Source organism: Streptomyces sp. NRRL F-5755, from assembly GCF_001279365.1.
GTDB lineage: Bacteria > Actinomycetota > Actinomycetes > Streptomycetales > Streptomycetaceae > Streptomyces > Streptomyces rimosus.
The window spans coordinates 1-49,591 of record NZ_LGCW01000289.1 but is presented as its reverse complement, the minus strand read 5'-3'; the positions used below and the strand labels follow the sequence as shown (position 1 = coordinate 49,591).

Sequence of the window (49,591 nt, the reverse complement as noted above, 5' to 3'; positions counted from 1 at the left end):
CCCCCCGCTTCCCCACCCCCCGCACTTGCGCCGCCCCCACCCCCAGGCCCGGCCCCGCGCATCACCTCCGGTCGTGGATCGCACGCGAACACCGACCGGAGCGCCACCACCACCTGCTCAGCCGCCGCCAGCACCAGCTGCTGCCCCGCCGTCTTGCCCGCGACACGCAACGGCAGCAGTGCCGTACCGAGCCGGTCGTCGGGCAGCGGCGCGCGCGTCACCGGCGTCGACCCGGCCGTGTACCAGGCGGCCTGGACCGCGCGCCGGGCAGGGTCCGTCAATGCCGTGGACAGGAGGGTCTCGCCGCCGCCGGTCAGCCGCTCGCCGACGATGCGCAGCTCCGGCTCGGCCTGTACGGCGACATCGAGCCGGACGGGGCCGACCGGCCCGTCGACCGTGCAGCCGATACGGAACCCGCGTCTTCCCTGCTCGTCGGGGCGCGCCCACGCCGGTACGCAGCCGACCGCGCCGCCGGGGGCCACCCCCACGGCCCAGCCGAGCCGGGCGCCGCTGCCGAGCCGCGCGAGGATCTCGTACGCCTGGAGCACGCTGGACTTGCCGCTGCCGCTGGGGCCGGTCAGCAGCGTCAGCGGGCCCAGCGGGACGGTCGCACCGCGATGCGACTTGAAGGCGGACAGACGTAATTCGGTGACCGCCGGACGCACACTTTCCGTGTCCATAGGAGGACGCTAGGCAACCGGCGCACGCAAAACCGTTACGGCTGGGACGCCTTCCTACGATCGGGGTACGGCACCGGCCGGCGGCTCGGCAACCTCGGTACCGACGGGCGTCAGCAGGAAGACGTTGGTGTCGACCCGGTGCATGCCGCTGGCGAGCCCGAAGACGACTCCGCTGGAGAAGTCCAGGATGCGTTTGGCCACGTCGGCGTCGGCGCTGCTGAGGTCGAGCAGGACCGGGATCTGCGCCATCAGGTACTCGGCGACCTCGCGCGCGTCGGCGAAGGTCTGCACCCGGATGACGACGAACCGCCGCATCTCCTCGCCCGGTTCCTCCTCGGGCAGGGCACGGTGGTCGGGCCATGAAGGCCATTCACTGCCGCTGCGAAGGGGAACGACCTCGGCGAGCCCTTCCCACTGTTCGTCGGTGGCGTCGGGCCGGTTCACCGAATCACCTCTCCCGGAGGGGCACTGAACAACTTCGGTATCTGCATCGCGCAATTGTAGGGATACCCGCATATACGTCTTCGGGTGCGACACACGGATGGCGTCACTTGCTCCCTCCATCCTGCACCATGGCCACTGAGCAGTGCCGTCACCCTAGGCATATATCCTGCGTCGAGTTCTCGTGTTCCTGTTCACCCCATCTGTCACGGAGGTCGGTTCCGCCATGAGCACTGATCCTCCCGGCCGCGGGCTGCGCGCCCTGCGCGGTCTGCGCAAGCCCGCGAAGAAGCGGACCACGTCCGCCACCCCGCCGGCCGACGCCGCACCGGACGCTCCGGCTCCGGATACCGGTTCCGCATCCGCCGGCAGTGTCATCAACGCCACGCTTTACCGCGACGGCTATCGCCTCAGTACCCACGAAACTCTCGCCGACACCTTCCGTAACCTGCGCACCACTGCCGGTTCCATGGCCTGGATCGGTCTGCACCGGCCGTCGTCCTCCGAATTGGTCACCCTCGCCTCGGAATTCGACCTTCACCCGCTGGCGGTCGAAGACGCGCTGGAGGCCCATCAACGGCCGAAACTGGAGCGTTACGGCGAGACGCTCTTCGTCGTCCTGCGCGCCGCCCGTTACCTCGACGATCCCGAAGAGGTCGACTTCGGTGAGCTGCACGTCTTCGTGGGCTCCGATTTCGTCATCACCGTACGCCACGGCGGCGCCCCCGACCTGCCTTCCGTGCGCCGCCGCATGGAGGCCACCCCGGAACTGCTCAAGCGCGGCCCCGAGGCGGTCCTGTACGCGATCCTCGACGCGGTCGTGGACGATTTCGCGCCGGTGGTCGACGGTGTCCAGAACGACATCGACGAGATCGAGACGGAGGTCTTCGGCGGCGACCCGCGGGTCTCCCGCCGTATCTACGAGCTCTCCCGCGAGGTCGTGGAATTCCAGCGCGCCACCCGCCCGCTGAACGGCATGCTGGAAAGCCTCACCGCCGGCTTCGAGAAATACGGCATCGACGAAGAACTCCGCCGCTACCTCCGCGACGTCGCCGACCACGCCACCCACACCACCGAACGCGTCGACGGCTTCCGCCAGGCCCTCCAGGACATCCTCACCGTCAACGCCACCCTGGTGAACCAACAACAGAACGCCGAGATGCGGGCCCTCGCGGAAGCCGGCTTCGAACAGAACGAGGAGATCAAGAAGATCTCTTCGTGGGCGGCCATCCTCTTCGCCCCCACCCTGGTCGGCACCATCTACGGCATGAACTTCGATCACATGCCGGAGTTGCACTGGGTGCTCGGCTACCCCTTCGCTATCGTCCTGATGGCAGTCGTATGTACTGGTTTGTACGTCATCTTCAAGCGCCGGGATTGGCTCTGAGTAATCGGCGTCAGCACAAGCGCGCTGCGGGTCGAACGCCGCAGCAGGGTGCGCGCGGCGCGCCCCCTTCAGGCCGCTGGGGAGAATCCAGGGAGAATGAGCTCGGCCGGCCTCCGGCCGGGACAGCCGTGGATCGCCACTCACCAGATCACATCCAGCCCGGCGACGAGCGCCCTACGTCACCAAGAGTGATGACCGAACCGGAAGGACAGCATGAGGGAGCGGGTGCAGCGAAAGCTGCACCCGCTCTTGTCTTGATGGCCCCATTGAAGCGAAGCCGTCTGGTCGACTACGCAGCTACGGCCACTTGGTCGAGTAACACATCAACGGGCTTGCGCCCCTTGCCTCCGGCCTCGGGCATGAAGTGGGCGTAATGGCTCAGCGTGATGGTAGGGCTCGAATGACCGAGCCAACGTGCCAGCGTGACCACGGACTCGCCGGCTTCGAGAACAATCGAGGCATAGGTATGCCGAAGGACGTGGAAGCCGTCCTTCCGGGAAAACTGCCACCGTCCGCCCTTTCCCGCGTGGGGATGACACCGGCCGCAGCCAGAGTTGCTTCCAGACCTCGACGTTGAAGATGTTGGCGCGTACAGCGTTACCGTAAGTCGTGGTCAACATCAGGGGGAACGTCTTCGCCTCCCGCTCGGGCTGGGGGCCCTCCCCAGGGCAACTCGATTTCGAAGGGGCAGGATGCTCTGCGAAGTGCTCGGCCAGTTCGGAAGAAACCGACTGGGGCATATCCGCAATCCGGGTCTTGCCGCCCTTGGGTAAGATGAACTACAGGCGACCGTCGTACAACGCGGCAACACACGCACCCACCCGCGCCCCGCCGAACCCGCTCCGCCGACCGCACGGGATGTTACGTGTTTCTCTCGTCCGGGAACCTCATTGCCGAACTGGTCGCTGACGGTTGGCCCGAGGCCGGCGCAGAGGACCTCACCGAGGCGGTTGGGCCCAGCTGCCGCGGCATGAACAGCCACCTGCCCGACGGAGTACGGGCCGCGCTGGGCCGCCCGCCCCCGAGCCGGCCAGGCGTCGGCGGCCACAGGAGGCCGCCCCGTACGCGCGGGGACCGCGCCCCCGGCCATCGCCCCGCGACCGACCGCGGTTACTTCACCCCGAGCTGGGCGAAGAGTTCCGCCCGGGCACGCTCCGACTGGTCGAACACCCCACGGAAAATGGATGACGACATCGTCGAAGGCGTACGGATACCGCGCATGGTCATGCAGAGATGTTCACCCCGCCCCATCACGGCCAAGTCATTCGTCCCGGTGATGTCGGAGATCTCGTCTGCGATGTCGACCACGAGTCGTTCCTGTACCTGCAATTTGTGTGCGTGCTTGTGCGCGATACGGGCGAACTTCGAGAGTCCGAGCAGTACCCCGCCGGACTTGTAGGCCACAGTCAGGTCACAGCTGAACGGAAGCAAGTGGTGTTCGCACAACGACCAGACGGTCATGCCCGAGACCATGACCGTCTGGCCCAGGGTACTGCTCTCGAACAGGGTATCCACCTTTCCGGCGTCGTACTCCACGAACTCCTTCCACCATTTGGCATAACGTCGCGGAGTCTCGCGGAGTCCTTCGCGGGTGGGGTCCTCCCCGATTTCGATCAGAATCTGCCGGGCCAGCTCTTCGAGCCGGGCGGCGTCGACGGATACGTCGACCGCTTCCTGCCTTTCCCAGGCGGCTTTCACCATCACACACCCCTGCGGTTCCCCCACGCCTGCACATGGATACGGGTCGACATGTTCCACCGCCGGGCGACGACGGCGTCGGCGAGCGACGACATATGGCGGGTCAGCGTCTCCTGGTTCTGTCCCTCCGGCATGATCCAGACGGATTCCAGGCCGTGGCGCGCGACAATGGCGTCGACCTCTTCGAGATCAGCCGGGCCACGGCAGACGAACTTGAAAGCCGCGCCACCGGTGGCGTTCAGGGCCCGCAACGCGACCGGTACCACCGTCCGTTCCGGCCCCATGCCGCTGTGCCGCAATTTGGGCGAGACGTTGAAGCGGGCTTGCGTCGCCGTCAATGCGGGCGATGGCGCGATGGTCCCGTTGGTTTCGATCTCGACGGATACCCCACTCTCCTTCAGCATGTGGCACAGGAGCGTCACGGTCTGCTGCTGCTGGAGTGGTTCACCACCGGAGATGACGACCAGCCGGACATCCATGGCCCTGAGCCGGTCCGCCACATCGACGACGTGCATCGCGTGCAATTCGGCCTTCGGATCGTACGCCGTGCCCTCGTTGCTCTGCCCGGTCCAGTCCCAGGTGTACGGCGTATCGCACCAGGTACAGGTCAGATTGCAGCCGCCGAGCCGGACGAAGGAACAGATGCGCCCCATGGAGGGGCCCTCGCCCTGAATCGTCGGGCCGAAGATTTCATTGACGACGATCTTCCGGCCGCGTGTTGTCTCCTGCCGGCTCATCGCACCGTTCTTACTTCCCACGGTAGGTGGCCCAGGTCCGGGGCGTTTCCGATACCCGTACACAGCTCAGTTCCGGCAGCCGTTCGACCCACTGGTGATAGACCCACCAGGCCAGATTCTCTGCGGAGGGGTTCATTCCGGGGACGGCGTCGTTGAGGTGTCGATGGTCGAAGGTCGCGTCGAGCCAGTGCTTGAACTCGTCGAGTTCCCCGTAGTCGCGTACGAAACCGGGCTCGGTGAGTTCCGTGTCGTCGCAGCGGAGTTCGAGAACCACCAGGTAGTTGTGGCCGTGCGTTCTGGCGCACTGGTGTCCGGCCGGCAGGGCGCCGAGCTGGTGGCTTGCGGAGAAGTGAAATTCCTTGGTGATCGCATACATGGGTGCAGCTCCGTCCGTTCTGGTCTCTCGATATTCGTCAGGCCGTTTCGGCCGGCATGGGCTCGGCTTCTCCTGGTCTTCTCGGTTCGCCGGAAGCGGAGTTCACCTCTGATACCGGGTCGGGTCGGTGAGGTCCGCTTCGGCGAACGCGTTGCGGCGGTCGTGGCAGGACGCGCAGCTTCCGCAGTGGAACCGCTCGCCCTTGAAGCACGTCCAGGTCTCGCGCCAGTCGACGCCGAGCTCCGTGCCCAGGCGCAGAACATCGGCCTTGCGCAGGGTGAGCAGCGGGGCGGTCACACGGGGTGGTGGATCGGCGAGCCCTTCCAGGGCTCGGGCTTCCATCGCGTTGAACGCCGTCAGAAACGCGGGCGAGGTGTCCGGCGCGGTGGCCGCGTCCTCGGCGAGGAACCCGAGACACATTTCCTGCGCTCCGGCCAGTACGGCATGGGCGTAGGCGACCGTCATGAAGACCGGGTTGCGGTTCGGGACGACATTGACGCTTCCGGTACGGGTGTAATGCTCGTCGGGAACCGTGACGTCGGCGTCCGTCAGGGAGAAGCCACGCATCAGCCGGGAATAGCCGCCGAGATCGGCGACGGTCAGGTCGATGTTCAGCTTTCCGGCGGCCCGTCCCGCGTACTCCAGTTCCTTGCGGTGGCGCTGGCCGTAGTCGATCGCGATGGCGGATACTTCTCTTCCCTCGGCCTTGCAGGCGTGGGCGAGCACGACGGAGTCGATGCCGCCGGACAGGACGACCAGCGTCTTGGCCGACGTCATCGGCCTTTCCCTTTCCGTTCGTGTCCGTACGTCGCTCTTTCCCGCGGGGGTGTCTTCCGCAGGCCGAGCAGCGTGAGCAGGGCGCACCACCGCGGAGCAACCTGGTTGCTCGCGGTCACCCCGGGGCGGGGCCTGGTGAGGATGTCGCTGCGGAAGTCAAGCATCAGAAGGCCCGCCCGCTTCCCGGTCGATATCGAGTTGTACGAGATCGCGCAAGCGGTGCATTCGCTCACGGACTTGGGCCACGGTGTCACCGGACACCCACGCGCCCAGCGGGATATTGGTCGTACTGTCCGTGGTGGGGACCCAGTCACCGGGGGCATAGGCGACCAGTACCTTTTCGACACCCGGGCCCGCGGAGAACGCGTCCAGCCCTTTGATCTCCCGCAGGACTCCCGGGGCGCCCTCGTTGCGAACGGCGATCGCGCCGAAGGCCGCGTCGAACGCGATGTGCTGCCCCAGCGCTTCCGGGCGCCGGGCGGTACGGCAGTCGATATCGGCGTAGTAGGGGTTGAAGTCGCTGTGCGCCAGCCACATCTCCGTGACGGGACCGCCGGCCAGGCGTGCGGCGACCTCGATCAGGTATACGCCGTCCGCGTTGCACTTCACCTCGGTGTGCCCGGGGCCGATACGTACGCCGAAGACATCCAGAACCTCGTGCGTAAAGGCGGCCACCCGGTCCCAGTCCGGGTCCTCGCGGTTGATCTGGACGTTGTTCCAGTAGGGGAAGTCGTAGTCCGAGTCGTCGGGCTGGGAGTAGAACCACATGTCGATGATCTGGTGCTGCCCGTCGTAACTCATGGTGTTCACCGCGATCTCCCGGCCGCGGATGTACTGTTCCACCAGCCACTTGTGGACCGGCTCACGGAAGTGGTCGAACTTCACCAGGCGGTCCAGGCCGGCCAGCGCCGCGTCGTCGGCAAGCAGCACGGCGCCGTGGGACCCGCCCCCATAGGTGTGTTTCACGATGGCGGGGAAGCCGACCTCGTGCGCGGCTTCGGGGATGTCCGCGATCGATGTGACCAACCGGTACCGGGGGATGCGCAGCCCCGCCTGTCCGGCCACCCGGCGCATCGCGTCCTTGTGGTTCCTGGCATGGGCCAGTTCCACGCAGTTGCCGGGGAGGCGGAGCGTGTGGGCCAGACGGTCGGCGAGGTCGACGGACGCATCGCTGCCGGAGAGCACCGCGCGGATGTCGTCCCGGTACGGCTCCAGTTCATTCAGCATCCCATCGAGGTCCCGGCTGTAGAGGGAGACATCGTCACCATCGGCATGGCGGGGCCAGCGTTCTTCCAGCAACTCCTCGTTGAAGGAGTAGAGTGAAATGAGCCGGTGTCCTCTGGCCTTGACCGCCCGTTTGTAATGGAGGCCGAACTTCACCGGGTTGAGGACGACGATGCTGGACATGGGGAGTCAACCTCCGTCGTTTCGAACAGCGATGACAAGACACCGGAGCCCCGGGCGTGCAAGCTCCGCGGGGCAGTGGAACGCTCGTTAAATCATCCGGCGGTCGCCGCGCCCGGGCGGGCGTGCGCAGCGGGCTGTGAGGCAGCAGGTGGCGAGCCGCATCGGGCCGAGGCGCACCGCACGCGGTTTCTTCCGGGTGGCAGGTGTGGGAGGCGAGGACGGGATGCCGCTGATGCCGTCCGACGGTGCGAACGGGTCCGCGCTGTTACCGACGCACCTACCGCGCCCGCGCACAGGTTTCCTGGAGAGCGATAAAACAGAATCCTCTGTATTTATCATTCCCCGCCTTTCTCCACCTTATTAGTCCCATTTATCGGGTCAGTGGAGGACGGTTTTTCTGCAGCCGTTCATGAGGTCGGGGAGTTCGCGGCGCGCACGCACGAACACACCGCCGGCGCCCCGTGGCCCACCCCGCGGACACCGGAGCTGCGCCATCAGCCGCGCGTGGCACCGGAGCCGTTCGCGTCGGCCGTCAGCGGCTCCGCACGCGTCCGCGCGCCCCAGCCGAACACCGCGGCCAGCAGAGCCACCGCGGGCACCACGAGCAGTGCCGTCCCGCTTCCCCGGACGGCTGCGAAATGCGCGAAGACCGCGGCGCCGACCGCACCCCCGGCCAGATCGAGGCTGCTGAGCCAGGACATCGTCTCGGTCATCCGGCCGGGCGGCGCGAGATCGCCGCCGATCGTCCGCAGCGTCCCGAACGTGGAACCGATGGCCAGCCCGGCCACCGGGCAGAGCAGCAGCACCATCTCCGGGGACAGCCGCGTGCCCAGGCACAGCACTCCCGTACCGAGGACGAAGACGATCAGGAGGACGAATGCCTTCGGTCCACGGGCCAGCAGGTCGGGTACGGCCCCCAGACCGAAGCTCCCCACCACGCTGCCGACGGACAGTGCGCCGAGGTAGAGACCGGTGTACGCGCCGGCGTCGTGCTCCTTGGCATACAGCGGCAGGAGTACGTCGACGGCGGTCACGGCGGTCACGAACAGTCCGCTCGCGGCCAGCAGCCGCCGCAAAGGGGGTGAGGCCAGCGGCCCCAGCCAGTGCCTCCTGGCGTCGGCGGCGGAGCGCGGCGCGGCCGTGGCGTCCACCAGCAGGAGGAGGACCGAAAGCGCCGTCAGCGTCGCGGTGACGAAGAACGGGGCGAGGGGCGACACCGACAGGCTCAGCCAGCCGGCCAGCACCGGGCCGGTGATCAGCGCGGCACCCATCATGGACGAATCCAGGGCCATGGCCGTCGTCAGCGTCGCCCCCTCGCCCACCGAATACCACACCGAGCGCATCATGACCGCGACCGGCGGGGCAGTGGCCCCCAAAGCGACCGCTGTGATCAGGATCACCGGCACGGGCCCCCCGTTCCGCACCATGAACAGCAGCAGCGCGGTCACCGTCAGATAGGCGGTCAGGCAGCCCAGCAGGACCGGACGTGGCGCGTACCGGTCGATCAGCCGTCCGCGCAGCGGCGCCGTCACCCCCTGCCCGATCGCCGAACCGCTCACCATCAGGCCCGCGGTGCCGTACGAGTAGTCCCGGCCGACCAACAGCAGCAGGCTCAACGTGACCATGCTGGGCGGGAGTTTGGAGATCATTCCGACGAGCGCGTTCCTCCAGAAGCCCGGGACCGCCATCAGGTCCCGGTAACTGGAGAGCAGACGCCGTGGGGCACGGCCGTCCGGGGCGGCGGACACTTCCGGGGCAGCAGACATCGACTCGATCCCTGGTACGGAGGGGAGACGGACAGCCACCACGGGAGCGGTGGCCCGCAACGACGGTTCAGCGGTGGGCGGAGAGTATCGCGCGGAGATTCTCCGCGGCTCGGGCCGGCGCGTCACGCGGGGGCCGGCTGTCGCAACACGGCGGCCTGGCTATCCGTCCGGCCACCGACGTGGCCGAGTCGCAGACGCCACTCGCCGGACGGGCCGGACCTCCCGCGCAGGGTGTGAAGATCAGGATGATGAGGCGGGTGCCGGGTGAGGTGGTGGGCTGCGCCATGCACATCTTGACCCAGCCCGGACCGCTCCGCGCATGCTGCAGCGGACGCCTGTCCTCGTCCGGGTGGACGGCCACACCGGCGGTCTCGTAGAGCGGTGCCGCGCAGGGATCCGTCAGTACGGCCGCCTCGAACCGGCGCAGCGTGTTGTCGTCGGGGCGGGCGGCCAGATCGGCCCGCAGGAGGGGCAGGAGGTGCGGTGCCCAGGTGGTGGCCCAGTCGGTGAGCAGGGGCCGACCGTCGAAGAGCATCCACTGCATCGTATTGGTGGGGCGTTTCCCGTACGGAAAAATATCGGTGAAGGGCTGATTATGGGCAAGAATGTTCCATGACGCGTCAATGACACAGGCGGCGTGGGTCATTCCGGCGACAGCCTCCTGCCACACCTGGGGCACCTCCTGCCCGGACTGCGGCGTGAGGGGCCTGGGCGGGTCGCCGATGCCGGCGTAGCGGCACAGGGCCACCCATTCCACCTCGGAAAGCCGCAGCAGCAGGGCGAGGTCCCGCAGAAAGTCCACGGGCGGATTCCGGTACTTGCCGGACTCCAGACGCTGATAGGTCCCCCAGCCCCGGTTGAGCAGGAGATCGACCTGGTGCTGGGCGAGACCGGGGGCACGTCGGCCCTTTCCCCTGGGCCGCGTGAGGCCATGGGATTCCGGCGCTACTGAGGCTCGCCGCTCCGTGAGGAGCAACCGCAGTGCCTCCGCATTCATCTCCGTCCTCTCATGATGCCGCTCTCCGGAGACACGTGACGCGGAGCGGCCTCGAAGCGGCGTCAGTGGTTCCGGACAGCCCGATGAACTCACATCAATCAACTCCCCGACGGGGCGTGTCGTTCGAACCCCCCATGAGTCGCGCCGACGGAGAGACCACGGCGATACAGCCATGCACCAGCCTGTTGGGATCCTCGCTGTCATCATCTCCTCCGACGGCCGCTCAGCCCGGGTAGTGAGGGTGCCCTTTCGCCGGCCGAGTCACTGTGGTGAATGATCCGGGTGAGTGACTCGGGCAGCTGAATGGTCCGTATGAGTGACGCCTGCGCGAAAGGCGTCACACGCTGCCGGCAGGTGCCTTCCGTACGACGCCCGCGATCTCGTCGTACTCCTTCTGGAGGTGGCTCGGCCGCCCGGCCTGCACCGTCCAGAATCCGCCGATCCCGAGGAGCCCGTTCTTCTTGCGGGCAGCGAGTTTCTTCTCGAAAACCTCGCGCGGTACCCCTTGTGTGTAGCGGGCCTTGCCGAGGAGGGGCAGTTGAATGCTGACATTGGCCGCGGGGTCGCGCACCGTGCCCGGCGGGTCCTCCCCCTGCGCCACTTTCCGCATCGCTTCGAAGTACCTCCGCCGTAGCAGGGTGATGCCTTTGTCGCCGCGCCCCAGCTGCTCGACGGTCCGGTCCGCGAACGTTCCCTGTCCGATCCACGCGGCGAAATCCTGGTTCCCGGTGTGCGACGTGATGATGTCACCGGTCGCCGGGTCGGTGAGCGGGCCGTACCAGTACGGAATCGCGCCGGGATCCTGCCGGCCGGGCGGTACGTCGTCGGGGAGCACGGAGTACTGCCAGGTGAAATTGAGGGTGCGCCGTTCGTCCACCGGCACCCGGAACTCGATGGTGTTCCCGGAAGCGAGGGTGTAGGGCCACAGGCTGAGGATCCCGCCGTCGGTCACGTCGTTCGTGCTCGAGTAGGAACCTGTCGGGCGGACTTCGGGGACTTCCACCACCCGCCCGTTGACGAAACCGTGCTCGAATTCCAGGAAGTCGATCGACAGGTGCCGGGGTACATACGTGGGGGATTCCGGGTCGCTGCGTACGGCGTTCCCGTTCTGGTGCAGCCACTCGAAATGGACGGGGTCCATGCTGTTCTCGTGGCACTGGAACCAGTTGCACGGGAGTTCCGTCATGATGATCTCGACGAAGCCGTGCTCCCAGGTGAACGGCTCGAAGTCGGGCAGCAGCGGCGCGGGGGCGGGGCCGAGATAGGCCCAGATCAGCCCGCCGAGCGTGGTGGTGGGGTACGCGGTGACGCCGACTTTGCCGCGGAATCCGCCGGACGGGCCCGTCTCCTCGAACGGCTGGCTCGTGCAACGGCCTTCGGAGTCGAATCCCCACCCGTGGTATGCGCACCGCATCACGTCACCGTCCACCCAGCCGATACCGAGGTCGGTGCCCCGGTGCGGGCAGCGCCGGGAAATCAGGCCGTGGCTGCCGTCCGGCTTGCGGAACAGGACGAGGTCCTCGCCCAGCAGCCGTACGGGTTTGACGCGACGCTGGGTCAGCTCCAGGACCGGCGCCACCGGATGCCAATATCTGCGCAGCAGTTCACCCATTCGCGTACCGCGTTGAACCTGGGAAAGGATGCGGTTCTTGTCCGCTGAGAGCATGGGTACTCCTTCGCTCACGACGTGCACGGAGTGGGGGCACCAGCCGGGCATCCGCCCTGTCAAGGCGACACCGTCGGACCCCGGAAGAGAAGAAGAGCCGACGCGCAAGAGTGGGCACAGCCCCGAAGCGCTGCCGCTCGGCCTCGATATCGGAACACGCGGTACCTGGCTTGGTGGACTTGAGTGAGCACCTGTCGACCCGTACGGCGCGGCTTCGGTGGTGCGACGGCGGGAGGCACCGCGGCGTTGATGCGGCGGGTGTGGTGTGACGGTTGCCGGAGGAAGAACAGTTGTCGAAGCAGTGGAATGGTGCGCCTGGCGGGCATGGAAGTATCGGCCCCTGTCCGTTCGTCATCTTCACTCGGTCCGGGCAGCGTTGTCCACGTGCATCTTTTACACCGAAGAAGTGACGGTCGAATTCGCCTTGCGCGTTCCGTGCGGGGTGTGCTGCTGCCACCTGCCCCCAACGGTGGGCGCAGATGCGTTTCTCCGGCGAAGGGCGGCGCGCTTCCTCGGTTCACCCGTCAACTCTGCCGGGAAGAGAACCCGAACCAAATAGAGTGGGCGCCCATTCGGCGTAAAACGCAGGGGTGGATAACGGCCGCCGGTCACGTGATGATGTGAGTGCCCTGGGACAAGGGCCCACAGCACTCACGATGGGACCGGGGCCAAGGCGCCCACGACCGGCCCGTCACCGGCCGATGCGCCCACCACCGACGGGTGGACAGCGTCAGGAGCCCCCGTCCCTCACCACTCGCCCCGCCTGCCGCCCCTCGCATGACATGACGGAGGAACCGGCCCACATGCCGACAGCGAACACCGACACCACTGATGCGGCTTGCTCTTCGGCCGGTTCCTCGGGGCGGCCGCTCCTGCTGCTGGTAGGCAGTGGCAGCGAGCACTGGCGCGCTTACGTACTGCGGTCCATGGCGTCCGGATACCGGTTGCATTTGCTGTGCCCCGCGCCTCCCTCCTGGGAAAAGCCCTACATCGATTCGTTCGGTGTGGTGGACACCCTGGACGTCGCGGCGATGACCGCCGCCGTCCGGGCCCACCCCGAGCGATTCGCGGGTGTGCTCACCTACGAGGAGACGCGCGTGGAGGCCGTCGCCGAGCTGGCGACCGCGCTAGGGCTGCGTACCAGCCCGCGCGAGGCCGTGAGGGCATGCCGGGACAAGTACGCCGGCCGGAAGGCGCTCGACCGGGCCGGCGTCCCGCAGGCCCGGTCGGCAGCCGTCGCGAGTCTGGCCGAGGCGAGCGAGGCGGCAGCCCGGATCGGCTATCCGGTGGTGGTCAAGCCCCGGGCGCTTTCAGCGAGTTGCGGAGTGACCTATGTCGGCGGCGAGCGGCAGTTGGCACGGGCCTACCAGCAGGCGGGCAGGATCTGGTTCGACGAGGTGCCCCGGTACGAACAGCCCACCCTGGTGGAGGAGTTCCTCGACGGGCCCGAGATCAGTGTGGAGGCGGTCTGCCGCGACGGGCAGGTCACGGCGCTGTTCGTGGCGCACAAGCAGCTCGGCTACGCCCCCGGGTTCCAGGAGGTGGGCCACACGGTCCGGGCGGACGACCCGCTGCTGTCCGACGACGTTCTGCTCGAAGTGGTCCAGAAAGCCCACACCGCCGTCGGCCTGACCGACACGGTGACCCACACCGAGCTGCGCCTGACCTCCTCCGGCCCGAAGGTCGTGGAGATCAACGCACGGATCGGCGGCGGCCGTGTCCCGTACCTCGGCGGCCTGGTCACCGGATGGGAGATCGGCCTGATGGCGGCCGATCTGGCGGTCGGCGCCACGCCGGACTTCCGGACGTCCGGGGCCTCCGCAACGGCCGCGGTCCGCTTCCTGTATCCCGAAAGGGAGGTACGGGTCGAGTCCGTCGAGATCGCGGAGGACCGGCTGCCGCCCGAGATCCGGGAAGTACGGGTGCTGACGGTCCCGGGCCGGGAGCTGCGGCTGTCCCCGCCGGGCGACTCCCGCTCCCGGTATGCCCTCCTCGTCGCCGTCGCCGAGACGGAGCGGGACTGCGCGGCGGCACTGGAGCGGGCGGCCGACGCGGTGACCCTGCACGGCACTCCGCTGTCCTGACGGGGCATCGACAACGGCGTCGGCCGGACACCTGGTCGACGCGGGCTGTTCCCACGCCCCTGTAACTGCCCCGTCTTCTGTCTTCTCCCCGTCCCGGCGTGCCGCCTCCGTGCGGGCCGGTCCGGAACCGTAACGCAGTGGTGAGGTTCACAACCGTATCGAGAAACCAGGAGCACTCCATGCCAGAAGCGATTCCCGTGATCGATCTCCGGGACAGCGAACACGGTCCGAAAGCGCGCGCCGGGTTCCTGAACCGGCTGCGGGCCGCCGTCCACGACATCGGGTTCTTCCAGCTCACCGGCCACGGCGTCACCGGCGCCGCCGAGCTGCTCGACCTGACGCGTCGGCTGTTCTCCCTGCCGGAGTCGGAGCACGCGGCTCTCGACGTCCTCAACTCCCCTCACTTCCGCGGCTACTCCGCGATGGGGCGGGAGCGCACCCGGGGTGTCCCGGACCAGCGCCGGCAGCTGGACATCGGTCCCGAGCGCCCGGCGCGGAGCCCCGGCCCGGGAGAGCCCGCCTACCAGTGGCTGGTCGGCCCCAACCAGTGGCCGGCCGCCCTGCCGGAGCTGCGGCCGGCCGTACTGGCATGGATGGACCGGTTGACGAGCCTCTCGCACCGGATGCTCAGGCTCATCCTGGAGTCCCTGGAGACTCCCGAGGGCTTCCTGGACGATGTGGTCACCCCGGAGCCGCAGATCCATTTCAAGCTGCTGCACTACCCGGGGCCGGACGCCACGGCGGGCAGCGTCCCGAAGGGCGACGGCGCGGGCACCCACAAGGACTACGGACTGCTCACCCTGCTGGTGCAGGACGACAAAGGCGGGCTGCAGGTCGCCGTCGAGGACGGTCACTTCGTCGACGTCCCGGTCCTGCCGGACGCGTTCGTGGTCAACCTCGGTGAACTGCTGGAGGTCGCCACGCGCGGATACCTCAAAGCCACCGTTCACCGGGTCGTCCGCCCGGCCCCGGGGGTCGACCGGTACTCCATGCCGTTCTTCTACAGCCCTCGTTTGGAGGCGTCGGTCCGGCCCCTGCCGAGCCGGTACGTCAGCGCCGCGGGCGGCGTGACGGTGGACCCGGACAACCCCCTGTTCGCCTGCTACGGCGATAACGTCATGAAGGGCCTGACCAGAGGGTTCCCCGAACTGATCGCCCGCCACCACCCCACCTGGTGACCGCTGCCGGACGGGTCACAGTCAGTAGTCACTGCGTGCCTCGTCCAAGACGGGCACGACTCCACCCGAGGAGCTTCTCTGAGGAGAAACTGAGGAAAAGGGATCCCGGTGGGGAGCACCTGGGGAGAATCGGCTGCGTAAAGCTGAGCCACATGGAAAGACACTGAAAGATCCATTTGCCCTGGTCAGACTGCCACACCGCACCACAGAAGCCCAGGTGAGGGCCGCCCGGAAGAGGACTTTTCAGAAGTGCGGATCGGACGCCGCGGGAAGCGCGTGCGGCGCACCTTCTTCAGGTTGCTGGGGAGAATGCGGGGAGAACGAGCCCAGTCGGCCTCTGGCCGGGATAGTTACGGGCCGCCACCTGCCCGGCGTAGCCCGGCCTACGACGAGTGTTCCGCATCGCCAGGAGTAATGCCCGGACCGGAAAGACAGCCGGGAAAGGGCGGCTGCGGCACATGCTGCAGCCGCCCTTGTCAGCGCATGGTCGTCACCGAAGGCATTCGTAGGCTCATCACTCTCAGCGGGGAGCTGCCCCCGCAGAGTGGCGGATCAGTCGCGCCCGGCGTCCTCGACGGCCCGGCGGAGCTCGCCGGACGCGATGAGGCCGACCACCAGCTCGATGTCCTGGGCCAGCGGCCGGTCACCGTCCATCGTGGCGGAGACGGAGCGGACCAGCTCGTACGCGGCACGTGTCGGAGCGCTCAGGCACTCCCGGCCGCGCAGGTCCGCCGCCTGGCACAGGGCCAGGAGGTGGATGGCGGCGACCTGGCGGACCAGTTCCACGACCGTACGGGCGTCCCGTGCGGCGATGGTGGCCATGCTGACCTTGTCCTGGTTGTGGGCCTCGGTCGACCGGGAGAACGACGTCGCCGGCATGGTGTTCTTGAGCGCCTCGGCGGTGAGGCCGGAGGCGGCGATCTGCATGCCCTTGAAGCCGTGGTGCAGCCCGGCCTCCCGGCTGTCGGTGTCGAACCGCGGGATGAGGTTCGGGGTGAGCCCGTTGTTGAACTTCTCGTCGACGATCAGTTCGAGCTGACGGTCCAGCAGGTCGCCGACGCTGGCCACCGCGGTCTTGAGCGCGTCCATGGCCTGGCCGACGTGACCCCCGTAGAAGTTGCCGCCGTTGCGGACCATGCCCGCTTCCACATCGAACAGCGGGTTGTCGTTGGTGGAGTTGATCTCGACCTCGACCCAGTTCTTCGCCCAGTCAAGGGTGTCACGCAGCACACCGGTCACATGCGGCGCGCAGCGCACCGAGTACCGGTCCTGGATGGGCTCCTCCAACTCCCGGAAACCGGACTCCGTAAGGGCAGCGCCCTCGGGGTCCACGGAGGGGTCGCGGTCCTCGGGGTTGCCGAGCAGTTCACGGATGGTCCGGGCGCTGGTGCGGGTTCCGGTGTGCGGCTTCTGGTCGAAGATGAACGGGACGAAGTGGCCGGGGTTGCCCTGGAGCACCTGGGAGGCCAGCGCGGTGCTCAGGTCGGCGGCGAAGGCCAGTTCGGTGGCGTCGTGGACGGCGAGGGTGGCGAAGCCGGACATGAAGGAGGTGCCGTTGACCAGCGCGAGGCCCTCCTTGGCCCCGAGCACCACCGCACCGAGACCGGCGTCGGCCAGTGCCACGCCGGCATCCTTCTCCTCACCCTGGTGCAGCGCCTTGCCCTGTCCGGTCAGCAGCGCGGCCACGTAGCTCAGCGGGACCAGGTCGCCGCTCGCGCCGACCGAGCCGCGCTCGGGGATGGGCGGCAGCACATCGTTGTTGAGGCAGTCCAGAAGCAGTTCGAGGATTTCGGTACGGATTCCGGAGGCGCCCCTGGCCAGGCAGTTCGCCCGTACGATCATGGTGGCCCGGATGACGTCCGGGGTGGCGACGGGGCCGATGCCACAGGACAGGAACCGGATGAGGTTGGTCTGCAGGGCCTCGGACTTGAGGCCGGATATCTGCCGGGTGTTGCTGTCGCCGAAGCCCGAGGTGACGCCGTAGACGGGCAGACCGGCCTCGATGACCTTGTTCTTGAGCGCGAGGGACTGCTCGATGCGCTGGACCGCGCCTTCGGCGAGCCGGGCGCGGACGCGAGTGGTGTCGGCGGGGCGAGCGCCGCTGACGACATCGGCCACCGTCAAGGTGTGGCCGTCGATGAGAAGTTCGGCCTTGTCGTTGGCTGCCAGGGCAGTGTCCATGGTGTGCATTTCTCTTCCGTGATGCGGTGGTGACGCGGGTTCGGTAGGCGCGATGGGCCGTTTTACGTGGTCGAACCCGCGCTGTGTGATGCGTAGTTGACCCAGCGGTCTGCCGGGATGTCGGGGTATCGGGGTGGTGGATCAGTGGCTGAGTGGCCCGGCGGTCTCGTACTCACTCAGCGCCCAGGCCCGCAGGGCCACCTTGTCGAGCTTTCCGCTGGGGTTGCGGGGCAGGGCTTCCACATGGCTGACGGCGGTCGGCAGCTTGTAACGGGCCAGCCGCTGACCGGCGTACGCGCGGACTTCCTCGATGGTGAGCCGGGGCGCCGCGCCGTCCTGGCGCAGCACCGCGACCGGGGTCTCGCCCCACTTGGGGTGCGGCACGCCCACCACCGCCACGTCATGGACGTCGGGGTGCGCGGCGAGTACCCGCTCGATCTCGGCGGGGTAGACGTTCTCCCCGCCGCTGATGATCATGTCCTTGAGGCGGTCGACGATGTACAGCAGTCCCTCCTCGTCGAGGTAGCCGATGTCCCCGGAGTGGAACCAGCCGGAGCAGTCGAACGCCGCCGCGGTGGCTTCGGGGTTGTTCCAGTAGCCCGGGGTGACGTGCGGCCCCCGGACGCAGACCTCCCCCGGCATCCGCGCTTCGGTGACGGTGGCTCCCGTCTCGGGGTTCGTCAGCCGTATCTCGGTGTACGGCATGGGGAAGCCGGCCGAGTCGGGGTGATCGCCGACCAGGTGTCCGGGCAGGTACGTCGCGAACGGGGCGGTCTCGGTCAGCCCCCACGCCTGCTGCAATTGGACGCCGCGGGCCGCGTAGTCGCGCACCAGTTGTCCAGGTACCGGGGCCCCGGCCACGACCGCGGCCGTCAGCGCGGTCAGATCGGCTTCGGCGAATCCGGGGGTGCAGGCCAGCGCGGCGAACATGACCGGCACCGCGAACACGCTGTTCACCTGATGCTGCGTCAAGTCGGCAAGGCACTGGGCGGGTTCGAAAGCCCGCCTGACGACCACGGTGCCACCGCGGGCCAGGGCGCCCAAGGTGAAAGCGTTGAGGCCGCCGATGTGGAACATGGGCGCCACCGCGAGTGTGGTGTGGCGGGGGCGCACGTCGAGGGAGCCGGTCACGTTGAGGTGGTTCCACCACAGGTTGCCGTGGGTCAGCATCACGCCCTTCGGGCGGCCCGTCGTCCCCGAGGTGTACATCAGTACGGCGATGTCGTCCGGACCGGCCTTGACGGCTTCGCCGCGCGGAGCGCTCCCGCCCGCCTCGGACAGGCGCTCCCAGCGCGGATGGGCCGAGGTGGCGGCCGGGACGAGCGGGTCACGGTCGCCGAGCAGGAAGCGGCGGACCGGCGAGCCGTCGGCGATACGGTCGACGACCGGCCGGTGCCCGTCCTCGGCGACCACGGTGTGGGTGCCGGAGTCGTGGAGCAGGTAGGACACTTCCTCGGCGGCGAGCCGGAAGTTGGCCGGGAGGAAGATCGCCCCGAGGTGGGCGGCGGCGAGCGCCGTCTCCAGCAGCAGTGCGCTGTTGTGGCCGAGGTAGGCGACGCGGTCCCCGGCCCGCAGACCACCCTGGGACAGGGTGCCGGCCATTTCACGTACGAGGGCGCTCAGTTGGGCGTACGTGATTTCGGTGCCCTCGTAGATGACGGCCGGCGCGTCACCGGCGACCTGCGCCCAACGGTGCACGGCTACGGCCGTGCTGACGCTGACTTCTCTCATGATTCCCCCGTGCTGAGTGGATGCGAAGGTGGTGCGGATGCCGCTGTGGGCTGTCGTGACCGCCGGGACGTGGGTGCGGGCGTGCGGGCTTGCCCCCGTTACGGTTCGGCAGCCGGGTTGTTGACGGAGCGTCAGGTGTAGCCGTCGGATACGGCGACCGACCGGCCGGCGTCCCATCGAGGCGAAGTGGCCGAACTGCTCGCGCCACCGCTCGGTCCGCCCGGTGCCGATGGCGCCGGGAGGCTCGCCAACGGATGTGCGGCAGCATTCGCAGCCGACCGATTCATCTCATGGTGATACGGCCCCACGCAGGGCCGGGAATCGGCTGCGGGCGGTGCGCGGAAGCAGAAGTTCGGCTCTTGCCTGCGGTGGTACCGCGGCGTCAGGCGAGACAGCAGAAGTGAATGGCGAGACCAGTCGTGTGGTCAGCATGCCGAAGAATCATGTGGTTCATCCCCCGTTTGAACACTGTCGTTTCTCAACGACGGGAGGGAACCTAACAACAGTCCGTTGAAGACTCCAAGCCACCATGTCCGATGTCCGGGGCTTTTTGCGCCACATCGAAGCGTAAGACACGCTAGGTGCCTCTTAGTGAGCAGAAGTCAGAAATAACCGTTTTAGCCGCCTCGAATAGTGACTCTACGTACAACTTCCCTACGCAACGGCGAGATGTTGACCACTTTCCGCTACGAGCCGTCGCCCCCTGTGGCGCTGATCACGGCGTCATCGCGCCACACAGGAACCCTCACCCCGCTCAGGAAGCAGGCGCCGACCTGGGGCAACGACGCCCCACCGACCGCGCCGTAGCCCCCGAACCCGCCCTCGGTGCTGTGATCAGCATCTCACCGACCGCTGTCAACTCCGTTGACCAGCGGTCATACAGAAGGTGCATCACAGATGCAGGCGGCCGACTTGCGGGGGAGGTTCCCGCTGTATGTAATTCCGGCGTTTACATGACACGTGCGCTCAAGTGCGCATGTTAGTTGCAAGGCGGGGGAATGTACGAAAGCTATCTGGCGGAAAAGCTTGACAAGCTGAGACGAGATGGCCAGTACCGAACGTTCACAGAAATCAATCGTCACGCGAACGCGTACCCGAAGGCGACGCGTCGCGCGGCCGACGGGCGCAGTCAGCAGGTGACCGTATGGTGCAGCAACGACTATCTGGGGATGTCGCAGCACCCCAAGGTGGTCGGGGCCATGCACCGGGCGATCGATGAGTACGGAGCCGGTTCCGGGGGGTCGCGGAACATCGGCGGAACTCACGCCCACTATTCCGCGCTGGAGGCTTCGCTCGCCGAATGGCACCACAAAGAAGCCGCACTGGTCTTTCCCACGGGATACAGCTCCAACGATGCGACTCTGCGGTGCCTGCTACGCCTGCTGCCCGATCCCATCGTCCTGTCCGACGAGCTGAACCACGCTTCGATCATCAACGGGATATGCAGCACCAAAGCGGAGCGCAAGACGTTCCGCCACAACGATGTGGCCCACCTGGAAGAGCTGCTCGCCGGCCAGCCTCTGGACCGTCCGAAGATCGTCGTCTTCGAGTCCGTCTACTCGATGGACGGTGACGTCGCCCCCATCGAAGAGATCGTCAAGCTCGCGCACGAATTCAACGCGCTCACCTACCTCGACGAAGTGCACGCGATCGGCATGTACGGGCCCCGGGGTGCCGGGATCGCGGCACAGCTGAATGTCGATCACCTCGTCGACATCATCCAGGGCACGATGGCCAAGGCGATCGGCGTCATCGGTGGCTACATCACCGGCTCGACCACCCTGGTCGACGCGATCCGCAGCTTCGCCTCGGGCTTCATCTTCACCACCTCACTGCCACCGGCGGTCGTGGCGGCCTGCCACGCCAGCGTGGAACACCTGAAGACCTCTACTGCCGAACGGGACGCGCTGCAGAGCAAGACCGCCCACCTGCGTACGGCTCTGGAGGGCGCCGGGATCGAGGTGATGCCGTGCAGCACGACGCACGTTCTGCCGGTCCTGGTCGGGGACGCCGAGCTGTGCAAGCAGTCGGCCGCACGGCTGCTGGACCTGCACGGCATCTACCTGCAGCCCATCAACTCGCCCACCGTCCCGGCCGGCACCGAGCGATTCCGCGTCAACGTCACGCCGAACCACTCCGACGAGGACATCACCCACCTGGTCCGTGCCCTGGACGAGGTCTTCACCCACTTCGGACTGCACAGGAGGACAGCGTGACGACAGCGACCGACACCGTGGTGCGGCGTGCGGAGCCGGCGGACATCGACGAACTCATCCGTCTGCGCGCCTTCCTGCTCGACGGCGACGAGGAGCAGGCATCGCTCCCGTACATCGCGACGACCCCCGAGGCGCGCAGGGCGTGGCGGGCCGGCTACCGGGCCTGGCTGACGGAGAACGTGTCCCATGAGGACGTGTTCGTCTCGGTGGCCGCCGGCCCCGACCGGCTCCGGGCCTGCGCCCTTTCCGTCATCGACCGGCGTCCCCCTTCGCCTGCTCAGCCCAACGGCCGGGTGGCCTGGATGCAGACCCTCGTCACCGACCCGCGTGACCGGGGCCAGGGCCTGGCCACCGCGGTGATCGACCGTCTCTTCGCGTGGGCGGCTGCGCGCGGCGCCGACGTCGCCACGATGCAGAGCAGCAGCGGTGCCGTGGAATTCCATCGCCGGGCCGGCTGGCAGCTCTCCGAAGAGGGCCTCTATCACCGCCCCGTCACCGCGAGCCGGGAGGGATGACCCCATGGACACCGTGAAAGTACTGATCGCGGGCATGGGCTACGCCGGTACGCGCTTCCGCAGCGCACTGCGCAGCCTCTCCGGCCCGCGGGAACTCGGCCTCGACATCGAGATCGCGTACCACGCCCGGCACCGTACGGTCGAGGACATCCCCTACTTCCCCACGATCGAAGGCGCCCTCAAGGCATTCGAGCCCGATCTCGTCATCGTCGCGGTGACCGACTCCGCGCACGCCGAGATTCTGACGCGCCTCAAGGGCTACCAGGGCTTCGTCCTGGCGGAGAAGCCCCTCACCTCCGCCCATGACGACCTGGACGCCGTGACTTCGGCCCTGAGCGATGTCTCCGGCTTCGCCATGGACCTGGTCGGCCGGTACTCGGAGGCGAGCGTGGCCCTCCGGGACCACGTGCACCGTCACCGGCTGACCCTGGTGCGGGCCCACGCCACCTGGGGCAAGAACCGCATCAACGACCACCGGCCCACGGTCGGAGTCGCCAGCGAGGTCATCCATTCCCTGGATCTGGTCCAGGGGCTCGACCTCGACGGCCGGCAGCTGCGGCTGTGTGACGCCGTCGCCGTCTGCTCCGACTACTCCGTCTCCGGGCCCGCCGTCCTGGACAGCGTGGCCCTGACAGCTCGGCTGGGCGACGCCGTGGTGAGCGTCTACAGCAGCTTCGTCAACGTCACCCGGCAGCGCACGATCGACTGCGTCTTCCGGGACCGGGAAGGCGGCCTGGTATACGCCACCGTGGAGTACTCCAACCCCACATGGGACGCGGACCACCTGCGGATCTGGCGCGAGGCCGACGGCCGGGAAGAGCTGCTGTGCGAGGTGGACACCCGCCACGACCCGGTTCCCGATGGGCACAGCACCATCGTCTCGCTGCGCCGCGTCGTCACGGACGCCGTGCGGTTCGCGCACAACCGGCAGCAGCCTGCCGTACCGTTCGCCGGCCTCGAGGAGTCCGTACGGCTGCAGCGCCTGCTCAACGAGATCGAACAGAAGGCCGCGGTGACCGAACCGGCCAGCTACTTCCCCAACGGTCGCCGGATCATCGCCGAAACGGACTTGGAGCGCCTCGGATGAGCGCCACAGAGACAATATCCACCCCCAAGAAGGACGACACCCGCGGTAGGTTCATCCCGCTGCTGGCGCTGGGCACGTTCGCGCTGGGCGTGGACGCCTACGTGATGGCCGGACTGCTGCCCCTGGTGTCGGCGGATCTGCACATCTCGGCGTCGTCGGCCGGCCAGATGGTCACCGTCTTCACGCTCTGCTACGCGCTGGGCGGGCCGGTCTTCGCCACCCTGCTGGCCGCTCGGCCGGCGAAGGTGGTGCTCGGCGTGGCGCTGGTGGTCTTCACCATCGGCAACGCCTTGACCGCCGTCGCCCCCAGCCTGTGGGTCCTCCTGATCGCCCGCGCGGTCGCGGGCATCGGTGCGGGCGTGTACTCGCCCATCGCCGCCGCCACGGCAGCGGGTCTGACCGCTCCGGAACGGCGTGGCCGCGCGCTCGCCACCGTCATGGGCGGCCTGAGCATCGGCACCGTCATCGGTGTCCCGGTCGGCATGCTGCTCGCCTCGCACATGGGGTGGCGCGGCACGCTGTGGCTGATCACCGCGCTGGGCGTGGTCGCGCTGATCGGGATCATGCGGCTGCCGCAGGTCGCGGTGAGCCCGCCGCCGCCGCTGGGCCGGCGTGTGCGCGCCCTTGCCAGTGGCCGGGTCGCCGGCATCGTCTCCGTCTCGCTGCTCGGCGGTATCGCCAGCCTTGGTCTGTACACCTACCTCGCCGAGTTCGTCGTCGACGCCGCGCACACCGACCAGACGGTCTGGGCCATGTGGGCCTGGGGCGCGGGCGGCATCGTCGGCAGTCTGCTGATCGGCCGCATCGTGGACCGCACCGGCCGGCCCTTCGCCGCGGTCACCTGGATCCTGGTCCTCGTCGTGGTCAGCCAGCTCGTCCTGCCCGTCGCCGCGCACACCGCCGTGGCTCTGGCAGCCGTCCCGCTGGTGATCTGGGGCGCGGCCGGATGGGCCATCCAGGTGCCGCAGCAGCACCAGCTCATCGCGGCCCAGCCGGAACAGGCCACGGTCGCCGTCTCTCTCAACAGCTCCGCCGTCTACCTCGGCAGCGGCCTCGGGTCCGCGCTCGGCGGCGTGGTGCTGGGCCTCGGCGTGGCTCCGGGCTCCCTGCCGTACTACACGGCCGCACTCACCCTGGTCGCCCTGATGGTGCACCTGACCGTGGTACGTGGTGCCGTACGACGTGGGGGAGATGCCGTTACGGCCCCCTGAGCTGGGACGACAGCCACAACTGGCTAGTTTGTACCCCATGGAAATCGGTTTGCATCACTTGCGATGTTTCCTCGTCCTGGCCGAGGAGCAGCACTTCACCTGGGCCGCTGATCGTCTCGGTATCTCCCAGCCCACCCTCAGCCGGCACATCCAGCGTCTGGAGGGGGCCCTGGGCCGGACCCTGCTGGACCGCAGCACCCGCCACCCCCGCCTCACCGCGGACGGGAGCCGACTGCAAGCCGATCTCCAAGCCCTGCTGCCCCAGCTGGAAATGGCTCTCCAGCCCCCCGAGGCGCAGTCCTCACTGCGCCTCGGCTATGCCTGGGGCTTTCCCCTCCAGCGTGGCCGTCGAGCGACGGCCACGCTGGAGGAGCAGCACCGCGTCATCGTGCACACCGTGCGCCAGGACGACCGCACCGCCGGACTGCGCGACGGTGCGGTCGACGCGGCCCTGCTCTGGGGGAGCATCAGCGATCCGCGCCTGGTCACCACCGAGATCCTGCGGGAGCCGCACATCGCGGCGATCTCCCGCACCTCCACCCTGGCCGTACGTGACCGTGTCACCTGGCGCGACCTCGGGCGTCGCTGCCTCATCGTCAATACCGTGAGCGGCACGTTCACCCCGCAGGACTGGCCGGCCGATGCCACCCCCGAGGTCGGCGTGGAAACCTCCAACATCGAGGAATACCTCCACGCCGTCGCCGCCAGACGCGGAGTCGGGGTGCTCCCGGTATCGGTGGCCGCGCAGTACCCCGATCCGGACATCCTGTACCTGCCGCTCACCGGCGCCCCGCCCGCCGTCCTCACCTATGCCTACCCGCGCAACAATCCCCACCCCTACGCGGCGACCTTCGGGCGCATCCTGCGCCAGGACCAGGCCAGCGAGCGGGCGAGCCACTTAGACGTGGTCTCAGTTGGCCGGCCTGCGGTGGCCGATGAGGGTCGCGGCCATGGCGGTGACGGCAGGAAAGCGGTCCGCGTCGCGTTCGTAGCGGCGAAGCAAGCGGCGGCAACCGCCCGGCCACGGCACGGTTCGCCCGATCACTCGGCGGTGCCTACCGAGTCGGTGGGATGACGTGATGCCCTCGCGGGTAATGCGGTGGCGGGCGTCGCGTTCGTCGAGCACAACAGGGTGGAGCCGGGCTCAGACGCGGCCCCGGCTCCCCTGGGCAAACCCGCGGCAGACGGCGGGCCTGGTTGAGCTCGGCGCCGCTACGGCACTCCTCGCGGCACCGGTCGCCGGCGCCCCTGCCACGGCTTGGGCCGACGAAAGCAACACTTTCTACAAGAGTGAGCAGGAGGTCATGGACGTCCTCGGCAAGAGCGCGCTGCTCAAGGACCAGGCGTCCATCCAGAGCGATCTCGGGCCGGGTCCCGCCTGGCGCTGAACGAGTTCCGGGGTGTCGAGCCGCCCGGCTGGATGCGGGCGTCCTGACGCCGTGCCCGGGCCGGAGAGATGGCCCGTGTATGGGCCGCGCCCATGAGGAGCGGCCCATACGTCCAGTTCGGCCACGTGGATCAAACGGCAAGGCCGGGGCCGTAACCCGCGCCCAAGAGGCCGTGGGGTATAGGCCGCACGCGGGCAGGGCGGCAGAATCGCCGCATGGTGATCACCGCGCGTGCCCTCAACCGTTCCACGCTGGCCCGGCAGTTGCTGCTCGCCCGCGCGCCGCTCGATGTGGCCGACGGGCTGAAGCAGGTGGTCGCCCTACAGGCGCAGCAGCCCGCGTCGCCGTACGTCGCCCTGTGGAACCGGCTCAGCGGCTTCTCCCCCGCCGACCTCGACGCCGCCGTGTCCGGCTTCCGGGCGGTCAAGGCAACGCTGATGCGGGTGACGTTGCACATGGTCCACGCCACGGACTACCGCGCCTTTCGTGAGGCCGTGGAACCGACGCTCCGCGGCGCCAGGCTCGGCGACGCCCGTTTCACGGCGTCCGGGCTGACCGCCGCCGACGCCGGCACGCTCGTACCGGAGTTGCTGGAGTTCGCCGCGCGACCGCGCGCCACCAGCGACATGCAGGGGTGGCTCGAAGAGCGTCTGGGGGCGCCGCTGGAGCCGTCGGCCTGGCGCATGCTGCGGCAATACGTTCCGCTGTGGCACGCGCCCGTTGACGCGCCCTGGCTGTTCGACACCCGTCAGACGCACGTCGCGGCGAGCACGCGGCCGGTCCTGGCGGACCCCGATGCGGCCGCCGCGGGTTTGCAGGCTCTGGTCCGCCGCTATCTGGCGGGGTTCGGGCCGGCGTCGGTGGCGGACGTGGCGCAGTTCGCGCTGGTGCAGCAGTCGCGGGTCCGCGCCGCTGTACAGGCGCTCGCCGACGATCTCGTATCGCTGGAGGGCCCCGACGGGGTGGTGTTGTACGACATACCGGGCGCGCCCCGGCCGGACGAGGACACTTCGGCGCCGCCCCGTCTGATGGCGATGTGGGACAGCGTCCTGCTCTCCTACGCCGACCGCGGCCGCGTCATTCCGCCCGCGTACCGCAAGCATGTGATCCGCAGGAACGGCGACGTGCTGCCCACTCTGCTGGTCGACGGGTACGTCGCCGGTGTCTGGCGCCCGGTCGACGGACAGATCGAGGCCGGGGCCTTCCACCCGCTCCCCCGCCACGTCTGGGACGGGCTGGCCGCCGAGGCCAGTTCGCTCGCGCGGCTCCTCGCCGACCGCGATCCCGGGGCGTACCGCCGTTACGACCACTGGTGGGCCAAGGGGCTTCCGGCGGCCGAGACGCGGCTGCTGCCGCCGGGCCCCTGAGCCGGGCCCGAAACCGCCCCGTACTCAGACCGGCTGTGTCACCGCCCCGTACTCAGACCGGCCGTGTCACCGCCCCGTACTCAGGCCGGGCCGTGTCACCGGCCCGAATCGGTGGCCGAAGGGAACGTCGCGTCGATGGACTCGCGGATGACGCGGTAGCAGCTGCAGGCGTTCGCTTCGAGGCGCTCGCGGTCCAGGAGCGTGATGATGCCGCGGCTGTAGCTGATGCAGCCGTCCTCGGCCAGGGCGCCCGCGACCTCGCTGACCGACGATCTGCGCACCGCGAGCATCTGGGCGAGGAACCGCTGGGTGAGCGGGAACCGGTCGCTGTGCATCCGGTCGCCGGTCATCAGGAGCCAGCGGGCGCACCGCTGGCGGGTGCGGTGACTGCGGTTGCAGGCCGCGTTCCGCGCCAGCTGGGTGAACATCGCCTGGGTGAAACATTGCAGTATCTGCTGCAGCCGCCCGTCCAGGACGGCGATCTCGTGGCGGAACCGGTCGGCGTCCATCCGCAGCCCCCGGCCGGGGACCTGGCACACCGCCCGTTCGGTGGGGCTGCCGACGCCCAGGAAGACCGGGAGCCCGACCATGCCCTCGTCACCGACGGTGGCGACCTCGACGGCCGGTCCGTCCAGTTCGGCGACGATCGAGATCACTCCCAGTACGGGGAACCACACGGCGTCGATCGGTTCCCCGGGGCGGTACAGCACATCACCGGAGTTCAGCTCGGCCGACTTCAGGTGCGGCTCCAGCCGGCGGCGCTCGGCCTCCGGCAGGGCGGAGAGGAGGCGGTTGCCCCTGGGGTCGTACGGGCCGGTGGCGCCGTTCGTCATGCGTACCCGCCTTTCGTGCCGTGGTCAGGCGGTGGCCTCGGGTGGGATCACCGCGGCCCAGGACGGCAGCGACACCCGCATCAGCCCCGCGGCGCCCGGCACCATCACCAAGCTGACCAGCGCGTGAGCCAGCACCGGCAGGGGCAGCACGAAGTCTATGCAGCCGGTGGCCATCGCGGCGCTCGGCATGCCGAAGGCTTCCGAGGTGGTGATGTCCTGGGCGAGCACCCGTCCGCCCGCGCCCCTGATGTGCCGTACGCCCAGGGCGCCGTCCTCCAGGCGCCCGGTGAGCACCGCCGCCAGGGCCCGGGACCCGAAGGCGGCCGCGGCGGAGGCGAACATCGGGTCCGCCGAGCGGTGGCCGTTCGCGGCGTGCAGCGACACCTTGCCCTCGGGGGTGAAGGCCGCCCACTGGCCCGCCGGTACGACGTGCGCGACGCCGGGCGCCAGCTGATCGCCGTCCTCCAGCAGCCGTACGGGCAGCGCGGAGCGGTACCGCAACACCCCGACCAGCCCGTCCCGCTCCCGGACCGGCCGGTGCTGCACCAGCACCAGGGCAGCGGGGAACGTGTCGGGCAGCGCCGCCAGGATGTGGCGGTACGCGCTCACGCCGCCGAGCGACGCGGCCAAGCAGACCACGTCGAAGGCGGCGAAAGACTTCTGAACGGTACCGAACACAAGACCAGCCTAATGCCCGGAACCGTACACAGGAGTGCGGCGCGGGGTGCCGGGCCCCACATCGGGCGAGCCGGGGCCGGGGCCCCACACCGATCGGCCCGGGGCCGTGCGAGACGGGCAGCGGATCGGCCGACGAGGACGGTCCCGCCGACGCGCCCTACCTCTTCCCCGCGTCCCGTACGAGCAGCGCCATCTGCACCCGGTTCGACAGTCCCAGTTTGGCCAGGGCCCGGCTGACGTGGGCCTTGACCGTACCCTCACTCATCGCCAGCTCGCGCCCGATCTCCGCGTTGGCCAGTCCCCTGGCCACGGCCCGTACCACCTCGTCCAGCCGCATGGTGACCTTGGGCATGAGCATGGCGCTGCCTTCGGCGACGGTGCGGCCGGCGTGGGCGAGGTCCGCGGGGAGGTGTCCTTCAGAAGGAAGCCGCACGCTCCGTTGCGCAGGCCGACGAGTCCCATGCCGCTGCCGGGCAGGGCCTCGACGGGGCGGAGAAGGCGGCGGAGAGGGTGGGGCGGGGGAGGGCAAAAGCAGGGGGCAGGGGCGGGTCCCAGGGGGTGTACGGTACGCGAGTGCCCGATCTCGACTTCTACGCACACGTCGCCGCGCGAGGCGACGTCTTGGGAACCGGCATCGGGGCCGACCCTGACGCGTGGGAGGCCGCTTTGGGGGCGGGCTATCTGGACGATGCGGGCGAAGGCTTGCTGCGTCGGGATTACGGGCTGGTGGAGCTGTCTTTCTCGGATGCGGGAGAGCCTCTTTCCTGTTTCGGGATCAGTGTCCAGGTCCATCGGCTGCTCTACGACCTCTCCATACCGACCTCACTTACGGGTGCGTATGGGGAGTTCGCGCCCCGCGTCCGGGGTCCGGTGCTCGCGTCTTTGTCATCGACGACCCCGGCCCTTATGGGGACGGCGACCACGATGCCGGTGATCAGGAGGTTCACCAAGCGGGCGATGTGTGGGCATTGAGTGTGTCCCCGGCCTGGTGGGGGTCGCGTTAGGTGGCTCTTCCATCGCCCACCCGCCCCCAAAGTCGGATGCACCGCGATCTCCGATGCTGAAGAATTCCGGAGCATGGACGATGCGTTGCGTGCGTTGCGGGGTCGGTATTCCGGTTGTGAGTGGGCGGCTGTGGGTGATGGGGCCTCGGGGGCTGATGTTTATCGGCTTCGGGGTGGTGGGCGCGAGTTGTTTGTCAAGGTGGCGGCTGCGGGGCCCGGGGTGGGCTTGTTGGGTGAGGCTGAGCGCCTGGGGTGGTTGGCGGGGGAGGGGATCTCCGTACCTCGTGTTGTGGAGAGTGGTGGGGACGGAAGGGTCGCCTGGTTGGTCACCGAGGCGGTTCCTGGGCGTCCGGCCAGTGCGCGGTGGCCGCGGCGGCAGCGGCTGGACGTGGCGGTGGCGCTCGCGGGGCTCGCTCGTTCGCTGCACGCGCTGGACTGGGAGCGGTGTCCGTTCGATCGCAGTCTTGCGGTGACGGTGCCGCAGGCGGCCCGTGCTGTCGCTGAAGGGAGCGTCGATCTGGAGGATCTGGACGAGGAGCGGGAGGGGTGGTCGGGAGAGCGGCTTCTCGCCGAGCTGGAGCGGACTCGGCCGGCGGACGAGGATCTGGCGGTCTGCCACGGTGACCTGTGTCCGGACAACGTGCTGCTCGATCCGCGTACCTGCGAGGTGACCGGGCTGATCGACGTGGGCCGGGTCGGGCGTGCGGACCGGCATTCCGATCTCGCGCTGGTGTTGCGCGAGTTGGCTCACGAGGAGGACCCGTGGTTCGGGCCGGAGTGTGTCGCGGCGTTCCTGCGGGAGTACGGGCGCGGATGGGAGGGGGAGGTATCGGAGGAAAAGCTGGCGTTTTACCGGCTGTTGGATGAGTTCTTCTGAGGGCCCTGCCGGTGTTGGTGGCTGGGTAGGGTTGCGTCGCGTGGGTGACAGCACAGTGTGGACGTTGGCCATCGCGTCCGTGACGGGTGGTACGGCGGTTCTTGCGAGTTGGGTGGCCGGGCGGGGCAGTACCCGGGCGGCTCGGGTCCAGGCGGAGATCGCCGCGCGGGCGCAGCGGGCCGAGCGGTTGCGGGAGAGCCGCCGGGCCGCGTACCTGGACCTGATCGAGCAGACGCACCGTATGGGTGAGCTGTACTGGGAGATCTTGGCGGTGCTGCGCAATGGTGCCGGAAGCGCCGGTGGTGCCGGTGGTGCTGGTGGTGCCGGCGACCCCGACGGTGCGGGTGACATCGCGCAGGCTCTGAAGGAGCTGCACGATCGGGAGATCACGGAGTACGCGAAGATCCGTCGCTGTGCGCGGGTCGTCGAGCTGGAGGGGCCGCCCGAGGCCGCGGCCGCCGCGCTCGCCCTCCAGCGGACGACCGGTACGTTCTACCGGTGCGTCAAGGCCGCGATGGAGGGCGATGCCGACGCCCGGGAGGAGTTCCGTACCGCCTTCTCTCCTTTCTGGGCGGCGCTGGAGGACTTCGTCGAAGCGGCCCGCACCGCCCACCAGGCGGGGTGAAAGGGGACGGGGTCAGGGGAGTTTCTTCCCGCCCCTCCCCTACGCCCCAGGCACCCCCACCCGCGCCCCCGATGACGCCTCGACCAAGGCGGCCGTGAAGGGATGGCCGGGCGCCGCGAGGACTTGGCCGGTGGGGCCCTGTTCGACCGGGTTGCCCGCGTCCAGGACGAGGATCTGGTCGGCGGTGGTGACCGTGCCGAGGTCATGGGTGATCCATACCAGTGCCAGGTCCGGCTGTTCGCGGAGGTGGCGGTCGAGGACGGTGAGGATGCCGTGCCGGGTGACCGTGTCCAGGCCCGAGGTGATCTCGTCGCAGATCAGGACGCGGGGTCGGGCCAGGAGGGCGCGGGCGAGGGCCGCGCGCTGGAGTTCGCCGCCGGAGAGCCGGCCGGGGCGGCTGTGGATGTGCTGCTCGCCGAGCCCGACCTCGGCGAGGAGTTCCCCGGCCTCCCGTGTGGCGTCCGCGGGGGCGGCTCCGCGCAGGCGGATCGCTGTGCGGGCGACCTGCGCCAGGACCGTGCGGTGTTCGTCGAAGGACGCCTGTGCGTCCTGGAAGACGTACTGGACGGCCGCCAGGTGCGCGGGCGTACGGTCGCGGAGGCTGCGCGGCAGTGGCACGCCGTCGAGGAGGATGTCGCCTTCGTATCTACGGTGGAGGCCCGCCAGGCACCGGCCGAGCGTCGTCTTGCCGCTGCCGGAGCGGCCGACGACGGCCACTCGCGCGCCGGGCGGCATGCGGAGGGAGACGTTGCGCAGCACGTCGACGGTGCGGCGGGGCCTGTTGCCGCGGTGGTGTGCGGTCAGGTCGCGGACTTCCAGCACGGGGAGGGGGTCGAGCTCCGGTTCGGTGCGGGGCCCGGCGTCGGTCTGCTCCTCCGGGGACGGGAACAACTGGCGCGTCCAGGCGTCCCGGGGCGCGAACAGTTGGCGCGTCCAAGCGTCCTGGGGCGCCGACGCCACCTGCTCCGCGGGCCCCGCCTCGACCACCCGGCCGTCTCTGAGGACCACGATTTCGTCGGCGAGTTCCCGTACCACGTCCAGGTCGTGGCTCAGCAGCAGGACGCCGATGCCCTGCTGGACGACCGACATCAGCTCCGCCACGATGCGGCGCTTGGTGAGGGCGTCCTGGCCGGTTGTCGGTTCGTCGGCGACCACGACGCGGGCGCCGAGCAGAAGGGCCTGGGCGAGTACGACGCGCTGTTGCTGGCCGCCGGACAGCTGGTGGGGGTAGCGGCGCAAGAGATCGTCAGCGTCTGGGAGTTGGGCCCGGGTAAGGGCCTCGGTGACGCGGTGGTGGGCTTCCTTGGCGCGTTCGCGGCGCGGGAGGTGGCGTACCTGGGTACGGGCGATGTCGGCGAGGAGGGCGCCGGCCCGGCGGGCGGGGTTGAGGACGGCCGCCGGATGCTGCGGTACGTGGCCGACCAGGCCGCCGGCGACGGTCACCGTGCCCGTGACCAGGGCTTCCGGCGGATACGCGCCGAGCAGGGCCAGGCCCGTGGTGGTCTTGCCGCTGCCGGATGCGCCGACCAGCGCGGTGACCGCGCCCGCGCGGACCCGCAGGCTCACTCCGTCGACGACGGCCCGGCCGCCGACCTCGACCCGCAGGTCGTCGACCTCGGCGACGACGTTCGCTGCCGCGCTCACCGGCGGCCCTCCTTGGTGTGTCGTGGGAAGAATCGAAGGGACGGCCTGCGAAGGGAGGGCCCCGGGTGAGGCCGTGGGCGCTTCCGGCCCTCCCTGCTCTCCCCCTTGAGCGCGCGGTCGCGCCCCTCCCCCTCCAGCAGCCCGTCGAAGAGCAAATTGCCGCCCATCGACAGGGCCACGATCAGCAGCGCGGGCACGACCACGGCCCACGGCTGTACGAACAGCCCGGTGCGGTTGCGGTCGACCATGACCGCCCAGTCCGCCGCGTCCGGTTCCACGCCGACGCCCAGGAACGCGGCGGTGGCGACGAGGTAGAGCACGCCGGTCAGCCGTACGCCCGCGTCGGCGGCGAAGGTGCGCAGCGCGGACCGGCCGACGTAGCCGACCGCCGTACGCCACCAGGTCTCGCCCTGCATGCGCAGTGCCTCGACGGCGGGGCGGGCGGCCGCTTCTGCGGCGGCGGCGCGTACGATGCGGGCCGCGTCCGGGATGTTGACCAGGGCGACCAGCAGCGCGAGGCCCGCGGCGCCCGGTGAGAAGACGGCCGCGACCAGCAGGATCAGCAGCAGTGACGGCACGGCGAGCAGCACGTCCAGCGGGCGCATCAGCAGTTCTTCGAGCCAGGCGCGGTGGGTGAGGGCGGCGGCCAGGCCCAGCGGTACGGCGACCGCGTAGGCGAGGGCGGTCGCGGCCAGCGCGACGAGCACCACCGACTGCCCGCCGAGCAGGATCTGCCGCCACACGTCGCGCCCGACGAAGTCGGTGCCGAGCCAGTGGCCGCCGCCGAGGGTGAAGGACGCGGTGCGCGGCCCGGCGTCGCCCGCGAACAGCGGGCCCAGGAGGGCGAGCAGGAGGGGCACCGCGGTGATCAGCAGCCCGGCCCGGCCGGGCCACCGTGTCGCCCGCTTCGTCCGCGCCGTCACTTCGCCGCGCACCGTCCTCTTCAGCCGTTCCGTCATCACGCCGCCACCCCCGCCCGCGGCGCCAGCCGTCGGGCCACCAGGTCGGCGCCCAGGTTGAGGACGACCGCGATGACGCCGAAGACCACGGCCAGGCCCTGGACCACCGGCACGTCGCGTTCGGCGACCGCGTTCATCAGGACGGTGCCCAGGCCCGGGATCACGAACAGCGCCTCCACGACGATCACTCCGCACAGCAGCCAGTCGACGGTGCGGGCGAGCTGCTGGGCGGCGGGCGCGAGGGCGTTCGGGAGGGCGTGCAGATAGCGGACGCGCGCGGTGGACAGGCCGTACCGGGTCGCCTGGCGGACGTACGGGGACCGCAGCGCGTCGATCATTCCGGCCCGTACCAGGCGGCTGATCGAGCACACCGGCCGGGAGAGCAGCACGAGCACGGGCAGGACCAGGACGGCCGGGTGGGCGAGCAGGTCGCCGCCGAAGCCGACGGCGGTCGGCGGGAGCCAGCCCAGCCGTAGCGCGAAGAGGGTGACCAGGAGCACGCCGAGGGCGAACTCCGGTACGGCGTAGACGGCGAGGGTGGCGGAGCTGACCAGCCGGTCGGCGAGCGAGCCCGCGCGGCGCGCCGCCAGCACGCCGAGGCCGACGCCGGCCGGTACGAGCAGCACCACGGTGATCGCGGCGAGCAGCAGGGTGGGGCCGAAGCCGTCGGCGAGGTAGGTGGCGACGGGGCGGCCGGAGGCCAGCGAGGTGCCGAGGTCGCCGTGCAGCAGCCCGAGGAGCCAGTCGGCGAACCGTTCGGCGGCCGGGCGGTCCAGGCCCAGTTCCGTACGGATGGCCGCGATGCGGGCCGGGTCGGGCTGGTCCCCGGCCAGGGCTACGGCCGCGTCGCCGGGCAGCGCCTCGGTCAGCGCGAAGACCAGCAGCACGACGGCGGCGGTCTGCGCGACACCGAGCAGCAGCCGGCGCGCGAGCCAGGAGCGCAGTGCCGCCGCTGCGGCGCCCGCCCGCGCCCGTGGGGGCGCAGCCACCGCCGTCACGCCAGCCACACCTTGTCGAACCGCGCCCAGTCCAGCGTGTTGGCGGGCGCGTCGTGCGCCACGCCGTGCACCCGGCGGGACGTGCCGACGATCCAGTCCGCGAAGCCCCACACCAGGAAGCCGCCCTCGGCGTGCAGACGGCGCTGCATCCGCCCGTACACGGCCGCGCGTTCCTTCTTGTCCTTGGTGGACTGGGCCTGCTGGTACAGGGCGTCGAAGTCCTTGTGGTGCCACTTGGTGGCGTTGGTCGTCGAGTCGCTGAGCAGCCGCTGGGAGATGTGCGATTCGATGGGCATGGCGCCGGAGCGGTAGCAGCACAGGGTGCCGCGGTCGAGGATGTCGCTCCAGTAGCTGTCCTTGCTGCCGGACCGGACCTGAACGGTGACGCCCGCCTTGGCGGCCTGGTCGCGGAAGATGCCGGCGGCCTCGGTGAACCCGGCGGCGACGGGTGAGGTGTCGAGAGTGATCCGCAGGTCCTCGGCGCCCGCCTGCTTGAGGAGGTGGCGGGCGCGGTCGAGGTCCTGGTGGCGCTGCGGCAGGTCGCCCGCGTAGTACTCGTAGCCCTTGCCGAACAGGTCGTTGCCGATCTCGCCCGCTCCGGAGAGCGCGCCGTCGAGGAGTTCCTTGCGGTCGGCGATGAGGAAGAACGCCTCGCGGACCCGCTTGTCGTCGAACGGTGCGCGGTCGGTCTTCATGGCGAAGGACTGCATGGCGCTGTTGCGCAGCCGGACGATTTCGATCTGCCCCTTGCCTTCGTGGGCGCGCGCGGTGGTGGGGTTGAGTTCGTGTGCGTACTCGACCTGGCCGCCGAGCAGGGCGTTGACGCGTGCCGATTCCTCGTTGGCGACGACGAATTCGAGCTCGTCCAGGTGCGGGGCGCCGTCCCAGTAGGCGTCGTTGCGCTTGACGACGCAGGAGCGGCCGGGGGCGAAGGAGACGAAGCGGAAGGGGCCGGAGCCGACGGGCTCGGCGAAGTCGGCGGTGGTCGTGCCCTTGGGGATGATGTACGCGCCGAAGGCGGCGAGGACGTTGGGGAATTCGGCGGTGGGGCGCTTCAGCCGGAACTCGACGGTGTCCGGCGAGACCGCCCGGCTGGCGGCGAGGTCGATGGGCTCCAGGGACGCCTTGGCACGGTACGCCTTCTTGGGGTCGGCTATGCGGCGGAAGCTGTAGAGGACGTCCTCCGCGGTGACCGGCCTGCCGTCGTGGAAGGCCGCCTTGCGCAGGGTGATCCGCCAGCGGTCGAGGGTGTCGTTGGGTTCCCACTTGGCGGCCAGACGGGGGCGGGCTGCCATGTCGGTGCCGCAGTCGGCCAGCTTGTCGTAGAGGGCCTTGGCGCGGGCGGCGTCGGCGAAGAGGTTGCCCAGGTGCGGGTCGAGGGTTTCGGACGCGCCGCCCCCGGCGAAGGCGGCGCGCAGCCGGCCGCCGCGCCGGGGGCGGCCGCCGGTGTCCGACGGGCCGGGGGCGGTCCCGCAGCCGGCCAGGACGAGTCCGGCGGCGGCCGTGACACCCGCGGACGCGGCGAGGAAGCCGCGCCGTCGCAGGCCGGGGAGGTCGCCGGGTTCCCGGCCGGTCTGCCGGGAGGAGGGGAGTTCGGTCATGGTGGGTCACGCCTCACAGAGAGTGGGTGGTCAAGAGGAGTTCAGCCGTCGCCCAAGCGGGCCACGAGATGCAGCCGGTCACCATCGGCAGCACCCCCTGGGGCCACGGCCGAACCAGCCCGCCAAGGCGGCTCTGTACGCGGCCCCGGCCCGTCGTGCAGGTCCAGCACCGTGAAGCCGTGCGCGGCGAGTGCGTACCTCAGTTCTTGGGGGAACAGCAGCCGCCACGCGGAGTGCTGTTCGACGGGCGGTGAGCCGTCCTCGGTGCTCCACACCCTCCGTCGGCGCAACAGCTGGGCTGCCCGGTCGACGGTGAGCGTGGTGACGGACCGGTAGACGGTGCCCTCCCACGCGAAGCCGCGGATCTGCGGTGCGTCCAGGAGCTCTGTACGGCCGAGGAAGAACGCTCCGTTACGCATCTCTGCCACCAGCAGTCCGCCCGGCCTCAGCGCGCGGCGGCAGGAGTCCAGAAGGCCGTCCAGTTCATGGTTGGTGTGGCAGTACAGCAGCGCGCTGTCCAGGCAGACGATCGCGTCGAAGGGCTGTGCCGCGAGATCCGTAAGACGGAACCGGCGCAGGTCGGCCCGTACGTAGCGGGGTCCGGGGTGGTGGGTACGGGCGTGCGCGAGCATCGCGTCCGAGAGGTCGGCGCCGACGACCGTACGGCCCGTGGCGTGCAGGTGGGCGGCGTCGCGCCCCGTACCGCAGCCGAGGTCGAGGACGTGCGGTCCGGCGCCGTGCGTGCGCAGTACCTCCTCGGTCCAGCGGGCGGCGAGCCGGTCCGGGTCGGGAAAGCGGGCCTCATACAGGGCGGGGTTGTCGGTCAGCAGATTCCGGGCGGTGGCGTGGTCGCTCATGCCGTCACCGCCACGGCCCGTACGGGCAGGGCGCGCAGCCGGTGCAGCCAGCCGACGCCTGCCGCCGAGGCGAGGCCGAAGGCGAGGCAGCACGCCCAGGGCAGCCATGGGGCGCCGTGGGCGCCCGCGTCCATGGCCCAGCCGACGACGGTGTTGCCGACGGCGGCGGCGATGCCGGAGACGACGTAGAAGATCCCGAAGTAGGTGCCGGTGAGTTCGGCGCGGCCGAACTCCGGTATCAGCTCCATGACGAACGGCTGGGCGATCATGACACCGACGTACAGGAGCAGCGCCCCGGCGAGGACGGGTACGAGGGCGAGCACGGCCCGGCCGACGCCGCCGCCCGTTCCGGACGCCCCGGCGACGGCCATCGGCGGGACGAATGCCGCGCCCATCAGCGCCAGGCCGATGGCCACCCACCGCGCCCGCGTACCGCGCTCCTTGAGGGAGCGGGTGATGCGCATCTGGAGAGTGAGGTTGGCCAGTGTGCCGACGAGGAAGACGATGCCGGCCGCGCCGTCCCAGCCGGTGGCCCGCCGGGCGCCGTCCGGGAGCAGCAGGTAGAGCTGGTTCTCCATGGTGAACATGCCGACCATGGCGAGGGAGAAGGCCAGGAAGGCCCGGTTGGCGAGGACTTCGCGCCAGTCGCCGAGCACGCTGCCCTTGGAGGCGGGCACTGCGCGGGCGGGCAGTACGGCGGCCTGGGCGGCGGTGAGCAGGGCGAAGATCGCGGCGGCGGTGAGGGCGGAGGCGCGGAAGTCGACGAGCAGCAGTGCGCTGCCGATCAGCGGCCCGACCAGGGCGCCGGTCGTCGCGAAGATGTTGAACAGGGCGAACGCCTCGGCCTTGCGGTCGCCCGCCTCGGCCGCGAGATAGGCCCGTACGGCCGGGTTGAAAAGGGCCCCGGCGAGCCCGCTGAGTATGGAGGCGGCCAGCAGGACGGGCAGTCCGTCGCCGAGCGCGAACAGCGCGAAGCCGACGGTCCGCAGCGCGCAGCCCGCGATGATCACGCCGCGGGCGCCGAGCCGGTCGGCGGCCGAGCCGCCCAGGATGAACAGGCCCTGCTGGCTGAGGTTGCGTACGCCCAGCACGATGCCGACCACGGCGGCGGACATCCCCAGGTCTTCGCCGAGGTGGGTGGCGAGGTACGGGATGAGCAGGTAGAAGCCGATGTTCACGCCGAGCTGGTTGACCAGCAGGAGCCGGATGGCGAGCGGGAAGGCCCGCATCTCACTCCATGTCTTCACGGTGGTGCCTTTCCTTCTGTGCTGCGAGCTGTGCTGCGAGCCGTGCTGTGGGCGGCGCTGCCGCGGTCCGTTCCGCGCGCGGGGGCACCGGCCGTACGCCCAGCCCGGCGCCCGTTCCGGCGCGTACGGTCCCGTCGGTGCCGCCGATGCCGGTCCAGGGGTCGTCCGCGAGCAGCAGGTGCCCGTCGAGGTCGGTCCAGCGGGCCCGGTCGGCGAGGTGGACGGCGGGGGCGATGCCGAGGGTGCCGGCGGTCAAACAGCCGAGCATGAGGCGGGTGCCGCTGCCCGCGATCAGTTCCTCGATGCGCAGGGCCGCGTGGACGCCGCCGCACTTGGCGAGTTTGACGTTGACGCCCTGGACGCGTCCGGCCAGCCGCTCGACGTCGGCGAAGGACACGGCGTCCTCGTCGGCGATGACGGGCAGCGGGGAGCGCGCGGCGAGGCGGGCGAGCGCTTCGGGGTCGCCGGGCGCCGTCGGTTGCTCTACGGCCTCGACGCCGAGTTCGGCGAAGCGCGGCAGCAGCCGTCCGGCCAGCTGCGGCGTCCAGGCGCCGTTGGGGTCGAGCAGCAGCGCGGCGGTGGGTGCGGCGTCCCGTACGGCGCGTACGCGGGCGAGGTCGTCCTCGGGGTCCGCCGTACCGGCCTTGATCTTGAGGACGGTGAAGCCGCTTTCGGCCAGGCAGCGGGCCTGGGTCCGGGCCCGTTCCGTGGACACGATGCCGATGGTGCGGGCGGTGGCGGCGACGGGCCGCCGCTCGGTGCCGAGCAGCCGGTGGACCGGCCTTCCGGCGCGCTTGCCGACAAGGTCGAGCAGGGCCGATTCGACGGCGGCGGTGACGGCGGGCGGTGTCTCCGGCGCGGGCAGATCGCCTTCGCGCAGGGCGTCCAGGGCGCTTTCGGGGTCGGGGAAGCGGCCGAGTTCGACGGCGGCGCCGGCCAGCAGGCGGCTCAGGGTGCCGGTGTCGAGGCCGTAGTACACGCTGGTGACGGCTTCGCCGTGGCCGCGCAGCCCGCGGTGTTCCACGGACAGCCAGACGGCGTCCCGTTCGGCCGTCACCGAGCGCGAGATGCGCAGCGGTTCGGCGAGCCGTAGCCGTACGACGCGCAGGGTGCCCTTCATGCGACGCCCTCCCCTACGGCTGCTGCCTTCGGGTCGACGACGGTGGTGCACCGTGCCCAGCCGGTGGCTTCGGCCGCCGTGGGGTGCGGCAGCTCCACCGGGCGGGTGGCGACGGTCTGCCCGTCCAGGCCGTGGGCCGCGGCGAAGTCCTCGTCGTAGACGGTGCCGAGGTAGCGGTGCAGGCCGTCGGGGAAGACGGTGGCGACGACGGCGCCCGGGTGTACGCGGGCCGCCCAGGCGGCGACCAGCGCGACGGCGCCGGTGCTCCAGCCGCCGCTGACGAAGCTGCCACGGGCCAGCCGCCGGCAGGCGTCGGCGGCTTCGGCGGGCCCCACCCAGTGCACCTCGTCGAAGGCCCCGTAGGCGACGTTGCGCGGGTGGATGCTGCTGCCGAGGCCGCGCATCAGGCGCGGCCGGGCGGGCTGGCCGAAGATGGTCGAGCCGGTGGCGTCCACGCCGATCAGGCGCAGCGCGGGCCAGTGGCGGCGCAGCGGGCCGATGATCCCGGAGCTGTGGCCGCCGGTGCCGACGCTGCACACGAGCACGTCGAGGTGGTCGAGGGAGGCGGCCATCTCGGCGGCGAGGGAGGCGTAGCCCGCCGCATTGTCGGGGTTGTTGTACTGGTCGGGCCAGTACGCGTGGGGCAGCAGGGCGCGCAGTTCGCGCAGCCGGGCGAGGCGGGCCGCCTGCCAGCCGCCTTCCGGCGCGGGCCGGTCGACGATCTCCAGCCGGGCGCCGTAGGCCCGCAGCAACTGGCGCATGGACGGCTCCAGTTCACTGTCGCAGACCAGGATCACGTCGTGGCCGAGGGCCTGCCCTGCGAAGGCCAGGCCGATGCCGAGGGTGCCGGAAGTGGATTCCACGACCGGCGCGCCGGGCCGCAGTTCGCCCCGTTCGCGGGCGCCGAGCAGCATGGAGACGGCGGCGCGCGCCTTCATGCCGCCCGCGCCGAGCCCTTCGAGCTTGGCCCAGAAGCCGGGGTGCGGGCAGGGCAGGTCGCCGGTGATACGGGCCAGGGGCGTACGGCCGACGAGGGCGAGGAGTTCCCGGTTGGCGGCGGGCGCGCCCAGGACTGCGGCGGTCATCGGATGCCTCCCTGTGCCGACAGGGCGTAGCCGCCGTCGCCGGTGTAGCGGTGGACGACGCCGGGCCCGCCGTCGAGCCAGAAGAACGGATACGGCTCGGCGCACACGGCGCTCACCCCGGCGCCCAGGAGGCGGGGCAGTACGGCGCTGCCGGTCTGCGCGAACATCACCAGCGGCTTGGCGTGCCGCGCGCAGTGGACGCGCAGCGGCTCGAAGCTGCCGTTGCCGAGCGTCATGCCGGAGGCCAGTACGGCGTCGCAGCGGTCGAGTTCGGCGAGCGCGTCGGTACGGATCGGCTCGCCCCACTCCGTACGGCCGCCCTTGAGATCGCACGGTACGCAGACCAGTCCGCGGGCGCGCAGCGCCTCCAGCAGCGAGTTGACGACGCCGACGACCAGGACGGTACGGCCGGGCGCGACGGGGAGCAGCCCGGCGACGCCGCGGGCGCGGGCCCGGGATTTGGCGAGCGAGTCGCCGGCGGGCAGCTCCCAGGGCTGGGCGCCGTTGGCGGGGGTGTGCGGCAGGGCGTGCATCAGGTACGCGTCCAGGGCGGCGACCCGTACCGGTGCCAGCGGATGGTCGAGGAGGGTGGCGATATCGGCGCCCACGCAGTCGTCGATCGCGGCGGCGGGCAGCGCGCCGGGCTCCACGGCGCAGGAGCCCACCGCGCTGCCGAGGCGCAGGCTGAGCACTTCGTTGCGGTAGCCGCCGCTGCGCCCCTCGTGGCGTACGGCCTGGCTGGTGGTGAAGGCCACCGCGATCTTCTGCGTACGGGGGTCGGGCCCCAGCTCGCCGGCCCGTACGCGGCGTACCAGGTCCGAAAGGTCGGCCGCGGCGGGCCGCACGGTCACCGCCCCCTGTCCCACCGGGCTCATCGCTCGTCCACCACCCGCGGACACAGACCGGCCAGCAGCTCTTCGACGCGGGCACGCGCGCCCGCCCCTTCGCTGTCGGCGGCCATGACGTGGCCGAGGTATCCGTTGTTGCTGCCGGTCTCCTTCACGGCCTTGCCGGGCGCGGCGAGCTGGACCTCCAGCACGCCGGACCGCCCGTCGAGCCCGTCGGCACCGGTTATCTCCCGCAGCACTCCGGTGCGTTCGGGGACGAGGAAGCCGATGGCGGCGCTGCGCAGCCCGGTCTCGCGCGGTACGAGGTCCGGCTCGCGGCCGAGCGCCACCTCCACGAAGGCGGCGGCCAGGTCGATGCCGGTGACGTGGCGGACCAGCTCGGTGATGCGGTTGCCGGCGGGCCGCGGGTTGACCTCGACCACGCGCGGCCCGGCCGCGGTGAGCTTGATCTCGGTGTGCGCGACGACCTGGTCCAGGCCGAGCGCCTTGAGTGCGGCGCGGGCGGTGTCCGCCGCCGCTTCCGCGTCGGCGGTGGTCAGCGCGGCGGGGAACATGTGCCCCGTCTCCACGAACGCCGGGGCGCCGCCCACGCTCTTGTCGGTCACCCCGACGACGTGCACGGCACCGCCGTACGACACGGTCTCGACGCTGACCTCGGGCCCGTCGAGCAGCTCTTCCAGCAGGACGACGGGGGCGCGGAGCTGCCCGCGCGCGTTGACGGGGAAGGCGGCCAGCTCGCGGTGCGCGCGGGCCAGTTCCGCCTCGTCGTCCACCCGCCGTACGTACATCCCGGCGCACAGGTCCACCGGCTTGAGCACCAGCGGGAAGCCGATCTCCCGCGCCGCCTCGGCGGTCCGCGCCCAGTCGCCGCAGACCGCGAACCTGGGGCCCGGCACACCAGCCGCGTCCAGTGCGCGCCGGGTGGCGTCCTTGCGGCAGGCGGCCTCCACGGCGTCCGGCGCGGGCCCCGGCAGGCCGAGGCGGGCGGCGATGCGCGCCACGGCAGGCAGGTAGTAGTCGCACGAGCTGAGGACGCCGTCGAAGCCGATCGCCGCGTGCAGGCGTTCGGCGTACGGCAGCAGGGCGTCGGTGTCGTTGGTGTCGGCGGTGATCACGTTGCGGGCCGCGAGCAGCGGGTGGGCGGTGCCCTCCGGGGCGGACCGCAGGTAGTGGTGCAGGTCGCGGGTGAGGAAGGTGAAGTCGTGTCCGGCCTCGCGGAGGGCCCGGGGCAGCAGCCTGCCCATCGACCCGACCCAGCTCTCGACCATCAGCAGATGCGCCACAACTCTCCTTCTGCGCAGGTGGTTTCGCTTCCGGGCACGCCGCGGGGAGGCCCCCGGCGGCCGTGGTGCGGTGTTGACCGAACGCGATGCTAACGCTAATGATTTTCATTGTCATCTCGTGGGTGCATCTTTCTTGCCATTCCGTCCCCTCTCCTCGCCCGCGACGCCCGCCCGCGCCCTCCGCGCTGTCCCGAACTGCGAGCCCCATGCCTCACGCCCCGCGGCGCACCGCCCTGCTCTGCGCGCTCCTGACGAGCGCCGTACCGCTGTCCACCGCCACGGCCGCCGAGCCCCGCGACGGCGCTCCCGCCCCGTCCCTGCGCTTCGGCGCCTGCCCGGCATCCGTCCCCGCCCCTCCCCCGCCGGAACGTGTCGAGTGCGGCACGATGAGCGTGCCGCTGGATCACTCGCGGCCGGACGGCACGCGCATACGGATAGCCGTCTCCCGCGTCCGCGCCTCGGGGACGCCCGCCGAGCGGCGCGGGGTCCTGCTGGTCAATCCCGGCGGTCCGGGCGGCTCCGGACTTCCGTACGCGGTCACCAAGCGCGCCAAGCTGCCGGACGCGGTGCGCCGCGCCTACGACGTCATCGGCTTCGACCCGCGCGGCACCGGGCACAGCGCCCCCGCCGACTGCGGGGCGATGGGCGGGCTCTTCGACGCGCCCGGTACCGGCGCCGTGCCGCTCGATCCCGTACCGCGCGACCGGCCCGGTGAGCGCGCCTATCTGGACTCCCAGCGGCGGCTGGCCGCCGACTGCGCGGCGGGCATGAGCGCCGCCCTCCCCCACCTCTCCACCAGCGAGACAGCACGGGACATGGACGCCGTCCGCGCCGCGCTCGGTGAGCGGCGCATCAGCTATCTGGGCGTCTCGTACGGCACGTATCTGGGCGCCGCCTATGCAGCCCAATTCCCGCACCGGGTCGACCGGTTGGTGCTGGACAGTGTGGTCGGGCCGGAGGACTGGCACGACTTCGACGTGCGGCAGGCGTTCGCGTTGCTGCGCCAGCGCGAAGTGCTCTTCGACTGGCTGGCGCGGCACGCTTCCCGGTTCGGGCTCGGCGGTACGGCGGGCGAGGTCGGCGCCGCGTACCGGCGGGTGCGGGGCGGGCTGGCGGCGCGGCCGGTCGCCGGGTTCGGTGCCGCGGCCTTCGACCGGGCCGTCTACCGGGCCCTGGGGCGTACGGAACGGTGGACCGCCCTCGGCGACGGGCTGCGCGCCTACCTGGACGAGGGGAGCGTCGACCGGCTGCGGCCCGCCGCGCCCTTCGACGGGGCCGAGTCACGTACGTACGAGGCCGCCAACCGGGTCGTGAAGTGCGCCGACGGGCCGGGGCCCGCGCCGGGGCGGGTCCTCGCCGACATCCGGCGGCTGCGGGGCGCGGCCCCGCAGCCCGTACTGACCGGCCTGGAGGCTGCCGCCTGCGCGTACTGGCACGTCCGCCCGGCGGAGCGCACCCGGCTCGGCAGCCCCGCGGCGCCGCCGGCGCTGCTGGTGGCCTCCGCGCACGACCCCGTGACGCCGCTCGCCGGTGCCCGGGCCCTCGGCCGCGTCCTGCCCGGTTCGCGGCTGGTCACCCTGCACGACGACTACTCGCACGGCGTCTTCGCGAGCCGCGGCAACCGCTGCGTGGATGCCGCGGTCGGCGCGTATCTCGTGGGCGGTGCTGTCCCGGCGCGGGATGTGCACTGCGACGGGCCGGGGCTGCCGGAGCCGTCCCCGCGCGCCTGACGGCGCCGGGCGGCGGATTTTCCGGGAGGGCCGGAAAGCGCGGCGATCCTTCTTCGGCGGGCGGGCGGGTGCGCCCACCATGGGGACGACGCGGGCGGCAGCCCGCCCGGCCGCGCAGGCGCGAGCCGGTCCGTACCACCGCAGGAGCCAGCATGATCTTCATCGTCGTCAAGTTCACCGTCCGGCCCGAGTACCAGGACTCGTGGCTGTCGCTGGTGGACGACTTCACGCAGGCCACCCGGCAGGAGCCGGGCAACCTGTTCTTCGAGTGGTCGACCAGCGTCGACAACCCGCGCGAGTTCGTGCTGGTCGAGGGCTTCGCCGACCGCGAGGCCGGGGACGAGCACGTGAACTCCGCGCACTTCAAGGCGGGCCTGGAGACCATGGCCGGGGCCATCGAGAGCACCCCGCAGATCATCAGCAGCGAGATCGACGCCGAGGGCTGGGCGCCCATGGGTGAGCTGTCGCCGCGCGAGGCGTGAGCGGCCGGGGCGCGGCGCCCCGGGGCCGCCGGCCCGTCCGCCCGGCCGCGCGGGGCGCCCTGCCCGCGCGGCCGGGACACGGGATCAGAAGGGCGTGGCCGGGAGGTACTTGCCGTCCAGGGTGATCACCGCGCGGGAGCCGCCCTCCGGGTCCTCGACCTTCCGTATGTCCAGCCGGAAGTTGACGGCGCTGATGATGCCGTCGCCGAACTGCTCGTGGATCAGGGCCTTGAGGGTCGTGCCGTAGACCTGGAGCATCTCGTGGAAGCGGTAGAGGGTCGGGTCGGTGGGGACGCCCTCCGGGATGCCGCCGCGCAGCGGGATCGTGCGCAGCAGGCGCTCCGCCGCCTCGTCCAGGTCCAGCCGTGCGGCGACGGTACGGGCGGCGTCGGCGGGCAGGGCGTGCTGGCCGAGGAGCGCGGCGGTGACGAAGACGGTGGACAGGCCGGTGCCGTCGGCCAGCTGCTCCCAGGTGAGGTCCTTGCGGATCTTGGCCTCGACGACGGTCCGCGCCAGGTCCTGGCGGGCCTGCGGGTCGAGCTGTGCGTGGGTGGGGGACACGGGGGGAGTCCTTTCGGGACGGGGCTCAGGAGAGCGGGGTGAAGGTGGCGCCGCGCGGGTCGAGGACATCGACGGCTCCGGTACGGATGTCGTGGGTCCAGCCGTGCAGCGTGACCGCGTCCCGCGCGAGGGCGCGGGCCACGGACGGGTGGGTGGCGAGGCGGGCGAGCTGGGTGGCGACGTTGTCGCGGACCAGGGCTTCGACCCGGGCCTCGGTGCCGGCGGCCGGGCGGGCGGGGTCCGCGGGAGGTCCGGCCGCGTCCAGCCAGCCGGCCAGGGCGGGCAGGCCGGTCAGGTCCTCGCCGGTGACCAGGGCCGTCATCGCGCCGCAGCCGGAGTGGCCGCACACGATCACGTCGGTGACGCCGAGCGTGGTGAGCGCGTACTCGATGGTGGCGGTCACCGCGTCGGGCCGCGGGCCGTATGCCGGGACGAGGTTGCCGGCCGTACGGATCACGAACAGCTCGCCCGGCTCGGACTGGGTGAGCAGTTCGGGGATCACCCGGGCGTCGGAGCAGCCGATGAACAGGGCGCCCGGCCGGTGGATGGTGGCGAGCCGTTCGAACAGGGCCGCCCGGGCGGGGTGGACCTCGCGCTGGAAGCGCAGGACGCCGGCGGTGAGCTGAGGGTGCACGGACACTCCTTGCTGGGGGACCTCGGCCGGGAAGCCGCTGGATCCACCATGCGTGAGCTGGGGCTATAGCGTCCAAGACGTACAACTCATGGCGGCTATCGGTGTCGCCTATACCCGCTCGTCATGACTGCTTATCGTGGCAGGCATGGCCTTGGAATTGCGTCATCTGCGCTATCTGCTCGCCGTGGCCGAGCACGGAAACTTCACCCGGGCGGCCGAAGCCCTGCACGTTTCGCAGCCGACGCTCTCCCAGCAGGTCCGGCAACTGGAGCGGGCCCTGAAGGCGCAGCTGCTGGACCGCACGGGCCGCACCGTGCGGCTGACCGACGCCGGGCAGGCGTACGCCCACTACGCGCGCGGTGCGCTGCGCGACCTGGAGGCGGCCGAGCGCGCCGTGCTGGACGTCCGGGACCTCTCGCGCGGGACGCTGCGCCTGGCCACCACCCCGACCTTCACCGCCTATCTCGTCGGCCCACTGGCCGGTGCGTTCCACACCCGCCACCCCGGCATCTCGCTCACGCTGCGGGAGCTGCCGCAGGAGCGCATGGAGGCCGCACTGCTGGCCGACGAGCTGGATCTGGGCATCGCCTTCAGCGGGCCGCACCTGCCGGGCATCACCGGCACCGCGCTGTTCACCGAGACGCTCGGGCTGGTCGTCGGCCCGGCCCATCCGTACGCGGACCGCACCGCGCCGCTGCCCGTACGCTCGCTGCGCGACCACCAACTCGCGCTGCTGAGCGCGGACTTCGCCACCCGGCTGCACATCGACGCGTACTTCGGCGAGCACGGGGTGCGGCCCGGCATCGCCGTGGAGGCGAACTCCATCACCACCCTGACCGAACTCGTCCGGCGCACCTCCTTGGCCACCGTCCTCCCGGACGCCATCACCCGCGAACAGCCCGCGCTGCACCCCGTCGCCCTCTGCCCCGCGCTGCCCGCCCGCACGGTGACCCTGCTGCGCCGCGAGAGCGCCTACCGCAGCGCCGCCGCCGACGCCTTCTCGGAGCTCGCCCGGGAGTGGGGGCGGGAGTACGGGCAGGAGTAGCGGCTCCGCGCGGTCCGGGCCGGGCGGTTCACCTCGATATGCCGCACAGGGCGTGGTCGATGAGGGTGTGCATGGCCCGGAGCTGGCGTACGGCGGTGTCCTGGTCGGCCGGGCGGCTGTGCAGGGAGACGGTGACGGAGCGGCGGCCGTCGGGGGCGGCGGCCGGCTGGAGGACATAGCCGATGCCGCTGCCGCCGTGGCCCCAGTACGTGCCGCCGCAGGACAGCGGGACGTTGAAGAGGCCGAGGCCCGCGCGGGTCCCCGGTATGTCGCCGGGCGCTTGCGGCACTGCCACGGTGCGGCGCATCTCGGCCTGTTCGGCGGGCTTGAGCAGGTGCCCGGTGTTCAGCGCGGTGAAGAACCGGTCGAGGTCGGCGGCCTTGCTGATCATGGCGCCGTCGGCTCCGGTGTCGTAGGGCAGATACGGCGCGGTGGTGTCGGCGTAGGGTCCGCCGGGCTCGAACTGCTGGTATTCGGTGGCGTGCGGGTGCGGGAAGCGCGGGCGGCCCTCGGGTGCGCGGGTGTCCTTCAGGCGGAGCGGCCGCAGGATGCGCTGTTCGACCTCCGCCTGCCAGGTGTGGCCGGTGACGGCCCGCACGATCATGCCCGCCAGGACGTAGTTGGTGTTCGAGTAGCCGTGGCGGGTGCCGGGGCGGAACGCGGGGCGGTGCTTCATGGCCAGGGCGACCAGCCGCTCCGGCGAGTAGAAGTGGTTGCGCTTGGCCTCGTACTCGCGGCGGTCGCGCGGCATCACGTCGGCGGCGTAGTCGGGCAGCCCGCTGGTGTGGCCGAGCAGCCGGCGCACGGTGACGGTGCGGCCGTCGTTGCCGTTGCCGGTGACCGTGCCGGGCAGCCACCGCTCCACGGTGTCGTCGAGCCGGAGCCTGCCCTCGCCGACGAGCTGGAGGAGGACGGTGGCGACGAAGGACTTGGTCGTACTGCCGATACGGAGAAATCCCCCGCGGGGCACGGGCCGGCCGGTCGCGAGGTCGCCGGTGCCGCTGGTGACCTCGCGGACGCCGTCCGGGGTGCGCAGGCGTACGGCGACACCGGTGACGCCGGCGTCGCGCAGGGCGTCGGCGTCCTGCTGGAGCCGGTCGGCGCGGGCGTGCCCGGCGGCGGTGGCCGGGCCCGGCAGCACGGCGAGCAGCGTGCCGAGGGCGGCCAGTGCGGCGATGCCGGTGCCGCGTGCGCGGCGCAAGTGGCGTCTCATGCGGCGATGGTCGCGCGGCGCGGCGGGCTTGGGCCATCCGGCCGGCCCCCGTTCCGGTGGTGGGGTGAACCGCAGTCGGCGGGCGGCACGGATCACCGGTACGGGTACGGGTACCGGTACGGGGCGACGGGGACCGGCACGGGCTGCTCCGTACCGACCGCAGGGTACGGGCCGCCACGGACCGGTACGGCGACAGGGAGGCGCGGCATGGAACGGGTTCTGGTGACCGGGGCCACCGGGTACATCGGCGGGCGGCTGGTGCCGGAGCTGCTGGCGGCGGGGTACGCGGTGCGGTGCCTGGCCCGTACGCCGGGCAAGCTGCGGGACCACCCGTGGGCCGGCCGGGTGGAGACGGTGCAGGGCGATGTCACGGACCCGCGGTCGCTCGGCGAGGCACTGGAAGGGGTCGCGGTCGCGTACTACCTCGTGCACGCGCTGGGCACCGGCAAGAACTTCGAGGAGACCGACCGCCGCGCGGCCCGCACCTTCGCCGCGTGCGCACGCGAGGCGGGCGTGCGGCGGATCGTCTACCTGGGCGGCCCGGTGCCGGAGGGCGCCGACGAGCGGACTCTGTCGCCGCACCTGCGGTCCCGCAGCGAGGTGGGCCGGATCCTGCTGGAGTCGGGCGTGCCGACCGCGGTGCTGCGGGCCGCGGTCATCATGGGGTCGGGTTCGGCGTCCTTCGAGATGCTGCGGTACCTGACCGAGCGGCTGCCGGTGATGGTCACACCGAGCTGGGTGCGCACCTGCATCCAGCCGATCGCCGTACGGGACGTCCTGCACTACCTGGTGGGCTGCGCCGGGCTGCCGGACGGGGTGAACCGGGGCTTCGACATCGGCGGCCCCGACGTCCTGACGTACCGGCAGATGATGCAGCGCTACGCGCGCGTCGCCGCGCTCCCCCGCCGCCTGATCCTCGCGGTGCCGGTGCTGACACCGGGCCTGTCCAGCCAGTGGGTGGGGCTGGTGACGCCGGTACCGGCGTCCATCGCCCGCCCGCTGGCGGAGTCGCTGCGCCACGAGGCCGTCGTCAAGGAGCACGACATCGCGCGGTTCGTACCGGACCCGCCGGACGGGCGGACCGGCTTCGACCGGGCGGTGGAGCTGGCGCTGCGGCGCGTGCGGGAAGCGCGGGTGGACACCCGCTGGTCGTCGGCCTCGGTGCCCGGCGCCCCCAGCGACCCGCTGCCGACCGACCCGGACTGGGCGGGCGGCAGCCTCTACACCGACCGCAGGCAGCGCACGGTGGACGCGCCGCCCGAAGCCCTGTGGGAGGTCATCGAGGGCATCGGCGGCGAGAACGGCTGGTACTCCTTCCCGCTCGCCTGGGCCCTGCGCGGCTGGCTGGACCGGCTGTCGGGCGGTGTGGGGCTGCGC

General features: G+C 70.8%; 45 protein-coding genes. 16 read left to right on the top strand and 29 right to left on the bottom strand.

Translation table 11 applies throughout. The annotated features are described in order from the left end of the window. Nucleotides 1–680 (bottom strand): AAA family ATPase (locus tag ADK86_RS30275; protein ID WP_159393996.1); only part of this gene is annotated, 680 nt, incomplete at its 3' end. A gap of 54 nt (nucleotides 681–734) precedes the next feature. Further along, a complete protein-coding gene (locus ADK86_RS30270) occupies nucleotides 735–1,124 on the bottom strand; it encodes a cell division protein SepF (RefSeq protein ID WP_003980851.1) in 390 nt (129 codons plus the stop codon). 223 nt (nucleotides 1,125–1,347) lie between these two features. Here ADK86_RS30270 and ADK86_RS30265 point away from each other — a divergent pair, with 223 nt between their 5' ends. Then, on the top strand, nucleotides 1,348–2,508 hold the full coding sequence (locus ADK86_RS30265) for a magnesium and cobalt transport protein CorA (RefSeq protein ID WP_053699476.1): 1,161 nt from the start codon (nucleotides 1,348–1,350) through the stop codon (nucleotides 2,506–2,508). A 289-nt stretch (nucleotides 2,509–2,797) separates the two neighbouring features. Here the strand turns inward: ADK86_RS30265 and ADK86_RS44870 are convergent, their stop codons facing one another. From ADK86_RS44870 to ADK86_RS30225, 9 genes are all read right to left on the bottom strand, one after another. Then, nucleotides 2,798–2,938, bottom strand: coding sequence for an integrase (locus ADK86_RS44870; RefSeq protein ID WP_234346094.1), 141 nt, complete (start codon nucleotides 2,936–2,938; stop codon nucleotides 2,798–2,800). Between the two features lie 680 nt (nucleotides 2,939–3,618). Beyond that, complete coding sequence (gene folE / locus ADK86_RS30260; protein WP_030655088.1) at nucleotides 3,619–4,209, bottom strand: GTP cyclohydrolase I; 591 nt, start codon at nucleotides 4,207–4,209, stop codon at nucleotides 3,619–3,621. After that, nucleotides 4,209–4,943: a 7-carboxy-7-deazaguanine synthase QueE gene (locus ADK86_RS30255; RefSeq protein ID WP_053699475.1), complete on the bottom strand. Its 735-nt coding sequence runs from the start codon at nucleotides 4,941–4,943 to the stop codon at nucleotides 4,209–4,211. Before ADK86_RS30255 ends, folE begins: the two co-directional genes overlap by 1 nt. 10 nt (nucleotides 4,944–4,953) lie before the next feature. Continuing rightward, on the bottom strand, nucleotides 4,954–5,319 hold the full coding sequence (locus ADK86_RS30250) for a 6-pyruvoyl trahydropterin synthase family protein (RefSeq protein WP_003980855.1): 366 nt from the start codon (nucleotides 5,317–5,319) through the stop codon (nucleotides 4,954–4,956). A 102-nt stretch (nucleotides 5,320–5,421) separates the two neighbouring features. Then, entirely contained in the window at nucleotides 5,422–6,096 is a 675-nt protein-coding gene (locus ADK86_RS30245; protein ID WP_053699474.1) for a 7-cyano-7-deazaguanine synthase, read from the bottom strand. 156 nt (nucleotides 6,097–6,252) lie between these two features. Further along, on the bottom strand, nucleotides 6,253–7,503 hold the full coding sequence (locus ADK86_RS30240) for an ATP-grasp domain-containing protein (protein ID WP_053699473.1): 1,251 nt from the start codon (nucleotides 7,501–7,503) through the stop codon (nucleotides 6,253–6,255). A 494-nt stretch (nucleotides 7,504–7,997) separates the two neighbouring features. Next, the gene (locus ADK86_RS30235) at nucleotides 7,998–9,269 is read right to left on the bottom strand and encodes an MFS transporter (protein ID WP_234346093.1); all 1,272 of its coding nucleotides are present in this window, start codon (nucleotides 9,267–9,269) and stop codon (nucleotides 7,998–8,000) included. Nucleotides 9,270–9,336: 67 nt separating this feature from the next. Beyond that, a complete protein-coding gene (locus ADK86_RS30230) occupies nucleotides 9,337–10,071 on the bottom strand; it encodes a hypothetical protein (RefSeq protein WP_063756047.1) in 735 nt (244 codons plus the stop codon). Between the two features lie 532 nt (nucleotides 10,072–10,603). Next, nucleotides 10,604–11,932 carry a Rieske 2Fe-2S domain-containing protein gene (locus tag ADK86_RS30225; RefSeq protein ID WP_030596838.1) on the bottom strand — a complete coding sequence of 443 codons (1,329 nt, stop codon included), beginning with the start codon at nucleotides 11,930–11,932 and terminating at the stop codon, nucleotides 10,604–10,606. 803 nt (nucleotides 11,933–12,735) lie between these two features. On the opposite strand from ADK86_RS30225, the gene ADK86_RS30220 reads away from it, so the two are divergent. Beyond that, nucleotides 12,736–14,016 (top strand): ATP-grasp domain-containing protein, encoded by a 1,281-nt coding sequence (locus ADK86_RS30220; RefSeq protein ID WP_078952356.1) that lies wholly within the window; start codon nucleotides 12,736–12,738, stop codon nucleotides 14,014–14,016. 179 nt (nucleotides 14,017–14,195) lie between these two features. After that, nucleotides 14,196–15,194 (top strand): isopenicillin N synthase family dioxygenase, encoded by a 999-nt coding sequence (locus tag ADK86_RS30215; protein WP_030596834.1) that lies wholly within the window; start codon nucleotides 14,196–14,198, stop codon nucleotides 15,192–15,194. A gap of 552 nt (nucleotides 15,195–15,746) precedes the next feature. Here the strand turns inward: ADK86_RS30215 and ADK86_RS30210 are convergent. Then, nucleotides 15,747–17,375 carry an HAL/PAL/TAL family ammonia-lyase gene (locus ADK86_RS30210; RefSeq protein WP_234346092.1) on the bottom strand — a complete coding sequence of 543 codons (1,629 nt, stop codon included), beginning with the start codon at nucleotides 17,373–17,375 and terminating at the stop codon, nucleotides 15,747–15,749. Between the two features lie 141 nt (nucleotides 17,376–17,516). Next, entirely contained in the window at nucleotides 17,517–19,106 is a 1,590-nt protein-coding gene (locus tag ADK86_RS30205; RefSeq protein ID WP_053699471.1) for an AMP-binding protein, read from the bottom strand. Between the two features lie 998 nt (nucleotides 19,107–20,104). Between ADK86_RS30205 and hemA the strand changes: the two genes are divergently transcribed. The 6 genes from hemA (at nucleotide 20,105) to ADK86_RS30175 (ending at nucleotide 26,890) form a co-directional block, all read left to right on the top strand. Beyond that, nucleotides 20,105–21,322 carry a 5-aminolevulinate synthase gene (hemA, locus tag ADK86_RS30200; RefSeq protein WP_030600503.1) on the top strand — a complete coding sequence of 406 codons (1,218 nt, stop codon included), beginning with the start codon at nucleotides 20,105–20,107 and terminating at the stop codon, nucleotides 21,320–21,322. Next, nucleotides 21,319–21,837, top strand: a complete 519-nt coding sequence (locus tag ADK86_RS30195; protein WP_053699470.1) for a GNAT family N-acetyltransferase — start codon at nucleotides 21,319–21,321, stop codon at nucleotides 21,835–21,837. The genes hemA and ADK86_RS30195 overlap by 4 nt, the downstream gene beginning before the upstream one ends. 4 nt (nucleotides 21,838–21,841) lie before the next feature. After that, the gene (locus ADK86_RS30190) at nucleotides 21,842–22,924 is read left to right on the top strand and encodes a Gfo/Idh/MocA family oxidoreductase (protein WP_053699469.1); all 1,083 of its coding nucleotides are present in this window, start codon (nucleotides 21,842–21,844) and stop codon (nucleotides 22,922–22,924) included. Beyond that, nucleotides 22,921–24,135: an MFS transporter gene (locus ADK86_RS30185; protein WP_053699468.1), complete on the top strand. Its 1,215-nt coding sequence runs from the start codon at nucleotides 22,921–22,923 to the stop codon at nucleotides 24,133–24,135. The genes ADK86_RS30190 and ADK86_RS30185 overlap by 4 nt, the downstream gene beginning before the upstream one ends. A 37-nt stretch (nucleotides 24,136–24,172) precedes the next feature. Then, the gene (locus tag ADK86_RS30180) at nucleotides 24,173–25,210 is read left to right on the top strand and encodes a LysR family transcriptional regulator (protein ID WP_159393994.1); all 1,038 of its coding nucleotides are present in this window, start codon (nucleotides 24,173–24,175) and stop codon (nucleotides 25,208–25,210) included. Between the two features lie 528 nt (nucleotides 25,211–25,738). Beyond that, entirely contained in the window at nucleotides 25,739–26,890 is a 1,152-nt protein-coding gene (locus ADK86_RS30175; RefSeq protein WP_053699466.1) for a winged helix DNA-binding domain-containing protein, read from the top strand. A 95-nt stretch (nucleotides 26,891–26,985) separates the two neighbouring features. Here the strand turns inward: ADK86_RS30175 and ADK86_RS30170 are convergent, their stop codons facing one another. The 3 genes from ADK86_RS30170 to ADK86_RS44860 form a co-directional block, all read right to left on the bottom strand. Next, the gene (locus ADK86_RS30170; protein WP_053699465.1) at nucleotides 26,986–27,723 is read right to left on the bottom strand and encodes a Crp/Fnr family transcriptional regulator; all 738 of its coding nucleotides are present in this window, start codon (nucleotides 27,721–27,723) and stop codon (nucleotides 26,986–26,988) included. Between the two features lie 24 nt (nucleotides 27,724–27,747). Beyond that, complete coding sequence (locus ADK86_RS30165; RefSeq protein WP_053699464.1) at nucleotides 27,748–28,401, bottom strand: chemotaxis protein CheB; 654 nt, start codon at nucleotides 28,399–28,401, stop codon at nucleotides 27,748–27,750. 157 nt (nucleotides 28,402–28,558) lie between these two features. Then, nucleotides 28,559–28,834, bottom strand: a complete 276-nt coding sequence (locus ADK86_RS44860; protein WP_324611426.1) for a response regulator transcription factor — start codon at nucleotides 28,832–28,834, stop codon at nucleotides 28,559–28,561. Nucleotides 28,835–28,974: 140 nt separating this feature from the next. On the opposite strand from ADK86_RS44860, the gene ADK86_RS30155 reads away from it, so the two are divergent. The 3 genes from ADK86_RS30155 to ADK86_RS30145 all read left to right on the top strand — a co-directional run bounded on the left by ADK86_RS30155 (nucleotide 28,975) and on the right by ADK86_RS30145 (nucleotide 30,907). After that, nucleotides 28,975–29,373, top strand: coding sequence for a hypothetical protein (locus ADK86_RS30155; protein WP_053699463.1), 399 nt, complete (start codon nucleotides 28,975–28,977; stop codon nucleotides 29,371–29,373). 105 nt (nucleotides 29,374–29,478) lie between these two features. After that, on the top strand, nucleotides 29,479–30,282 hold the full coding sequence (gene aph(3')-VIIIa, locus ADK86_RS30150) for an aminoglycoside O-phosphotransferase APH(3')-VIIIa (protein WP_053699462.1): 804 nt from the start codon (nucleotides 29,479–29,481) through the stop codon (nucleotides 30,280–30,282). Nucleotides 30,283–30,322: 40 nt separating this feature from the next. After that, on the top strand, nucleotides 30,323–30,907 hold the full coding sequence (locus ADK86_RS30145; RefSeq protein WP_053699461.1) for a hypothetical protein: 585 nt from the start codon (nucleotides 30,323–30,325) through the stop codon (nucleotides 30,905–30,907). 39 nt (nucleotides 30,908–30,946) lie between these two features. Here ADK86_RS30145 and ADK86_RS30140 read toward each other — a convergent pair whose 3' ends face one another. The 10 genes from ADK86_RS30140 to ADK86_RS30095 are packed head-to-tail and all read right to left on the bottom strand — an operon-like array spanning nucleotide 30,947 to nucleotide 42,549. Next, nucleotides 30,947–32,551, bottom strand: coding sequence for an ABC transporter ATP-binding protein (locus ADK86_RS30140; RefSeq protein WP_053699460.1), 1,605 nt, complete (start codon nucleotides 32,549–32,551; stop codon nucleotides 30,947–30,949). Then, nucleotides 32,548–33,510 (bottom strand): ABC transporter permease subunit, encoded by a 963-nt coding sequence (locus ADK86_RS30135; protein WP_053699459.1) that lies wholly within the window; start codon nucleotides 33,508–33,510, stop codon nucleotides 32,548–32,550. The genes ADK86_RS30140 and ADK86_RS30135 overlap by 4 nt, the downstream gene beginning before the upstream one ends. Further along, the gene (locus tag ADK86_RS30130) at nucleotides 33,510–34,508 is read right to left on the bottom strand and encodes an ABC transporter permease (RefSeq protein ID WP_199834502.1); all 999 of its coding nucleotides are present in this window, start codon (nucleotides 34,506–34,508) and stop codon (nucleotides 33,510–33,512) included. Before ADK86_RS30130 ends, ADK86_RS30135 begins: the two co-directional genes overlap by 1 nt. Next, nucleotides 34,505–36,109 (bottom strand): ABC transporter substrate-binding protein, encoded by a 1,605-nt coding sequence (locus tag ADK86_RS30125; RefSeq protein WP_053699458.1) that lies wholly within the window; start codon nucleotides 36,107–36,109, stop codon nucleotides 34,505–34,507. Before ADK86_RS30125 ends, ADK86_RS30130 begins: the two co-directional genes overlap by 4 nt. A gap of 41 nt (nucleotides 36,110–36,150) precedes the next feature. Beyond that, nucleotides 36,151–36,966 carry a class I SAM-dependent DNA methyltransferase gene (locus tag ADK86_RS30120; RefSeq protein ID WP_053699457.1) on the bottom strand — a complete coding sequence of 272 codons (816 nt, stop codon included), beginning with the start codon at nucleotides 36,964–36,966 and terminating at the stop codon, nucleotides 36,151–36,153. After that, nucleotides 36,963–38,213: an MFS transporter gene (locus ADK86_RS30115; RefSeq protein ID WP_053699456.1), complete on the bottom strand. Its 1,251-nt coding sequence runs from the start codon at nucleotides 38,211–38,213 to the stop codon at nucleotides 36,963–36,965. The genes ADK86_RS30120 and ADK86_RS30115 overlap by 4 nt, the downstream gene beginning before the upstream one ends. Next, the gene (locus tag ADK86_RS30110; RefSeq protein ID WP_053699455.1) at nucleotides 38,197–39,333 is read right to left on the bottom strand and encodes a dipeptide epimerase; all 1,137 of its coding nucleotides are present in this window, start codon (nucleotides 39,331–39,333) and stop codon (nucleotides 38,197–38,199) included. Before ADK86_RS30110 ends, ADK86_RS30115 begins: the two co-directional genes overlap by 17 nt. Continuing rightward, nucleotides 39,330–40,418, bottom strand: a complete 1,089-nt coding sequence (locus tag ADK86_RS30105; RefSeq protein ID WP_053699454.1) for a PLP-dependent cysteine synthase family protein — start codon at nucleotides 40,416–40,418, stop codon at nucleotides 39,330–39,332. The genes ADK86_RS30110 and ADK86_RS30105 overlap by 4 nt, the downstream gene beginning before the upstream one ends. Continuing rightward, nucleotides 40,415–41,293 carry a Rossmann-like domain-containing protein gene (locus ADK86_RS30100; RefSeq protein ID WP_053699453.1) on the bottom strand — a complete coding sequence of 293 codons (879 nt, stop codon included), beginning with the start codon at nucleotides 41,291–41,293 and terminating at the stop codon, nucleotides 40,415–40,417. The genes ADK86_RS30105 and ADK86_RS30100 overlap by 4 nt, the downstream gene beginning before the upstream one ends. After that, entirely contained in the window at nucleotides 41,290–42,549 is a 1,260-nt protein-coding gene (locus tag ADK86_RS30095; protein WP_053699452.1) for an ATP-grasp domain-containing protein, read from the bottom strand. The genes ADK86_RS30100 and ADK86_RS30095 overlap by 4 nt, the downstream gene beginning before the upstream one ends. Before the next feature lie 206 nt (nucleotides 42,550–42,755). Between ADK86_RS30095 and ADK86_RS30090 the strand changes: the two genes are divergently transcribed. Then, nucleotides 42,756–44,279: an alpha/beta hydrolase gene (locus ADK86_RS30090; protein WP_053699451.1), complete on the top strand. Its 1,524-nt coding sequence runs from the start codon at nucleotides 42,756–42,758 to the stop codon at nucleotides 44,277–44,279. Between the two features lie 152 nt (nucleotides 44,280–44,431). Next, nucleotides 44,432–44,761 (top strand): putative quinol monooxygenase, encoded by a 330-nt coding sequence (locus tag ADK86_RS30085; protein ID WP_030600459.1) that lies wholly within the window; start codon nucleotides 44,432–44,434, stop codon nucleotides 44,759–44,761. An 84-nt stretch (nucleotides 44,762–44,845) separates the two neighbouring features. Here ADK86_RS30085 and cynS read toward each other — a convergent pair whose 3' ends face one another. Together cynS and ADK86_RS30075 are read right to left on the bottom strand one after the other, a co-directional pair. Then, a complete protein-coding gene (gene cynS / locus ADK86_RS30080; protein WP_053699450.1) occupies nucleotides 44,846–45,322 on the bottom strand; it encodes a cyanase in 477 nt (158 codons plus the stop codon). Nucleotides 45,323–45,347: 25 nt separating this feature from the next. Then, complete coding sequence (locus tag ADK86_RS30075; RefSeq protein WP_053699449.1) at nucleotides 45,348–45,956, bottom strand: carbonic anhydrase; 609 nt, start codon at nucleotides 45,954–45,956, stop codon at nucleotides 45,348–45,350. 145 nt (nucleotides 45,957–46,101) lie between these two features. On the opposite strand from ADK86_RS30075, the gene cynR reads away from it, so the two are divergent. Beyond that, nucleotides 46,102–47,001 carry a transcriptional regulator CynR gene (gene cynR, locus ADK86_RS30070; protein WP_053699448.1) on the top strand — a complete coding sequence of 300 codons (900 nt, stop codon included), beginning with the start codon at nucleotides 46,102–46,104 and terminating at the stop codon, nucleotides 46,999–47,001. 28 nt (nucleotides 47,002–47,029) lie between these two features. Here the strand turns inward: cynR and ADK86_RS30065 are convergent, their stop codons facing one another. After that, the gene (locus ADK86_RS30065) at nucleotides 47,030–48,214 is read right to left on the bottom strand and encodes a serine hydrolase domain-containing protein (RefSeq protein ID WP_199834501.1); all 1,185 of its coding nucleotides are present in this window, start codon (nucleotides 48,212–48,214) and stop codon (nucleotides 47,030–47,032) included. Nucleotides 48,215–48,421: 207 nt separating this feature from the next. Here ADK86_RS30065 and ADK86_RS30060 point away from each other — a divergent pair. Further along, nucleotides 48,422–49,591: SDR family oxidoreductase (locus ADK86_RS30060; RefSeq protein ID WP_053699447.1), on the top strand; the 1,170-nt coding region annotated here is incomplete at its 3' end.

Excerpts from the sequence above, each read along its gene's own strand:
- ADK86_RS30265 (WP_053699476.1), top strand. The coding sequence starts at position 1,348 with ATGAGCACTGATCCTCCCGGCCGCGGGCTGCGCGCCCTGCGCGGTCTG.
- folE (WP_030655088.1), bottom strand. The coding sequence starts at position 4,209 with ATGGTGAAAGCCGCCTGGGAAAGGCAGGAAGCGGTCGACGTATCCGTC.
- ADK86_RS30255 (WP_053699475.1), bottom strand. The coding sequence starts at position 4,943 with ATGAGCCGGCAGGAGACAACACGCGGCCGGAAGATCGTCGTCAATGAA.
- ADK86_RS30250 (WP_003980855.1), bottom strand. The coding sequence starts at position 5,319 with ATGTATGCGATCACCAAGGAATTTCACTTCTCCGCAAGCCACCAGCTC.
- ADK86_RS30245 (WP_053699474.1), bottom strand. The coding sequence starts at position 6,096 with ATGACGTCGGCCAAGACGCTGGTCGTCCTGTCCGGCGGCATCGACTCC.
- ADK86_RS30240 (WP_053699473.1), bottom strand. The coding sequence starts at position 7,503 with ATGTCCAGCATCGTCGTCCTCAACCCGGTGAAGTTCGGCCTCCATTAC.
- ADK86_RS30235 (WP_234346093.1), bottom strand. The coding sequence starts at position 9,269 with ATGTCTGCTGCCCCGGAAGTGTCCGCCGCCCCGGACGGCCGTGCCCCA.
- ADK86_RS30225 (WP_030596838.1), bottom strand. The coding sequence starts at position 11,932 with ATGCTCTCAGCGGACAAGAACCGCATCCTTTCCCAGGTTCAACGCGGT.
- ADK86_RS30220 (WP_078952356.1), top strand. The coding sequence starts at position 12,736 with ATGCCGACAGCGAACACCGACACCACTGATGCGGCTTGCTCTTCGGCC.
- ADK86_RS30215 (WP_030596834.1), top strand. The coding sequence starts at position 14,196 with ATGCCAGAAGCGATTCCCGTGATCGATCTCCGGGACAGCGAACACGGT.
- ADK86_RS30210 (WP_234346092.1), bottom strand. The coding sequence starts at position 17,375 with ATGGACACTGCCCTGGCAGCCAACGACAAGGCCGAACTTCTCATCGAC.
- ADK86_RS30205 (WP_053699471.1), bottom strand. The coding sequence starts at position 19,106 with ATGAGAGAAGTCAGCGTCAGCACGGCCGTAGCCGTGCACCGTTGGGCG.
- hemA (WP_030600503.1), top strand. The coding sequence starts at position 20,105 with ATGTACGAAAGCTATCTGGCGGAAAAGCTTGACAAGCTGAGACGAGAT.
- ADK86_RS30190 (WP_053699469.1), top strand. The coding sequence starts at position 21,842 with ATGGACACCGTGAAAGTACTGATCGCGGGCATGGGCTACGCCGGTACG.
- ADK86_RS30185 (WP_053699468.1), top strand. The coding sequence starts at position 22,921 with ATGAGCGCCACAGAGACAATATCCACCCCCAAGAAGGACGACACCCGC.
- ADK86_RS30180 (WP_159393994.1), top strand. The coding sequence starts at position 24,173 with ATGGAAATCGGTTTGCATCACTTGCGATGTTTCCTCGTCCTGGCCGAG.
- ADK86_RS30175 (WP_053699466.1), top strand. The coding sequence starts at position 25,739 with ATGGTGATCACCGCGCGTGCCCTCAACCGTTCCACGCTGGCCCGGCAG.
- ADK86_RS30170 (WP_053699465.1), bottom strand. The coding sequence starts at position 27,723 with ATGACGAACGGCGCCACCGGCCCGTACGACCCCAGGGGCAACCGCCTC.
- ADK86_RS30135 (WP_053699459.1), bottom strand. The coding sequence starts at position 33,510 with ATGACGGAACGGCTGAAGAGGACGGTGCGCGGCGAAGTGACGGCGCGG.
- ADK86_RS30125 (WP_053699458.1), bottom strand. The coding sequence starts at position 36,109 with ATGACCGAACTCCCCTCCTCCCGGCAGACCGGCCGGGAACCCGGCGAC.
- ADK86_RS30120 (WP_053699457.1), bottom strand. The coding sequence starts at position 36,966 with ATGAGCGACCACGCCACCGCCCGGAATCTGCTGACCGACAACCCCGCC.
- ADK86_RS30110 (WP_053699455.1), bottom strand. The coding sequence starts at position 39,333 with ATGAAGGGCACCCTGCGCGTCGTACGGCTACGGCTCGCCGAACCGCTG.
- ADK86_RS30105 (WP_053699454.1), bottom strand. The coding sequence starts at position 40,418 with ATGACCGCCGCAGTCCTGGGCGCGCCCGCCGCCAACCGGGAACTCCTC.
- ADK86_RS30100 (WP_053699453.1), bottom strand. The coding sequence starts at position 41,293 with ATGAGCCCGGTGGGACAGGGGGCGGTGACCGTGCGGCCCGCCGCGGCC.
- ADK86_RS30090 (WP_053699451.1), top strand. The coding sequence starts at position 42,756 with ATGCCTCACGCCCCGCGGCGCACCGCCCTGCTCTGCGCGCTCCTGACG.
- ADK86_RS30085 (WP_030600459.1), top strand. The coding sequence starts at position 44,432 with ATGATCTTCATCGTCGTCAAGTTCACCGTCCGGCCCGAGTACCAGGAC.
- cynR (WP_053699448.1), top strand. The coding sequence starts at position 46,102 with ATGGCCTTGGAATTGCGTCATCTGCGCTATCTGCTCGCCGTGGCCGAG.
- ADK86_RS30065 (WP_199834501.1), bottom strand. The coding sequence starts at position 48,214 with ATGAGACGCCACTTGCGCCGCGCACGCGGCACCGGCATCGCCGCACTG.